This is a genomic window from Streptomyces sp. NRRL F-5727 (assembly GCF_000719555.1).
Taxonomy (GTDB): Bacteria; Actinomycetota; Actinomycetes; order Streptomycetales; family Streptomycetaceae; genus Streptomyces.
Map to the genome: position 1 here is coordinate 1 of NZ_JOGX01000013.1, position 55351 is coordinate 55351.

At 73.4% G+C, this 55351-nt stretch carries 52 protein-coding genes (1 of these 52 cut by a window edge); 23 read left to right on the top strand and 29 right to left on the bottom strand.

Features of this window, described 5'->3' with window-relative positions:
- Positions 1-218: 218 nt before the first annotated feature.
- A complete protein-coding gene (locus tag IF73_RS0112295) occupies positions 219-1358 on the top strand; it encodes an NAD(P)-binding domain-containing protein (protein ID WP_051716728.1) in 1140 nt (379 codons plus the stop codon).
- Here IF73_RS0112295 and IF73_RS0112300 read toward each other — a convergent pair.
- The 4 genes from IF73_RS0112300 to IF73_RS0112310 form a co-directional block, all read right to left on the bottom strand.
- Positions 1348-1662 (bottom strand): hypothetical protein, encoded by a 315-nt coding sequence (locus IF73_RS0112300; RefSeq protein WP_158821996.1) that lies wholly within the window; start codon positions 1660-1662, stop codon positions 1348-1350. The two genes, IF73_RS0112295 and IF73_RS0112300, sit on opposite strands and share 11 nt — an antisense overlap.
- 53 nt (positions 1663-1715) lie before the next feature.
- Positions 1716-2582: an endolytic transglycosylase MltG gene (gene mltG / locus IF73_RS0112305; protein ID WP_031006654.1), complete on the bottom strand. Its 867-nt coding sequence runs from the start codon at positions 2580-2582 to the stop codon at positions 1716-1718.
- Positions 2583-2686: 104 nt separating this feature from the next.
- A complete protein-coding gene (locus tag IF73_RS42575; RefSeq protein ID WP_267883577.1) occupies positions 2687-2818 on the bottom strand; it encodes a hypothetical protein in 132 nt (43 codons plus the stop codon).
- 49 nt (positions 2819-2867) lie between these two features.
- Complete coding sequence (locus IF73_RS0112310; RefSeq protein WP_031006655.1) at positions 2868-4703, bottom strand: ABC transporter ATP-binding protein; 1836 nt, start codon at positions 4701-4703, stop codon at positions 2868-2870.
- Between the two features lie 113 nt (positions 4704-4816).
- On the opposite strand from IF73_RS0112310, the gene IF73_RS0112315 reads away from it, so the two are divergent.
- The 5 genes from IF73_RS0112315 (at position 4817) to IF73_RS0112335 (ending at position 14086) form a co-directional block, all read left to right on the top strand.
- On the top strand, positions 4817-5263 hold the full coding sequence (locus tag IF73_RS0112315) for a MarR family winged helix-turn-helix transcriptional regulator (protein WP_031006656.1): 447 nt from the start codon (positions 4817-4819) through the stop codon (positions 5261-5263).
- 34 nt (positions 5264-5297) lie between these two features.
- On the top strand, positions 5298-8222 hold the full coding sequence (locus tag IF73_RS0112320) for an FAD-binding and (Fe-S)-binding domain-containing protein (protein WP_031006657.1): 2925 nt from the start codon (positions 5298-5300) through the stop codon (positions 8220-8222).
- A gap of 124 nt (positions 8223-8346) precedes the next feature.
- The gene (locus tag IF73_RS0112325) at positions 8347-10299 is read left to right on the top strand and encodes an ABC transporter ATP-binding protein (protein ID WP_234338218.1); all 1953 of its coding nucleotides are present in this window, start codon (positions 8347-8349) and stop codon (positions 10297-10299) included.
- 209 nt (positions 10300-10508) lie between these two features.
- Positions 10509-12308 (top strand): ABC transporter transmembrane domain-containing protein, encoded by a 1800-nt coding sequence (locus IF73_RS0112330; RefSeq protein ID WP_031006660.1) that lies wholly within the window; start codon positions 10509-10511, stop codon positions 12306-12308.
- Positions 12305-14086, top strand: a complete 1782-nt coding sequence (locus IF73_RS0112335; RefSeq protein ID WP_031006661.1) for an ABC transporter ATP-binding protein — start codon at positions 12305-12307, stop codon at positions 14084-14086. Before IF73_RS0112330 ends, IF73_RS0112335 begins: the two co-directional genes overlap by 4 nt.
- A 78-nt stretch (positions 14087-14164) precedes the next feature.
- Here IF73_RS0112335 and IF73_RS0112340 read toward each other — a convergent pair whose 3' ends face one another.
- A complete protein-coding gene (locus IF73_RS0112340) occupies positions 14165-14956 on the bottom strand; it encodes a metal-dependent hydrolase (RefSeq protein ID WP_031006663.1) in 792 nt (263 codons plus the stop codon).
- Positions 14957-15088: 132 nt separating this feature from the next.
- Between IF73_RS0112340 and IF73_RS0112345 the strand changes: the two genes are divergently transcribed.
- Both IF73_RS0112345 and IF73_RS0112350 read left to right on the top strand, forming a co-directional pair.
- Positions 15089-17602, top strand: a complete 2514-nt coding sequence (locus IF73_RS0112345) for a DEAD/DEAH box helicase (RefSeq protein WP_031006665.1) — start codon at positions 15089-15091, stop codon at positions 17600-17602.
- Between the two features lie 12 nt (positions 17603-17614).
- Positions 17615-18481 carry an acyl-CoA thioesterase gene (locus IF73_RS0112350; protein WP_031006667.1) on the top strand — a complete coding sequence of 289 codons (867 nt, stop codon included), beginning with the start codon at positions 17615-17617 and terminating at the stop codon, positions 18479-18481.
- 28 nt (positions 18482-18509) lie between these two features.
- On the opposite strand, the gene IF73_RS0112355 is transcribed toward IF73_RS0112350, so the two are convergent.
- Both IF73_RS0112355 and IF73_RS0112360 read right to left on the bottom strand, forming a co-directional pair.
- Positions 18510-19580 (bottom strand): RNA ligase (ATP), encoded by a 1071-nt coding sequence (locus tag IF73_RS0112355; RefSeq protein ID WP_031006668.1) that lies wholly within the window; start codon positions 19578-19580, stop codon positions 18510-18512.
- A gap of 121 nt (positions 19581-19701) precedes the next feature.
- Positions 19702-19926 carry a DUF6011 domain-containing protein gene (locus IF73_RS0112360; RefSeq protein WP_031006670.1) on the bottom strand — a complete coding sequence of 75 codons (225 nt, stop codon included), beginning with the start codon at positions 19924-19926 and terminating at the stop codon, positions 19702-19704.
- A gap of 36 nt (positions 19927-19962) precedes the next feature.
- Between IF73_RS0112360 and IF73_RS0112365 the strand changes: the two genes are divergently transcribed.
- Together IF73_RS0112365 and IF73_RS0112370 are read left to right on the top strand one after the other, a co-directional pair.
- A complete protein-coding gene (locus tag IF73_RS0112365; RefSeq protein WP_031006672.1) occupies positions 19963-20445 on the top strand; it encodes a glutathione peroxidase in 483 nt (160 codons plus the stop codon).
- A gap of 195 nt (positions 20446-20640) precedes the next feature.
- Positions 20641-21432, top strand: a complete 792-nt coding sequence (locus IF73_RS0112370; RefSeq protein WP_031006675.1) for a putative protein N(5)-glutamine methyltransferase — start codon at positions 20641-20643, stop codon at positions 21430-21432.
- Between the two features lie 3 nt (positions 21433-21435).
- Here IF73_RS0112370 and IF73_RS0112375 read toward each other — a convergent pair whose 3' ends face one another.
- The 13 genes from IF73_RS0112375 to IF73_RS0112435 all read right to left on the bottom strand — a co-directional run bounded on the left by IF73_RS0112375 (position 21436) and on the right by IF73_RS0112435 (position 33370).
- On the bottom strand, positions 21436-22155 hold the full coding sequence (locus IF73_RS0112375; protein WP_031006677.1) for a hypothetical protein: 720 nt from the start codon (positions 22153-22155) through the stop codon (positions 21436-21438).
- Between the two features lie 68 nt (positions 22156-22223).
- A complete protein-coding gene (locus tag IF73_RS0112380) occupies positions 22224-22766 on the bottom strand; it encodes a nuclear transport factor 2 family protein (RefSeq protein ID WP_031006679.1) in 543 nt (180 codons plus the stop codon).
- Between the two features lie 25 nt (positions 22767-22791).
- Positions 22792-23445 carry a membrane protein gene (locus IF73_RS0112385; protein WP_031006680.1) on the bottom strand — a complete coding sequence of 218 codons (654 nt, stop codon included), beginning with the start codon at positions 23443-23445 and terminating at the stop codon, positions 22792-22794.
- Positions 23442-23951 carry a hypothetical protein gene (locus tag IF73_RS0112390; RefSeq protein ID WP_031006683.1) on the bottom strand — a complete coding sequence of 170 codons (510 nt, stop codon included), beginning with the start codon at positions 23949-23951 and terminating at the stop codon, positions 23442-23444. Before IF73_RS0112390 ends, IF73_RS0112385 begins: the two co-directional genes overlap by 4 nt.
- Positions 23948-25219 carry an MCE family protein gene (locus tag IF73_RS0112395; RefSeq protein ID WP_031006685.1) on the bottom strand — a complete coding sequence of 424 codons (1272 nt, stop codon included), beginning with the start codon at positions 25217-25219 and terminating at the stop codon, positions 23948-23950. Before IF73_RS0112395 ends, IF73_RS0112390 begins: the two co-directional genes overlap by 4 nt.
- Entirely contained in the window at positions 25216-26382 is a 1167-nt protein-coding gene (locus tag IF73_RS0112400) for an MCE family protein (RefSeq protein ID WP_031006688.1), read from the bottom strand. The genes IF73_RS0112395 and IF73_RS0112400 overlap by 4 nt, the downstream gene beginning before the upstream one ends.
- Positions 26379-27419 (bottom strand): MCE family protein, encoded by a 1041-nt coding sequence (locus IF73_RS0112405; protein WP_031006690.1) that lies wholly within the window; start codon positions 27417-27419, stop codon positions 26379-26381. Before IF73_RS0112405 ends, IF73_RS0112400 begins: the two co-directional genes overlap by 4 nt.
- A complete protein-coding gene (locus tag IF73_RS0112410; protein WP_051716718.1) occupies positions 27416-28501 on the bottom strand; it encodes an MCE family protein in 1086 nt (361 codons plus the stop codon). The genes IF73_RS0112405 and IF73_RS0112410 overlap by 4 nt, the downstream gene beginning before the upstream one ends.
- A complete protein-coding gene (locus IF73_RS0112415; RefSeq protein ID WP_031006694.1) occupies positions 28498-29532 on the bottom strand; it encodes an MCE family protein in 1035 nt (344 codons plus the stop codon). The genes IF73_RS0112410 and IF73_RS0112415 overlap by 4 nt, the downstream gene beginning before the upstream one ends.
- Entirely contained in the window at positions 29529-30782 is a 1254-nt protein-coding gene (locus IF73_RS0112420; RefSeq protein WP_031006697.1) for an MCE family protein, read from the bottom strand. Before IF73_RS0112420 ends, IF73_RS0112415 begins: the two co-directional genes overlap by 4 nt.
- Position 30783: 1 nt before the next feature.
- The gene (locus tag IF73_RS0112425; RefSeq protein WP_031006701.1) at positions 30784-31590 is read right to left on the bottom strand and encodes an MlaE family ABC transporter permease; all 807 of its coding nucleotides are present in this window, start codon (positions 31588-31590) and stop codon (positions 30784-30786) included.
- A 5-nt stretch (positions 31591-31595) separates the two neighbouring features.
- Positions 31596-32360 carry an MlaE family ABC transporter permease gene (locus tag IF73_RS0112430; RefSeq protein ID WP_031006703.1) on the bottom strand — a complete coding sequence of 255 codons (765 nt, stop codon included), beginning with the start codon at positions 32358-32360 and terminating at the stop codon, positions 31596-31598.
- Positions 32357-33370 carry an ABC transporter ATP-binding protein gene (locus tag IF73_RS0112435; protein ID WP_031006706.1) on the bottom strand — a complete coding sequence of 338 codons (1014 nt, stop codon included), beginning with the start codon at positions 33368-33370 and terminating at the stop codon, positions 32357-32359. Before IF73_RS0112435 ends, IF73_RS0112430 begins: the two co-directional genes overlap by 4 nt.
- Before the next feature lie 614 nt (positions 33371-33984).
- Between IF73_RS0112435 and IF73_RS0112440 the strand changes: the two genes are divergently transcribed.
- From IF73_RS0112440 to IF73_RS0112455, 4 genes are all read left to right on the top strand, one after another.
- Positions 33985-34620: a hypothetical protein gene (locus IF73_RS0112440; protein WP_031006708.1), complete on the top strand. Its 636-nt coding sequence runs from the start codon at positions 33985-33987 to the stop codon at positions 34618-34620.
- Between the two features lie 119 nt (positions 34621-34739).
- On the top strand, positions 34740-36413 hold the full coding sequence (locus IF73_RS0112445) for a DUF6801 domain-containing protein (RefSeq protein WP_031006710.1): 1674 nt from the start codon (positions 34740-34742) through the stop codon (positions 36411-36413).
- A 45-nt stretch (positions 36414-36458) separates the two neighbouring features.
- On the top strand, positions 36459-37403 hold the full coding sequence (locus IF73_RS0112450) for a hypothetical protein (RefSeq protein WP_031006712.1): 945 nt from the start codon (positions 36459-36461) through the stop codon (positions 37401-37403).
- Positions 37404-37619: 216 nt separating this feature from the next.
- The gene (locus tag IF73_RS0112455) at positions 37620-38831 is read left to right on the top strand and encodes a helix-turn-helix domain-containing protein (protein ID WP_031006714.1); all 1212 of its coding nucleotides are present in this window, start codon (positions 37620-37622) and stop codon (positions 38829-38831) included.
- 11 nt (positions 38832-38842) lie between these two features.
- On the opposite strand, the gene IF73_RS0112460 is transcribed toward IF73_RS0112455, so the two are convergent.
- Entirely contained in the window at positions 38843-40213 is a 1371-nt protein-coding gene (locus IF73_RS0112460) for a cytochrome P450 (protein WP_031006717.1), read from the bottom strand.
- 142 nt (positions 40214-40355) lie between these two features.
- On the opposite strand from IF73_RS0112460, the gene IF73_RS0112465 reads away from it, so the two are divergent.
- On the top strand, positions 40356-40841 hold the full coding sequence (locus IF73_RS0112465; protein ID WP_031006718.1) for a VOC family protein: 486 nt from the start codon (positions 40356-40358) through the stop codon (positions 40839-40841).
- An 8-nt stretch (positions 40842-40849) separates the two neighbouring features.
- Here the strand turns inward: IF73_RS0112465 and IF73_RS0112470 are convergent, their stop codons facing one another.
- Positions 40850-42169 (bottom strand): phytase, encoded by a 1320-nt coding sequence (locus tag IF73_RS0112470; RefSeq protein ID WP_031006722.1) that lies wholly within the window; start codon positions 42167-42169, stop codon positions 40850-40852.
- Positions 42170-42287: 118 nt separating this feature from the next.
- On the opposite strand from IF73_RS0112470, the gene IF73_RS0112475 reads away from it, so the two are divergent.
- Positions 42288-42884: a hypothetical protein gene (locus IF73_RS0112475; protein WP_031006724.1), complete on the top strand. Its 597-nt coding sequence runs from the start codon at positions 42288-42290 to the stop codon at positions 42882-42884.
- Positions 42885-42892: 8 nt separating this feature from the next.
- Here the strand turns inward: IF73_RS0112475 and IF73_RS0112480 are convergent, their stop codons facing one another.
- The gene (locus IF73_RS0112480; protein ID WP_031006726.1) at positions 42893-44110 is read right to left on the bottom strand and encodes an acyl-CoA dehydrogenase family protein; all 1218 of its coding nucleotides are present in this window, start codon (positions 44108-44110) and stop codon (positions 42893-42895) included.
- A 173-nt stretch (positions 44111-44283) separates the two neighbouring features.
- On the opposite strand from IF73_RS0112480, the gene IF73_RS0112485 reads away from it, so the two are divergent.
- Entirely contained in the window at positions 44284-44931 is a 648-nt protein-coding gene (locus IF73_RS0112485) for a TetR family transcriptional regulator (RefSeq protein WP_031006728.1), read from the top strand.
- Positions 44932-45067: 136 nt separating this feature from the next.
- Here IF73_RS0112485 and def read toward each other — a convergent pair whose 3' ends face one another.
- Complete coding sequence (gene def, locus IF73_RS0112490; protein ID WP_031006730.1) at positions 45068-45628, bottom strand: peptide deformylase; 561 nt, start codon at positions 45626-45628, stop codon at positions 45068-45070.
- A 125-nt stretch (positions 45629-45753) separates the two neighbouring features.
- On the opposite strand from def, the gene IF73_RS0112495 reads away from it, so the two are divergent.
- The 5 genes from IF73_RS0112495 (at position 45754) to IF73_RS37615 (ending at position 50505) form a co-directional block, all read left to right on the top strand.
- Positions 45754-47001, top strand: coding sequence for a Mur ligase family protein (locus IF73_RS0112495; RefSeq protein WP_031006733.1), 1248 nt, complete (start codon positions 45754-45756; stop codon positions 46999-47001).
- Between the two features lie 31 nt (positions 47002-47032).
- Positions 47033-47761 (top strand): type 1 glutamine amidotransferase, encoded by a 729-nt coding sequence (locus IF73_RS0112500; RefSeq protein ID WP_031006735.1) that lies wholly within the window; start codon positions 47033-47035, stop codon positions 47759-47761.
- Between the two features lie 197 nt (positions 47762-47958).
- On the top strand, positions 47959-48987 hold the full coding sequence (locus IF73_RS0112505; RefSeq protein ID WP_031006738.1) for a 6-phosphofructokinase: 1029 nt from the start codon (positions 47959-47961) through the stop codon (positions 48985-48987).
- 117 nt (positions 48988-49104) lie between these two features.
- On the top strand, positions 49105-50052 hold the full coding sequence (locus IF73_RS0112510; protein WP_031006740.1) for a cytochrome c oxidase assembly protein: 948 nt from the start codon (positions 49105-49107) through the stop codon (positions 50050-50052).
- A 234-nt stretch (positions 50053-50286) separates the two neighbouring features.
- The gene (locus IF73_RS37615; RefSeq protein WP_037879027.1) at positions 50287-50505 is read left to right on the top strand and encodes a hypothetical protein; all 219 of its coding nucleotides are present in this window, start codon (positions 50287-50289) and stop codon (positions 50503-50505) included.
- A 5-nt stretch (positions 50506-50510) separates the two neighbouring features.
- Here the strand turns inward: IF73_RS37615 and IF73_RS0112520 are convergent, their stop codons facing one another.
- A complete protein-coding gene (locus IF73_RS0112520; RefSeq protein WP_031006742.1) occupies positions 50511-50861 on the bottom strand; it encodes a hypothetical protein in 351 nt (116 codons plus the stop codon).
- Positions 50862-50950: 89 nt separating this feature from the next.
- A complete protein-coding gene (locus tag IF73_RS0112525) occupies positions 50951-51949 on the bottom strand; it encodes a DUF3048 domain-containing protein (protein ID WP_031006745.1) in 999 nt (332 codons plus the stop codon).
- A gap of 93 nt (positions 51950-52042) precedes the next feature.
- Here IF73_RS0112525 and IF73_RS0112530 point away from each other — a divergent pair, with 93 nt between their 5' ends.
- Positions 52043-52720 carry a lysophospholipid acyltransferase family protein gene (locus IF73_RS0112530; protein WP_031006747.1) on the top strand — a complete coding sequence of 226 codons (678 nt, stop codon included), beginning with the start codon at positions 52043-52045 and terminating at the stop codon, positions 52718-52720.
- A gap of 102 nt (positions 52721-52822) precedes the next feature.
- Here IF73_RS0112530 and IF73_RS0112535 read toward each other — a convergent pair whose 3' ends face one another.
- The 3 genes from IF73_RS0112535 to ureG all read right to left on the bottom strand — a co-directional run.
- Positions 52823-54409 carry an alpha/beta hydrolase gene (locus IF73_RS0112535; RefSeq protein WP_037879030.1) on the bottom strand — a complete coding sequence of 529 codons (1587 nt, stop codon included), beginning with the start codon at positions 54407-54409 and terminating at the stop codon, positions 52823-52825.
- A gap of 139 nt (positions 54410-54548) precedes the next feature.
- Complete coding sequence (locus IF73_RS0112540; protein WP_031006752.1) at positions 54549-55295, bottom strand: urease accessory protein UreD; 747 nt, start codon at positions 55293-55295, stop codon at positions 54549-54551.
- A protein-coding gene (ureG, locus tag IF73_RS0112545; RefSeq protein ID WP_031006754.1) for an urease accessory protein UreG crosses the window boundary here: on the bottom strand, positions 55292-55351 show its end. Its footprint extends 636 nt past the window's final position; only the last 60 of its 696 coding nucleotides appear in the window; the start codon falls outside the window, past its right edge; it ends in the stop codon at positions 55292-55294. The genes IF73_RS0112540 and ureG overlap by 4 nt, the downstream gene beginning before the upstream one ends.

Consider the following 55351-nt stretch of genomic DNA (forward strand, 5'->3'; position numbering starts at 1 on the left):
GGGTCGGGTCGGGTGGGTCGGGTCGGGTGGGCCGGGTGGGCCGGGCCGGGTCGGCCGGGTCGGGTCGGGTCGGCCGGGCCGGGTCGGCCGGGCCGGGTCGGGTCGGGTGCGCCGCGTCGGGCCGTGTCGGGAAGATCCCGGGCCCCGCCCCCGTTAGTAGAAACGTGAACGATTCGGTGGTGGCAGCGGGTGACGTGGTCGGGACGGGTGCGGAGGCCGTGCGCGCCGTGGACGTCGTGGTCGTGGGGGCCGGGCAGGCGGGGCTCTCCGCCGCCTTCCACCTGCGCCGCGTCGGACTCGAACCGGACCGGGACTTCGTCGTCCTCGACCACGCGCCGCTTCCGGGCGGGGCCTGGCAGTTCCGCTGGCCGTCACTCACCTACGGGAAGGTGCACGGGATGCACTCCCTGCCGGGCAGGGAGCTGACCGGGGCCGATCCCGCCCGGCCCTCCTCCGAGGTGATCGGCGCCTACTTCGACGCCTACGAGCGGGAGTTCGCCCTGCGCGTGCACCGGCCCGTGGACGTGACCGCCGTGCGGGAGGGCGAGGGAGGGCGGCTGCGGGTGGAGACCTCGGAGGGGGTGTACGCCACCGGGGCGCTGATCAACGCCACCGGCACCTGGGACCGGCCGTTCTGGCCCCGCTACCCCGGCCAGGAGACCTTCCGGGGGCTTCAGCTGCACACCGTGCGGTACCCGGGGCCGGAGGCGTTCGCCGGCCGGCGGGTGATCGTGGTGGGCGGCGGCGCGTCGGCCACCCAGCACCTGCTGGAGATCGCCGAGCACGCCGCCGGAACGACGTGGGTGACCCGGCGCGAGCCGGTCTTCCGCGAGGGCCCCTTCGGCGAGGCCGAGGGCCGCGCGGCCGTCGCGCTGGTCGAGGAGCGGGTACGGCAGGGGCTGCCGCCGCGCAGCGTGGTCTCCGTGACCGGGCTGCCGCTGAACGACGCCATCCGCGCGGGGATCGCCGACGGCGTGCTGGACCGGCAGCCGATGTTCGAACGGATCACGCCGACCGGGGCCGTCTGGGCGGACGGCCGCACGGTCGACGCGGACGTGATCCTGTGGGCGACCGGCTTCCGGCCGGCCATCGACCACCTGGCCCCGCTGCGGCTGCGGGGTCCGGGCGGCGGCATCCAGGTGGAGGGAACCCGCGCCGTCCTGGACGAGCGCGTCCACCTGGTGGGTTACGGCCCCTCGGCCTCGACGATCGGCGCCAACCGGGCCGGGCGCGCCGCGGTGAACGAGATCCGCCGGCTCCTGGCGCGCCACGAGGAGGAGCGCCGCGAGGAGCAGCTCGGCGAGGAGCGTGACGCGGAGCGTGACGAGGGGCCGGTACGCGAGCCGGTCACGGTCTGAGCGAACCGTCGCGCGGCCGCCACTCCCCCCGCGGCGCGTACCGCGGTCCCGTCTCCGGCACGCACCGCGTCCCCGCCTCCGGCCCGTATCGCAGCCCCTCCTCCCAGGAGACGCCGCTCCGGGCGAGGAGGACCTGGGTGAGGACGTCGTGCGCGAGGGCGAAATGCCGCTCGTCCGGATGGGTGGTCAGCCGGATCTCGACCCAGGCTTCGTCGAAGGCCGCCCCGGTCATCCGGGCCAGTCGTCTGGCCTGCCAGGAGGTGATGGGTGACCAGATCCAGCGACGTCGTCTGAGCTGCTTCATGTGCTGCCCAACGAGCCGGACGCGCTCGCGATACCGCACAAACCGGTCGATACCTACCCCTCTCGCTGCTGCCTCCGGCGCTCGTTGAACTCGGCCACGTTCGCCTGGTGCTCGGCGTAGTCGGCGGTGAAGCGGGTGTCGCCGGGGGCCACCGTGACGAAGTAGAGCCAGTCGCCGGACGGCGGGTGGAGGGCGGCGGTCATGGCCTGTTCCCCGGGGTTGCCGATGGGGGTCGGCGGGAGCCCCTTGCGCGCGTAGGTGTTGTACGGGCTGCCGATCCGGGTGTCGTCGAGGGTGGTGTCGACGGTGCTGCGCCCCAGGGCGTAGTTGAGGGTCGAGTCCATCTGGAGCGGCATGTCCCGGGCGAGGCGGTTGTGGACGACGCGGGCCACCTTCCCCATGTCGTCGGGGGTGTCCGCCTCGGCCTGGGCGATGCTCGCGACGATCAGGGCCTGGTGGACGGTGAGGCCCTGGGCGCGGGCGGCCTCGGCGGTGGCCGGGGTGCCGAAGCGGCGGCCGGCGACGCCGACCATGTAGCGGAGGAGGCCCTCGGCGGTGGTGCCGTCGGGGAGCGGATAGGTGGCGGGGAAGAGGTAGCCCTCCGGGTTGCCGCCGGCCTCGGCCGGCAGGCCGAGCGCGGCGGCGGGGGCGGTGGCGGCCCTGCGGGTGGTGCCGTCCGGCAGGGCGAGGACGCGGTCCACGGCCTCGTACACCTGGGTGGAGCGCCAGCCCTCGGGGACGAGGAGGGTGGGCGGCGCGGGCGGGGCGGCGGGCCTGTCGCGCGGGAGGAGGAGCAGCAGGGGGACGGCGGTCGCGACGGCGAGGGCGAGCAGGGCGCCGGCGAGGACGGCGAACCGGCCGCGGCGGGTGAGCCGGGGGCGACGGCGGGGTGCGTACGGGGAGGGGGGCCGGTACGGCATGGCGGCACCGTAACCCGGTGGGGCGGGGATTCCGGGGAGCCCGCACACGGCGGCGCCGCCGGTCCCCTGGGACGGGGGACCGGCGGCGCCGGGAGCTGCGAGCGTCAGACGAGCCAGCCCAGGAAGTGGACGACGCCGGCGAGCAGGTTGGTGATGACGTTCATGGTGGGACTTCTCCTCGTACAGGTGTTTCGTGGGACAGCGCAGTCGCGGTCTGCAGCCCGTCGCTTGCGCACCGTAATCATCCGACGCCGTACGGGAGTTGGGCAACGAATCCGAAGACGATCACACGTTCGTGGGAACAACCGCTCCCACGTTCGCCTGTTCGTCCCGGCGGACCAGGGCGGCGTACGCGCCGTCCGCGGCCATCAGCTCCTCATGGGTGCCGCTCTCCGCGATCCGGCCCGCCTCCAGGACGACGATCCGGTCGGCGTCGCGGACGGTGGAGAGGCGGTGGGCGATGGTGATCGTCGTGCGCCCGGCGGACAGGGCGTCGATGGCCTGCTGGACCGCGTGCTCGGTGCGGGTGTCGAGGGCGCTGGTCGCCTCGTCGAGGATGAGCACCGGCGGGTCGCGCAGGATCGTGCGGGCGATGGCCAGGCGCTGCTTCTCGCCGCCGGAGAAGCGGTAGCCCCGCTCGCCGACCAGGGTGTCGTAGCCGTCGGGCAGCGAGGCGATGTGGTCGTGGATCTGGGCGGCCCGGGCGGCGGCCTCGATCTCCGCGTCGGTGGCGTCGGGCCGGGCGAAGCGCAGGTTGTCCGCGACGGAGGCGTGGAAGAGGTACGTCTCCTGGGAGACGACGCCGATCGCGCCGGCGAGGGTGTCGAAGCCGAGGTCGCGGACGTCGACGCCGTCCAGCGTGACCCGGCCCTCGGTCACGTCGTAGAGCCGCGGCACCAGATAGCTGAGCGTGGACTTGCCGGAGCCGGTGGGGCCGACGACGGCGAGGCTGCCCCCGGCGGGCACCGTGAGGTCGATGCAGTCGAGCGTGGGGCGGTCGGCGCGCTCGGGGTCGTAGTGGAAGCGGACCTTCTCGAAGCCGATCTCGCCGCGGACCGCGCCGATGCGGACGGGCTCCTCGGGCTCGGTGATGTCCACCGGGAGGTCGAGGTACTCGAAGATGCGCTGGAAGAGCGCGAGCGAGGTCTGGATCTGGACGCCGGTGGAGAGCAGGCTCACGGTGGGCCGGAAGAGGCCCTGCTGGAGCGAGACGAAGGCGACCAGGGTGCCGAGCGATATCGCGGCGCCGCCGGCCTGCACGGCGAAGCCGGCCGCCCAGTACAGCAGGGCGGGCATGGCGGCCATGACGATCCCGATGACGGACATCCGCCAGCGTCCGGCCATGGAGGAGCGCACTTCGAGGTCGACGAGGCGCTCGGACTCCCGGGCGAAGGACTCGGTGAGCGAGTCGGCGCTGCCCATGGTGCGGCCGAGCAGGATGCCGCTGACGGAGAGCGACTCGGTGACGGTCGCCGCCATGGCGGCCATCTGCTTCTGCCGCTGGGTGGTGATCCGCTTCCGCTCGTCGCCGACCCGCCGGCTGATCCACACGAAGACCGGGAGCAGCAGGAGGGAGAAGACGGTGAGCCGCCAGTCGAGGGCGAGCATCGCGACCACGGTGGCGACGACCGCGGTGAGGTTGGAGACCAGCGACGTCGCCGTGGAGGTGACGGTGGCCTGCATGCCGCCGATGTCGTTGGCGATCCGGGACTGGACCTCTCCGGTCCTGGTCCGGGTGAAGAAGGCCAGCGGCATCCGCTGGAGCCGGCCGTAGACGGCCGTGCGCAGGTCGTGCATGACGCGCTGGCCGACCGTGGTGGAGATCAGCGTCTGGAGCACGCCGAAGACACCGGTCAGCACGGCGGTGGCGATCATGCCGAGGGCGAGCAGGCTGAGCAGCCCGGTGCGCCCCTCGGGGATCGCGGTGTCGAGGATCTCCTTGAGGAGGAACGGGGAGGCGACCGACACCAGCGAGGCGGCGGCGACCAGCAGGCCGACGAGCGCGAGGCGAGCGCGGTAGGGACGGAAGAGGCCGAGGATGCGCCGCAGCTGGGCGGGCTCCTTCGGCTGCGCGGGATCGCGCGGCGGGGGTGTCCAGGAGGACTCGTCGTGGGGGCGCATGGGCTCCTTCGGGGGTTCGCGTACACGAGGATGCGCTTCGGACTGTAGCTCACTCTTACCTATGTTCACAATGAGCATGGTCCTGATATCGTTCCCGCATGACCTCCCCTGCCCTGTCCGCCCCCGACCCCGACGGGCTCCTCGCCGAGCAGCTGCTCCGGCTCACCCGCCGGCTCCACCGCATCCAGAAGCGCCACCTGGAGCCGGTCGGCATCACCCCGGCCCAGTCCCGGCTGCTGCGCGTGGTCGCGCACTACGGCGACACCCCGCCCCGGATGGCCGACCTCGCCGCCCGCCTCGAGGTGGTGCCCCGCGCGGTGACCAGCCTGGTCGACGGCCTGGAGGCGGCCGGGCGGGTGCGCAGGGTGCCCGATCCGGCCAGCCGCCGGGTGATCCGGATCGAGCTCACCGACGAGGGCCGCGCCACGCTGCGGGAGCTGCGCAGCGCGCGCCGGGCGGCCGCAGAGGACATCCTGGCTCCATTGACCGTCGAACAGCGCGAGGTGCTGGGAGGTCTGCTGACCGCCCTGGCCGGGCCCGTCCCGGAGAGCGGCTGCTGACGCCGCCGGCGCCCGCGCCGAGGGGAGCCGTGCCATGCCGCTGCTGGAACCGAACCCGCGGGCCCTCCGCCCGGGCCGGAAGCGGACCCCGGCTCCGGACCGGGTCCCGGACCTCCAGGCGCGGGGCACCCCGCGGCGGCTGCGCGAGGACCTCGCGGCGCTGATCGGGCCGGAGAAGGTGCTCTCGCGCGTCTCCGACCTGGTGGCGTACGCCTCCGACGCCAGCCCGTACCGGTTCCTGCCGCAGGTGGTGGTCGTCGCGGAGGACGTCGACGACATCTCGGCCGTGCTGTCCTACGCCCACGGCAAGGGCCGCGAGGTGGTCTTCCGGGCCGCCGGGACCAGTCTCAACGGCCAGGCGCAGGGCGAGGACATCCTCGTCGACGTCCGCCGCCACTGGGCCGGCGTCGAGGTCCTGGACGGCGGAGCCCGGGCCCGCATCCGCCCCGGCACCACCGTCGTCCGGGCCAACGCGGCCCTCGCCCCGTACGGCCGGGTGCTCGGCCCCGACCCGGCCAGCGCGGTCGCCTGCACCCTCGGCGGGGTCGTCGCCAACAACGCCTCCGGCATGACCGCGGGGACCACCCGGAACGCGTACCGGACCGTCTCGTCGCTGACCTTCGTCCTGCCGAGCGGCACCGTCGTCGACACCGCCGACCCGGCCGCCGACGAGGAGCTGGCCCGCGCCGAGCCCCGGCTCTGCGCGGGGCTGCTCGCCCTCAAGGCCGAGATCGAGGCCGACCCGGAGCTCACGGCCCGGATCCGCGCCAAGTACGAGATCAAGAACACCAACGGCTACCGGCTCGACGCCTTCCTCGACGGCGCCTCCCCGGTGCAGATCCTGCGCGGTCTGATGGTCGGCTCCGAGGGCACCCTCGGCTTCCTCTCCGAGATCGTCTTCGACACCCTCCCGCTCGACCGGCTCGTCTCCACGGCCCTGCTCTTCTTCCCCTCCCTGCCCGCCGCCGCGGCGGCCGTCCCCCGCTTCAACCAGGCGGGGGCGCTCGCCGTCGAGCTGATGGACGGCAACACCCTGCGGGCCTCGGTGAGCGTGCCCGGCGTCCCGGCCGACTGGGCGGAGCTGCCCAAGGACACCACGGCCCTGCTCGTCGAGTTCCGGGCCCCGGACGAGCCCGCGCTCGCCGCGTACGAGCGGGCGGCCGGCGAGGTCCTGGCCGGACTCGACCTGGTCGCCCCGGTCCCGTCGGCCGTCAACGCCTTCACCCGGGACGCCGCCGTCATCGGCCGCCACTGGAAGGCCCGCAAGGCGTTCGTGACCGCCGTCGGCGGCTCCCGCCCCTCCGGTACGACCCTGATCACCGAGGACTTCGCGGTGCCCCCGCCCCGGCTCGCCGAGGCGTGCGCCGAACTGCTCGACCTGCAGGCCCGGCACGGCTTCGACGCGGCCGTCGCCGGCCACGCCGCCCACGGCAACCTGCACTTCCTCCTCGCCTTCGACGCCGCCGACCCGACCGACGTGGAGCGGTACGCCTCCTTCATGGACGACTTCTGCAAGCTCACCGTCGAACGCTTCGACGGCTCCCTGAAGGCCGAGCACGCCACCGGACGCAACATCGCGCCCTTCCTGGAGCTGGAGTGGGGCCCGAAGGCGACCGACCTCATGTGGCGGACCAAGGAGCTCATCGACCCGGACGGGGTGCTGGCCCCCCGGATCGTCCTCGACCGGGACCCCCAGGCCCATCTGCGCGGCCTGAAGACCATCCCGACGGTCGAGCGGACCGCCGACCCGTGCATCGAGTGCGGCTTCTGCGAACCGACCTGCCCCAGCCACGACCTGACGACCACCCCGCGCCAGCGGATCGTGCTGCGCCGGGAGATGCTGCGGCAGGCCGACGGCTCCCCCGTCGAACAGCGGCTCCTGGAGGCGTACGGCTACGACGCCGTCGACACCTGCGCCGGGGACTCCACCTGTCGGCTGGCCTGCCCCGTCGGCATCGACACCGGCGCGCTGATGAAGGACTTCCGGCACGCCCGGCACTCCCCCCGCGAGGAGCGGATCGCCGCCCTCGCCGCCCGGCGCTTCCGCGCGGTGGAGAGCTCCGCGCGGCTCGCCGTGGCCGCCGCCGACCGGATGGGCGACGGCTTCCTGGAGCGGGTGACCGGCCTCGCCCGCAAGGCGGTCCGGCCCGACCTCGTACCGGAGTGGCTGCCCGAGATCCCGGGCGCGGCGGCCCGCCGGCTGCCCCGCACCCACCGCCCGGCGGCCACCGCCGTCTACTACCCGGCCTGCGTCAACCGCGTCTTCGGCAACCCCGACGGCGTCGAGGGCCCCTCCCTGCCCGAGGCCGTCGTCACGGTCTCGGCCCGGGCGGGCCGGCCCGTGTGGATCCCCGACGACGTCGCCGGCACCTGCTGCGCCACCATCTGGCACTCCAAGGGGTACGAGGCGGGCAACGAGGTGATGGCCAACCGGATCGTCGAGGCCGCCTGGGGCTGGACCGCGGGCGGCCGCCTCCCGCTGGTCGTGGACGCCTCCTCGTGCACCCTCGGCATCGCCCACGAGGTCGTCCCCCACCTCACCGACGACAACCGCGCGCTGCACGCCGAACTGACCGTCGTGGACTCCCTGGTGTGGGCCGCCGACGAACTCCTCCCCCTGCTCGACGCCCGCCGCAGGGTCGACTCGGCGGTGGTGCACCCCACCTGCTCGATGCGGCACCTCGGCGACGCGGACAAGCTCACCGAGATCGCGGAGTTCTGCGCCGAGGAGGTCGTCGTGCCGGTCGACGCCGGCTGCTGCGCCTTCGCCGGCGACCGGGGCATGCTCCACCCCGAACTGACCGCCTCGGCCACCGCCCGCGAGGCCGCGGAGGTCACCGCCCGCCCCTTCGACGCCCACCTCTCCGCCAACCGGATGTGCGAGATCGGCATGGACCGCGCCACCGGCCGCCGCTACGTCTCCGCGCTGCTCGCCCTGGAACGGGCCACCCGTCCCTGACCGCCGCAGCTGTCCGGAAACCGCTCCCCCCGGCGGGTGAACCGCCCGCCGGCCGGTGCTCCGCGGACCAGGCTGGGTAACACCTCCCCTTCCGTGTCGTCACTCGGACGGGGGACACACCACCGTGACCGCTGAACAGACCACCGACACCACGGCGCCGGGCCCGGACCCGGCGCCGGATCCGCATCCGGCGGCGCCGCCCGCCGAGGAGTACCGCTTCCAGGGCGGCAAGCTCACCGCCATCGGAGACAGACCCACCTCGCCGTGGGTGATGGCCCGCCGGCTGCCGCAGCTCGTCCGCAGGGGGCTCGCGCTCGGCTGGCGGGTGGACCGCAGGGCCGTCACCCTGCTCCTCTCCTGCCAGGCCCTGTCGGCCGTCCTGGAGGCCACCGGACTCGTCGCCACCGGCGCCACCCTCACCTCGCTCGTCGCCCCCGGCGACATCCGGGACCGGCTCGTCGAGGCGCTCCCCGCGATCACCCTGATCGCCGCCGCCGTGGGGCTGCGGGCCGTGCTCGGCATCGTGATCTCCGACGTCTCCTCGCGCCTCTCGCCTCGGATCTCCCGCGAGGCCGAGCTGGAGATGCTGCACGCGGCCGCGAACGCCGAGCTCACCGCCTACGACCACCCCGGCTTCAACGACAAGTGGGACCACGCCGACCGGGGCGCCGACGTCGCCAAGGACCTCATCACCGAGTCGCAGATGCTGATGTCCTGCCTCGCCTCGATCATCGCCGCGGCCGGCGTCGTCGCCGTCCTCCACCCGGTGCTGCTGCCGCTGCTCGTGCTCGCCGTGCTCCCGCAGGCGCTGGCCCGGATGAAGGGCGCGCACCTCCAGTGGGAGAGCAGCCGGGCCGTCTCCGCCGAACGCCGCACCCTGGGCCATCTGCGCTGGTACATCGCGGACCGGCAGATCGCCGACCAGCTCCGCTCCGGCACCATGTTCGGCTTCCTCCTCGGCCGCTACCGGGAGATCGGGGCCCGTGTGGACGCCGTCACCGACCGGTCCATCCACCGCGGTTCGCGCTGGGCGATGGCCGGTTCGGCGGCCGGCGGCGTCGCCTCGGCGGTGATGTGGGGCGCGCTGGTGCTGCTGCTCGCCTCCGGGCGGATGACGCTGGCGTCGGCGGGCACCGCGGTCTTCGCCCTCCAGACGGTGGGCAACAACCTCTACGGGATCGTCGGCTACGGCACCCGGATCTTCCGCACCGGCCTGTACGTCGACGACTGGGCCGACTTCATCGCCGAGGCGGGCGGCCACCGGCTGGACCGGGGCACCGTCGTCCCCGGCCCGCCGAAGACCGTCCGCGCCGAACGGCTCTGCTACCGCTACCCGGACGCCGACGGGCCCGCGCTCACCGATGTCACGCTGGAGGTGCGGGCCGGCGAGATCGTCGCCCTGGTCGGCGAGAACGGCTCCGGCAAGACCACCCTCTCCCGGCTGCTCACCGGCCTGTACCTGCCGACGGAGGGCACGGTGAGCTGGGACGGGCGGGACGTGCGGGAGCTGGACGCGTACGCCATGTGGCGGCACACGGCGGTCGTCCCGCAGGTCTTCGCGCACTGGCCGCTGTCCGCCGAGGAGAACGTGACGCTGGGCCAGCCGCACGGCGGGCACCGGGCGCTGGCGCGGGCCGCCGAACGGTCGGGCGCGGCCGAGGTGGTGGACGGGCTGCGCAGCGGCTGGGGGACGCTGCTGGCGCGGGAGTGGTTCGGCGGGGTCGAGCTGTCCGGCGGGCAGTGGCAGCGGATCGCGATCGCCCGGGCGTTCTACCGGCCGGGGGTGCTCGTCCTCGACGAGCCGACGAGCGCGCTGGACGCCCGGGCCGAGCACCGCATCTTCGCCGGGCTGCGGGAGATCGCCGAGGGGCGGCCCGTGGTGCTGGTGACCCACCGGCTGGCGAACGTGGCCGTGGCCGACCGGATCGTCGTCCTCGGCCACGGCCGGATCGTGCAGGAGGGCACCTTCGACGAACTCGCGGCCGCCCCGGGGCTGTTCCGGGAGCTGCTGGAGCTCCAGAACGACCGGGGCGTGCCCGGACCGCGGCAGCCGGGGGAACCGCCGCGGCAGGGGTGACGGGGCGTCGGGGCGGGGCCGGAGGGCCCGCTTCGTACCGCCGCAGCCGGAAATTCCGTTGCCGCGGGCCCCGGCGGGGGGCGAACCTGGCACGGATCCCGCATCCCGGGGTCCGTACCCACGGGGTCCCTCGACGGGCCCTCGCCGAGGCACGCCCGCGTGCGCCCGGCTCACCCCCCTGTCCGCCCCCGAGCACCCCTGGGGACGTCATGCAGATCCATCAACTCCCCTACGCCGACCCGGGGGTGCCCGACGTCCGGTCGGGCAGCCGGTTCCTGGTCTGGCTCGCGCGGATGCAGCTCGGCGGTCAGGTGCGGTCGCTGCTGTGGGGGCTGCTGCTCCAGCTGTGCATCGCCGGACTGCCGGTCGGCGTCGGTCTCGCCGTGCAGGCGGTCGTCGACCGGGACGGCGGCGGGCTCGCGCTCGGCTGCGGGGTGGTCGTGGCGCTCGGCGCCGGGATCGCCGTCGGCGACACGATGCTGCACCGCACCGCCGTCACCAACTGGATCACCGCCGCCGCGCGGGTCCAGCAGCTGCTGGCCCGCAGGACCGCCGAGCTCGGCTCGCTGCTGACCCGGCGGGTCGCCGCCGGAGAGGTCGTCGCCGTCTCCACGGGTGACGTCGAGAAGATCGGCTGGTTCGTGGAGGCGTTCTCCCGCTTCGCCGCCGCCGTCCTCACCCTGCTGGTCGTCTGCGTCGGCCTCGTCGTGTACGAGCCGGCGCTCGGCGTCGTCGTCGCCGTGGGCGTCCCGGCGCTCGCGCTGGCCGCGCTGCCGCTGCTGCCGCGCGCGACCCGGCGGGCCGACGAGCAGCGCGAGAAGGCCGGCAAGGCCACCGAGCTCGCCTCGGACACGGTCGCCGGACTGCGCGTGCTGCGCGGCATCGGCGGCGAGGAGCTGTTCCTCGGCCGGTACCGGGCCGCCTCGCAGGAGGTCCGCCGGGCGGCCGTGCGCAGCGCCCGGATGTGGGCGCTGATCGCCGCCGTCCAGGTGCTCCTTCCGGGGCTGCTGCTCATCGCCGTGGTGGCGTACGGGGCGGGCCTCGCGCTCGACGGCCGGATCTCGGTCGGCGCGCTGGTCACCGTCTACGGCGCGGTGGCGCTCACCCACCATCCGCTGCGGAACGTGGAGGAGATCGCCATGGCGTACGCCTTCTCCCGGCCGTCCGCGAAGCGCGCGGCGCGCGTGCTCGCGCTGAGCCGGGTGACCGAGCCGGCCGGGGACACCCGGGACCGGAAGGCGTCGGGCGACCTGTACGACCCGGTGACCGGGCTCATCGCCCCCGCCGGGCTGCTGACCGCCGTGGTGTGCGGGGACCCGGACGCGGCGGGCCGGCTCGCGGACCGGCTCGGCGGCCACCCGGCCGAGCCGGGCGACGACCACGTCTCCGTACGGCTCGGCGGGGTGCCGCTGGACGAGCTGTCGCTGGACGCGGCGCGGACGGCCGTCCTCGTCCAGGACAAGGAGCCGGTGCTGCTGTCGGGCACCCTCCACGAGCTGCTCGACGTGCCGTCGTCCGGCGCCGTCCGGGCGGCGGACGCGCTCGCCGCCGCGCAGTGCGGCGACGTGCTCGACGCGCTCGCGCAGGCGTCGGTGGACGCCGACGGCGACCCGATGCGGACCCGGATCACCGAGCGGGGCCGCTCGCTCTCCGGTGGCCAGCGCCAGCGCCTCGCGCTCGCCCGGTCCCTGGTGGCCGATCCCGAGGTGCTCGTCCTCGACGAGCCGACCTCGGCGGTCGACTCGCACACCGAGTCCCGGGTCGCGGCGGGCGTGCGCAAGCTGCGCGCGGGTGCGACCACCGTCGTGCTGGCCTCGTCGCCGCTGCTCCTGGACCTGGCGGACCGGGTGGTCCTGGTCCACGAGGGCCGGGCCGTCGCCCACGGCACCCACCGCGAGCTGCTGGCCGCCGAACCCCGCTACCGGGCGGTCGTCACCCGGGAGACGGACGACGAACTCACCGCGGCGGTGGCCGCCGGACGTGACGCACTGGAAGGGGAAACCGCATGATCGGCCTGGCGCCGCCCGCGTACGACCCGGCGGCCCCGACGACCGCCACCACCCTGCCCGTCGCCGCCGGCGCGACCGTCCGGGCCTACGTCGCCGGGCTGCTGCGCCGGCACCGCGCGGCCTTCGCGCTGCTCGTCGGAGTGAACGCGGTCGCCGTGATCGCGTCGATGGCCGGGCCGTACGTCCTCGGGCAGGTGGTGGACCGGCTGGCCGAAGGCGCCCGGGAGCTCCAGCTGGGACGCGCGGTCGCGGTGTTCGCCGTCGCGCTCGTGGTGCAGACGGTGTTCGTGCGGCTGGTCCGGCTGCGCGGGGCGATGCTCGGCGAGGAGATGCTGGCCGACCTGCGGGAGGACTTCCTGGTCCGCGCGGTCGGCCTGCCGCCGGGCGTCCTGGAGCGGGCCGGCACCGGCGACCTGCTCTCCCGCATCACCACCGACGTGGACCGGCTGGCCAACGCGATGCGGGAGGCCGTGCCGCAGCTCGTCATCGGCGTGGTGTGGGCGGGACTGCTGATCGGCGGGCTCGCCTTCACGGCGCCGCCGCTCGCCCTGGCCGTGGTGATCGCCGCGCCGCTGCTGATCGCCGGCTGCCGCTGGTACTTCAAGCGGGCGCCCTCGGCCTACCGCTCCGAGGCCGCCGGGTACGCGGCGGTGGCGGCCGCGCTCGCCGAGACCGTCGACGCGGGCCGCACGGTCGAGTCGCACCGGCTCGGCGCCCGCCGGGTGGCGCTCTCGGACCGGCGGATCCACGAGTGGACGCGCTGGGAGAGGTACACGCTCTACCTGCGGGCGGTGCTCTTCCCGGTCGTCAACCTGACGCACACGGCGGTGCTCTGCGGGGTCCTCGCCATCGGCGGGTTCTGCGTCCTCCGCGGCTGGATGGACGTCGGGCAGCTGACGACGGGCGCGCTGCTCGCGCAGATGCTGGTGGACCCGATCGGGGTCGTGCTGCGCTGGTACGACGAGCTCCAGGTGGCGCAGGTGTCGCTGGCCCGGCTGGTAGGCGTGCGGGACATCGAGCCGGAGCCCGGCGACGGGTCGGTGCGGCCCGACGGGCGGGACGTCGAGGCGGCCGGGGTGCGCTTCGGGTACCGGGAGGGCGTGGACGTGCTGCACGACGTGTCGCTCGCGGTGGCGCCGGGCACCCGGCTCGCGCTGGTCGGCCCCTCCGGGGCGGGCAAGTCGACGCTGGGCCGGCTCCTGGCGGGCATCTACGGTCCGCGCGCCGGGGCGGTCACGCTCGGCGGGGCCGAGCTGGCCCGGATGCCGGCCGAGCGGGTCCGCGAGCACGTGGCGCTGGTCAACCAGGAGCACCACGTCTTCGTCGGCACCCTCCGCGACAACCTGCTGCTCGCCCGCCCGGAGGCCGGGGACCCGGAGCTGTGGTCGGCGCTGGCGGCGGTGGACGCGGAGGGCTGGGCGCGCGGGCTCGACGCGGGCCTCGACACCGAGGTCGGCTCGGGCGGCCGGACGCTGACCCCGGCGCAGGCCCAGCAGATCGCGCTGGCCCGGCTGGTCCTGGCCGATCCGCACACGCTGGTCCTGGACGAGGCGACCTCGCTGCTCGACCCGCGCGCGGCCCGTCATCTGGAGCGCTCGCTCGGCCGGGTCCTCGACGGCCGGACGGTGGTGGCGATCGCGCACCGCCTGCACACCGCCCATGACGCCGATCTGATCGCGGTGGTCGAGGACGGCCGGATCAGCGAGCTGGGCAGTCACCACGAGCTGGTCGCCGCCGACGGCGCGTACGCGGCGCTGTGGCGGTCCTGGCACGGCTAGGGACGGTGCGCACGCACGGCGAAGAGGGGCCGCACCGGAACGTGTCCGGTGCGGCCCCTCTTCTCGCGCGGTGTCCGGCTAGAGGAAGCCGAGCGCCGACGCCCCGCCGACGCCGCCGAGCAGCATGAAGGCCGGCATGAGGACCTTCAGCTCGACCCAGCTGCCGGCCCGGAAGCGCATGCCCCTGGGCGGGCCGATCGGGTACCAGCGCTTGCGGCCGATGGGGATCGGCCAGAGGATCGGGCAGCCGGAGACGGTGAGCGCGTCGCCGATGTCGTGGACGAGGGCGCCGAGGACGATCGGCAGGCCCAGCCACAGGTACTCCTGGCCGGGGCCGGTGAAGAGCCAGTCCGAGCCGTTGCCCGGCTGGTCGAGGACGCCGGCGAGGATCCACGCGCTGGTCGCGCCGAGCAGCCACACCAGGATGTCGCTGGACATCCGGGCGGCCCGCCACAGCAGGCCCTCGACGGCGAGGACGAGGTGGACGAAGAGGATCGCGAGGACCGCCCAGCGGCCGCCGGTGACGGCCGCGACCGAGCAGCCGCCGCCGATCAGGACGGCCCACAGCCAGGTGTGGGTGAGGGTGCGGTGGCCGCCGGAGCGGCGCGGGTCCTGGGGGCTGCGGGTCGCCTTGTAGACGGCGTACGACAGCTTGTCGACGATCTCGCACAGGCCCCGGGAGACGGGGCCGAAGGCGCGCGAGATGGTCGCCGACTTGTGGTCCAGGTCGGGGGCGAGGGCCGCGCCCGCGCACAGCAGCGCGCCGACGAGCAGCACCGGCCAGGGCATCGGGTGGTCGAAGGCGGCCGCGGCGGCTCCCACGCCCAGCCAGGCCGCCGCTCCGGACAGCGAGTGCGCCGGTCCCATCATGGTCGGTGTAGCCCCGTTTCTCCCCTGCCGGCGCCGAGTTGACGACCGGTCGACGGAGCAGCCTATCGGGCGTGATCTTGGCGTTCGACGGCCGGTTCCCTCATCCGGGCGGAATGCAGGCAAGATGGGGACGTGACCCTTATCGATCAGCTGCCGCCGACCGCCGACCCCGATGCCCTCTTCGAGGCTTTCTCCGCCTGGGCCGAGGAGCGCGGCATCTCGCTCTACCCGGCGCAGGAGGAGGCGCTGATCGAGGTGGTCTCGGGGGCGAACGTGATCCTGTCGACCCCGACGGGGTCCGGGAAGTCGCTGGTGGCGGCCGGGGCGCACTTCACGGCGCTCGCCAACGACCAGGTCACGTTCTACACGGCGCCGATCAAGGCGCTGGTGTCGGAGAAGTTCTTCGACCTGTGCAAGATCTTCGGCACCGAGAACGTCGGCATGCTGACCGGCGACGCGTCCGTGAACGCGGACGCGCCCGTCATCTGCTGTACGGCGGAGGTGCTGGCCTCGATCGCGCTGCGGGACGGCAAGGACGCCGACATCGGCCAGGTCGTCATGGACGAGTTCCACTTCTACGCCGAGGCCGACCGGGGCTGGGCCTGGCAGATCCCGCTGCTCGAACTGCCGCAGGCGCAGTTCGTCCTGATGTCGGCGACGCTCGGCGACGTGTCGATGTTCGAGAAGGACCTGACCCGGCGCACGGGCCGGCCCACCTCGGTGGTCCGCTCGGCGACCCGGCCGGTGCCGCTCTCGTACGAGTACCGGCTGACGCCCATCACGGACACCCTGACCGAGCTCCTGGAGACCAAGCAGGCGCCCGTCTACATCGTGCACTTCACGCAGGCGCAGGCGGTCGAGCGCGCGCAGTCGCTGATGAGCATCAACATGTGCACGCGCGAGGAGAAGGACAAGATCGCCGAGCTGATCGGCAACTTCCGCTTCACCACCAAGTTCGGCCAGAACCTCTCCCGGTACGTCCGGCACGGCATCGGCGTGCACCACGCCGGCATGCTGCCGAAGTACCGGCGGCTCGTGGAGAAGCTGGCGCAGGCGGGTCTGCTCAAGGTGATCTGCGGGACGGACACCCTGGGCGTCGGCGTCAACGTGCCCATCCGCACGGTCCTCTTCACCGCGCTCACCAAGTACGACGGCAACCGGGTGCGCACCCTGCGGGCCCGCGAGTTCCACCAGATCGCCGGCCGGGCCGGCCGGGCCGGCTTCGACACCGCCGGCTTCGTCGTGGCACAGGCCCCCGAGCACGTCATCGAGAACGAGAAGGCGCTGGCGAAGGCCGGCGACGACCCGAAGAAGCGCCGCAAGGTGGTCCGCAAGAAGGCCCCGGAGGGCTTCGTCGCCTGGAGCGACACCACCTTCGAGAAGCTGCAGTCCGCCGAGCCGGAGCCGCTGACCTCCCGCTTCAAGGTCACCCACACCATGCTGCTGTCGGTGATCGCCCGCCCGGGCAACGCCTTCGAGGCGATGCGCAAGCTCCTGGAGGACAACCACGAGCCGCGCCGCAACCAGCTGAAGCACATCCGCCGGGCCATCGCGATCTACCGCTCGCTGCTCGACGGCGGTGTGGTGGAGCAGCTGGACACGCCGGACGCGGAGGGCCGCACGATCCGGCTGACCGTCGACCTCCAGCAGGACTTCGCGCTGAACCAGCCGCTGTCCACGTTCGCGCTGGCCGCCTTCGACCTGCTCGACCCGGAGTCGCCGTCGTACGCCCTGGACATGGTCTCCGTGGTCGAGTCGACGCTGGACGACCCGCGGCAGATCCTCGCCGCCATGCAGAACAAGGCGCGCGGCGAGGCCGTCGGCCAGATGAAGGCGGACGGGGTCGAGTACGAGGAGCGGATGGAGCGGCTCCAGGACATCTCGTACCCGAAGCCGCTGGAGGAGCTGCTCTGGCACGCGTACAACGTGTACCGGAAGTCGCACCCGTGGGTCGGCGACCACCCGGTGTCGCCGAAGTCCGTCATCCGTGACATGTACGAACGGGCCCTGACCTTCACCGAGTTCACCTCGCACTACGAGCTGGCGCGGACCGAGGGCATCGTGCTGCGCTATCTGGCGAGCGCGTACAAGGCGCTCGACCACACCATCCCGGACGACCTGAAGACGGAGGACCTGGAGGACCTGATCGCCTGGCTGGGCGAGCTGGTGCGCCAGGTGGACTCCTCGCTGCTCGACGAGTGGGAGCAGCTGGCCAACCCGGAGGTCCAGACGGCCGAGGAGGCCCAGGAGAAGGCCGACCAGGTCAAGCCGGTCACGGCGAACGCCCGCGCCTTCCGGGTCCTGGTGCGCAACGCGATGTTCCGGCGGGTGGAGCTGGCGGCGCTCGACAAGGTCGGCGAGCTGGGCGAGCTGGACGCCGAGTCCGGCTGGGACGCGGACGCGTGGGGCGAGGCGATGGACGCGTACTGGGACGAGTACGACGACCTCGGCACCGGTCCCGACGCGCGCGGCCCGAAGCTGCTCGCCATCGAGGAGGACGCGGCGCACGGTCTGTGGCGCGTCCGGCAGACCTTCGCCGACCCGAACGGCGACCATGACTGGGGCATCAGCGCGGAGGTGGACCTGGCCGCCTCCGACGAGGAGGGCCGGGCGGTCGTCCGTGTGACGTCGGTCGGACAGCTGTAGAGGAGTTCCGTGGTGACCAATCCCGCCGAGAGGCTCGTGGACCTGCTCGACCTGGAGCAGATCGAGGTGAACATCTTCCGCGGCCGCAGCCCGCAGGAGTCGCTGCAACGGGTCTTCGGCGGGCAGGTCGCCGGGCAGGCCCTGGTCGCGGCCGGACGGACGGTGGACGCGGACCGGCCGGTGCACTCGCTGCACGCCTACTTCCTGCGGCCGGGCCGGCCGGGCGTGCCGATCGTCTACCAGGTGGAGCGGGTCAGGGACGGGCGGTCGTTCACGACCCGCCGTGTCACGGCGATCCAGGAGGGCCGGACGATCTTCAACCTGACGGCGTCCTTCCACCTCCCGGAGGAGGCGGGCTTCGAGCACCAGCTGCCGCCGCGGCACCTGGTGGACCCGGAGAGCCTGCCGAAGCTGGCGGACGAGATCCGCGACCACCTCGGGGCGCTGCCGGAGGCGCTGGAGCGGATGGCCCGCCGGCAGCCCTTCGACATCCGGTACGTGGACCGGCTGCGCTGGACGAAGGACGAGGTCGAGGACGCCGATCCGCGCAGCGCGGTGTGGATGCGGGCCGTCGGGCCGCTCGGCGACGACCCGCTGGTCCACACCTGCGCGGTGACGTACGCCTCGGACATGACGCTGCTCGACGCGGTGCGGATCCCGGTCGAGCCGCTGTGGGGCCCGCGGGGCTTCGACATGGCGTCGCTGGACCACGCGATGTGGTTCCACCGCCCGTTCCGCGCGGACGAGTGGTTCCTGTACGAGCAGGAGTCCCCGGTCGCGACCGGCGGCCGGGGACTGGCCCGGGGCCGGATCTACGACCGGGACGGGCGGATGCTCGTGTCGGTGGTCCAGGAGGGCCTGTTCCGCTCCCTCGCCTGAGCGGGCCCGGCGGGGCGGGCGGCCCGGGTCACTCGTACTCGGTGCCGCCCTTGCGGGTCAGGTAGGCCGGGCTGACCGCCTTGGCGACGGCCCGGCCGCCGGTGACGGGGCTGTACCGCTCCACGGCCGGCCGGACGACCACGCCCTCCCGGAGGTGGGCGGAGCGGCCGGAGACGGTCTCGGCACCGCTCGCGTGCGCGAGGACGGTGTCGAGGTCGTACGGGCCCTCGTACAGGCGCGGGACGAGGGGGACCTCGCCCGGCTCCAGGACCTCGGCCGGGTCCAGCCAGCGGACCTGGCCGTCGATCTCGGCGGACACGTCGAACAGGGCGTAGCCGACCGCCTCGCGGCGGGCGTCGGCGCCGTACGCCAGGTCCTGGACGCCGGAGCCGTACACCTCGCCGAAGAGGCCGACGCGGGTGGCGCCGAGCCGGGCGGCGAGCCGCTCGGCGACGGCGGGCAGCCCGTGCGCGTGGACGGCCCGCCAGTACAGGTTGCGCGGGTCCTCCTGGAGGGCGAGCCCCTTGGCGCCGAAGCCCTTGGACGAGACGTGGACGCGGCCGCCGTCGGCGACGAAGGTGAGCAGGCAGGCCGTGCCGTGGATCTTCTCGGTCAGGACGACCCGCTCGCCGGGCTCGAACACGTCGGGGTAGCGGTGCAGGTTCTCGATGTCCACCCAGGGCAGCAGGTCGGGCGCGACCTCGACGTCGCCGCTCATGGTCGGCGGGATCGGCGGCACCCACTTGGTGATCCCGAGCAGCTCCGCGAAGTCCGTGCCGTCGGCGGCGGCCCGCTCCAGGTCGACCCCGGCGAGGGCGCCCGGCCGGCAGACGATCCCCTGCGACAGCTCCCCGCGCAGCCGCACCGCCTTCACCCGGTCCGACGCCTTCCCCGCCAGCCGCCCGGTCAGCCCCAGCTCGTCGACGAGCGCGGCGGGCAGCACGGCCTGCTCCGGGATGTACACGGCGGTGTCGCCGGTCCGGTAGGCGCCCTTGGCGACGACGGCCCGGTAGAGCCCGACCTGGGCCAGTTCGAGTGCGTCGGCGTTCGGGTGCGGGTGGACGGTGAGGACTTCGGCGGTGACGCGCAGGGTGGACATGGTTCAGGACTCCGGTCGGTGAGGTCTCGGTCTCATCGCGCCCCAGCCTGGCGGGCGGTGAAATCCGTGGGCCACCGGTTTTGACGGCTGGTAGGGTCGCGCGCCGGCCCGCCCGGCGGGGTCATTCCAGACCGGGGAGGGGGTCCTGGTCCACCTCGTGGCGGCGGGTGCGGATGTCGGGGGCCGGCGGGTGAAGCTTGGCGTCGCAGGTGGGGCCGAGGCCGGTGCGGCGGGAGTCGGCGCCGGTGAGGGGGCGGCCGCAGAGCCGGCAGCGGACCGGGCGCCGTGACGCGGCGGAGGCGGACGCGGCGGAATCGACCGCGATTGCCAGCGGTTCTTCACTCATGTTGTCATCACACTCTCATCTCGACGAGGAGCCCCCATGAGTCTGTACGACATCCCGCTGAAGAACCTGGCCGGCGAGCCGGTCTCCCTGGCCGACTACCGGGACAAGGCCGTGCTGGTCGTGAACGTCGCCTCCAAGTGCGGCCTCACCCCGCAGTACGAGGGCCTGGAGCGGCTGCAGAAGACGTACGGCGAGCGTGGCCTGACCGTCGTCGGCGTGCCCTGCAACCAGTTCCTCGGGCAGGAGCCGGGGACGGCGGAGGAGATCCAGAGCTTCTGCTCGACGACGTACGGCGTCACCTTCCCGCTCCTGGAGAAGACCGAGGTCAACGGCGACGGCCGGCACCCGCTCTACACCGAGCTGACCCAGGTGGCGGACGCCGACGGCGAGGCCGGTGACGTGCAGTGGAACTTCGAGAAGTTCCTGATCTCCGCCGACGGGACCGTCACCCGCTTCCGTCCGCGCACGGAGCCGGAGGCCGCCGAGGTCGTCGCGGCCATCGAGGCGCTGCTCGGCTGAGCCCACGGCGATCCGGTGCCGGGCGGCCGCCCGGCACCGGCCCTGGGGTACGATCATCGGGCTCTGCACACGGCGACCGGAGGAGGTGGGTTCGATCCGCACCACGCAGGCAGGACGCTCCCTCTCGGCGGCCGTGCGACCGACCCGGTCGTAGCGGACCGCGGGAGCCTCCGTACGGCTTCCCGGAAGGTCTTCATGTCGCTCGACCCCTCTGTCTCCCTCCGCTCCACCACCGTCTCCCGACTCCGCGCCGCGGGCTGCGTGTTCGCCGAGGACGAGGCGGAACTCCTCTTCTCCGCGGCCCGTGACGCCGCCGAGCTCGACGTCCTCGTCGAGCGGCGCGCCGCCGGGCTCCCGCTGGAACACGTCGTCGGCTGGGCCGAGTTCGGCGGCCTGCGGATCGCCGTGGACCGCGGCGTCTTCGTGCCCCGGCGGCGCACCGAGTTCCTGATCGAGCGGGCCGTGGCGCTGGCCGCGCCCGGGGCGCTCTGCGTGGACCTGTGCTGCGGCTCCGGCGCGGCCGGCGCGGTCCTGCTGTCGGCCGTGCCCGGCGCCCGCGTGTACGCCGCGGACATCGAGCCCGCCGCGGTGGAGTGCGCCCGGCGGAACATCGAGCCGCGCGGCGGGCACGTCTTCGGCGGCGACCTGTTCGCACCGCTGCCGGACGGGCTGCGCGGCCGGGTCGAGGTGCTGGTCGCCAACGTGCCGTACGTGCCGACCGAGGAGGTCGGGCTGCTGCCGCCCGAGGCGCGCGAGCACGAGCCGCTGGTCGCGCTCGACGGCGGCCCGGACGGCCTCGACGTGCTGCGCCGGGTGGCCGCCGAGGCCCCCGGGTGGCTGGCGCCGGGCGGGCACCTGCTCGTCGAGACGAGCGAGCGCCAGACCGGCGCGGCCGTGGCCGCGGTCTCCGCGCACGGCCTCGACGCGCGGATCGTGGCCTGCGAGGAGCGGTACGCGACCGTGCTGGTCGCGACCCGGGCCGGCTGAGGCTCAGCGGCCGAAGGTGTCGAGGTTCTCGACCAGCCAGGTCCCGTCGCGGTGGACGAGGTCGACCGCGAACATCGCGCCCGCGTAGACGCCCTGGTCCTGCGCCTTCGTCCGCTGCTTCCCGGCCGTGGCGACGCTGCTCTGGTCGGCGTAGACCAGGACCCGGGCGCGGTCGCCGTCGATCCGCTCGACGGCGCTCTCGGTGACGGTCGTCGTGATCACCGACTTCCGCTCGGCGGCCTCGGCCAGCACTCCGGCGAAGAGCGTCCGGTGCTGCTCGACGGCCTTGCCGGTGAGGAAGGTCTTCCCGGCCCGGGTGAAGGCGCCCGGGTCGGTGTGGTCGTAGGAGAAGAGCGCGGCGACGGCGGCGGCCGTCCGTCCCTTGATCTCGCTGGTGCGGGCGAGATCGGTGAGGGCCGTGTTCGCGCGCGCGGGATCGCCGCGGAGGGCGCCGGCCCTGCTGTGGGCCCAGCCGGCGAACCCGCCGAGCAGGAGCGTGAGGACGCACAGGACCACCAGCGGGACCCGGTGCCGGGCCCCGCGGGCGGCTTCCCGCACCGCGCCTTCGGACTTGTCCGGTACGGGCTTCGCCGCCGGTCGCCGCGCGGTCCGGGGCGCGGGCTCGGTCAGGACGGCGACGGGGGTGGTGCCGGCGGTGGCCGGCTGTTCGGCGCGGGCGCGGCGGCGGCGCTGCCGGTTGAGGTGGTGGCGGGGCGTCGGCATGGTGCGGTGTCCTTTCCGGTGCGGGCGGCTCTCGCGGACGGCTCTCGCGGGCGGTGGGCGCGGCCCGGTCAGCCGCCCGCCGTGCCGCCCACGGGGGCCTGCCCCAGCCCGCTGAGCTTCCACCGGCCGTCGGTGCGGGTGAGTTCGCCGAGCATGCGGCTGTCCTTCTCGGTGCTCTTGGCGTCCGGCGTGGTGACGGTGACCCGCAGGGCGACCAGCAGCCTGGCCCGCCCCGACCGGTCGTCGAGCTCGGTGACGGCGCCGGACAGCACCCGGGCCGTGGTGACCGTCTTCGCCGCCTTCACCTGGTCGGCGAACTCCTCGCGCCCGTCGACCAGTTGCTCGTGCAGTTCGCCGGTGGTCGAGGACTCCCAGAGGTCGAGTCCCTGGTCCACCCGCCGGTGGTCGAGCGTGTTGAGGTTCTGCACCGCCTGCTCCCCCGCCGCGAGCGCCCGGTCGCGCTCGGCGGCGTAGCGGGCGGAGTCGTCGTGGGCCGCGGCGTACCAGCCCTGGCCGGTCCAGGCCGCGAAGCCGCCCGCGGTCAGGGTGAGCACGAGGGCCACGGCCAGGGCCGGCCGGGCACCGGCCGTGGTGCGGACCGCGCGTGTCATGGGGTGCTCCCGTCTCCCGCCCACGTCAGCGGGCCTTGATGTCGGTGATCCGCCACCGGTCGTCCTGGAACCGGGCGGTGACGGTGAGCTGGGCCGCCGCGGCGGTGACGGCGCCCTTGTCCCGGCGCGACACCTGGTCCAGGAAGACGAGGAGGCGGGCGCTGTCGCCGTCGAGTTCGATCACGCCGGTGCGGACGGCCTGGGTGGCGAGGGTGAGGCGCTGCTCGACCAGGCTCTCGCGGACCTGGGCGAAGAGGTCGCCGTACTGGCGGGCGGCGCGGCCGGCGAGGACGGTTCCGGCGGAGCGTTCGGCGGCGTCGGAACTGGTGGGCGTGTAGGAGAAGATCCGGGCCAGGCCCTCGCCGACGTCGCCGCCGACGCGGGTGGTGGCGGCGGTGTCGGTGAGCGCCTGGTTGCGCGCGGACGGGGTGGAGCGGAGCTGGTGGGCGGCGTGGAAGAACGCGCCGCCGGCGAGGAGGAGGGCGGTGACGGCGAGGGGGGCGACGGCCGTGCGCCAGCGGGGGGCGGTGGTCTCGTTGCCGGTCGGGTTGCCGGTCGCGTTGTCGGTCTCGTTGCCAGTCGGGTTGTCGGTCGGGTTGTCGGTCTCGTTGTCGGTCTCGTTGCGGGTCTTGTTGTCGGTGTCGGGCTCGTTCTCGGGTTGGCTGTCGGGCTCGGTCACTCGGTCTTCTCCGCTTCTGTCACGGGAACCGCGCTGAGCGCCGCCACCTTCCACGTGTTCTCGCCGGTGCGGTTGAGGACCGCCTCCAGGCGCTTGCGGTCCGTGGTCGGGGCGCCGGAGCCCCGGGGGGTGACGTCCACGCGGACGGTCGCGATCAGCTTCGCCGTACCGGCCCGGGTGTCGAGGGCGGTGAGCGCGGCCTCGGTGACGGTGGCCCGTGCGGACGCGCCCACCGTGGGTTCGGTGCGGCCCAGTTCGGTGGCGAGCGGGCCGGTGGCGGCGGCGCGCCAGGCGGCGATGCCGGCCTCGGCGCGCTCGCGGCTGGAGGCGTCCAGGGTGTTCAGGACGGTGAGGCGCTGCCGGCCCTCGGCGAGGGCGGTGTCGCGTGCGCGGCCGAAGGACAGCTCCTGGTCGGTGCGGGCCTGGACGTAGCTCCAGGCCCCGGTGGCGCAGAAGCCCAGGGCGACGGCGAGGGCGCCGGCGGAGAGGAGCCCGGCCCGCCTCATCGCGCGCTCCCGGTGCCGAGGCCGAGAAGTCCGGCCAGGTCCGTCGGCCCGTCGGACTGCCCGGGGAGCGCGAGCGCGCCGGGCAGCGGCGGCGGGGCGCCCGGGTCCTTGCGCGCCTGCGGGAGCACGGTGGCCGGGCGGTACGGGGCGGGTGCGGTGTCGCCCTCGGGGGCCTGTGCGGAGCCGCGTACGTTGATCCCGGAGGCGGCGGGGCTCGTGCAGGCGGCGCCGGTGTTGAGGGCGGGCGCGGTGCCGAGGTCGAGGCCGTTGCGGTAGCGGGTGCCGCCGTAGCCGGAGGTGCAGGGCAGCGGCTTGAAGAAGGTGACGGCCATGCCGATGTTGAGGCGGCCGCCGTCGACGGCGGTGGCTCCGGCGGAGACGGCGGCCGGGTAGGTCACGAGGAGTTCCTCGATGCCGCGCTGGCGGGTGAGGGCGATCTCCGAGGTGGTGAGGAGGTTGGCGAGGACGACGCCCAGGCTGGGGTCGAGGTCGTCGAGGAGCCCGCTGACCTGCCCGGCCGCGTCGGGCGTGACGGTGAGGAGGCGGCGCAGGTCGGCGTCGGAGCTCTTGAGGGTGGTGGCGAGGGCGCGGGCGCCGGTGGCGAAGTCGCGGATGGCCCGGCTCTCGTCGGCCTGGGTGCGCAGGACGACCTCGCCGTCCCGGATGAGCCGCGTGGTGACCGGCAGGGAGCGGTCGGCGGCCCGGACGAAGGCGCTGCCGCTGTCGAGGAGGACCTGGAGGTCGTCGCCGTGTCCCTCGAACGCCTTGCCGAGCTCGTCGACGACGGTGCGGAGGGAGTCCAGGGGGACGGAGCGGGCCAGGTCGTCCATGCTGCTCAGCACGTCGGTGACGGGGGCCGGCACCTGGGTGTCGGTCACCTCGATGCGGGCCCCGTCGGCGAGGAAGGGGCCGCCGTCGCTCGCGGGGCGAAGGTCGATGTACTGCTCGCCGACGGCGGAGAGTCCGGCGACGACGGCCCGCGCGTCGGCGGGGATGCGGGGCGCCGACTTCTTGATGCGGAGTTCGGCGACGACGCCGTCGGCGGTGAGGTCGATGGCGCCGACGCGGCCCACCGAGACGCCCCGGTAGGTGACGTCGGAGTGGGGGAAGAGACCGCCCGTGCGGGCGAGGTGGACCCGGACGGTGTAGTGGTCGGCGATGCCGACGTGGCGGCCGAGGTCGGCGTACCGGACGCCGACGAAGCCGAGGACGGTGACGGCGATGACGAGGAACGCGAGGTTCTTCAGCCGTACGGTGCGGGTGATCACCGGTGCTCGCCTCCGTCGTTCGGTTCGTTCGGTTCGTTCGGTGTCAGGGCCGGCAGGGGCAGGGGGGACGACGGGCTGGGGGTGGGCGTGGGCGTGGGCTCGGCCCGGGGGACGAGCGGCGGGATCACCTCGGTGCCGGGGGTGGCGGCGAGGTGGAGGTAGGTGTTGAGGTAGTCGCCCTTGATGCCCTTCATGACCTCGTCGGTGAAGGGGTACGTGAGCAGGACCTGGAGCGATGCGGGGAGGTCGGCGCCCGCGTCGGCGAGGGCCGTCAGGGTGGGGGCGAGGGCCTTGAGGTCGGCGACCATGTCCTGCTTGCTCGCCTCGACGGTGGAGACCGCCACTCCGGAGAGGGTGTCCAGGGCGCGGAGCATGGTGATGAGGGAACCCCGCTGCTTCTCCAGGGTCTTCAGGCCGGGCGAGAGCTCGGTGACGATCGTGCCGACGTCCTTCTTCCGGCCGGCGAGGGTGGTGGAGAGACGGTTGAGGCCGTCGAGGGCGCGGGTGATGTCGCCGCGATGCGCGTCGAGGGTCGTGACCAGGGTGTCGACCCTCTTCAGCAGGGAGCGGACCTGGGGTTCGCGGCCGCCGAGGGCCGCTTCGAGTTCGCGGGTGATGGTCTTGAGCTGGTTGACGCCGCCGCCGTTGAGCAGGAGGGAGAGGGCGCCGAACACCTCCTCGACCTCGGTGTTGCGGCTGGTGCGGGCCAGCGGGATGACGCTGCCGTCGTCGAGCCGGGCGCCGGCGTCCCGGCGGGCGGGGGCCACGAGCTGGACGTACTTCTCGCCGAGGAGGCTGGACTGTTCCACCCGGGCGCCGGTGTCGGCGGGCAGCCGGACCTTCCCGTTGATCTGCAGGGTGACGCGGGCGGACCAGGTGCCGGGGTCCAGTTCGATGGCGCTGACGCGGCCGACGGCGACGTCGTTCACCTTGACCGCGGCCTGCGGCACCAGGCTGAGGACGTCGGCGATCTCGGCGGTGACCGTGTAGGGCCGGTCGCCGAGGTCGGCGCCGCCGGGCAGCGGCAGGTCCTGGATGCCGTCGAAGCGTACGGAAGGCAGGGGGAGCACGCCGAGGGCGAGAACCAGGCCGAGTCCGAGCGCGACCGCGCCCGCGGCTCCGGCGCCGGCGGCCCTGGCGGAGGGCAGGCGGGGGCGTCTCACCGGTCCTCCTCTGCGGGGGTGGTGGGCGTCGGGCCGCTCGCGGAGCCTCCGGTGACGGGCAGCGGGAGCAGGGGCCCGCCCATGCTGATCTCGTTGAGGTTGGCCCGGCCGTGGAGGGTGCGGGTGTCCCTGTCGTAGGCGCCGACGAGGTTTCCGGCGGCGAGCGGGGCGACGTCGAGGGCCTCGGCGAGGGAGGCGCGCTGGTCGACGAGGGTCCGGGTGAGGGGGACGAGCCGGTCGACGTTCTTCTTCAGTTCGCCGCGGTTGTCCTTGACGAAGGTCTTGACCTGGGCGAGGGCCCTGCCGAGTTCCTTGAGGGCGGCGGCGAGGTCGTCCCTGTTCTCGGCGAAGTAGCCGACGACCTCGTCGAGGCGTTCCTGCGCGGCGCGTACGTCGCCGTCCTTCTCCTTCAGCATGGTGGTGAAGGTCTGGAGGTTGCCGAGGGTGGCGAACAGCTCGGGGCTGCTGCCGTCGAGGGTCTTGGCGGCCTTGCCGAACCGGTCGATGGAGGCGCCGAGGGCGGCGCCGTTGCCCTTGAGGTTCTTCGCGCCGGTGTCGAGGAGCGCGGAGAGGGCGCCGGTCGAGTTGGCGCCGTCGGGGCCGAGAGCCCGGCCGAGGTCGGTGATCGAGGCGTAGAGCTGGTCGATCTCGACGGGGGTGCGGTTGCGGGAGGCGGGGAGTTCGGCGCCGTCGTCGAGGGCGGGGCCCGAGGTGTAGGCGGGGGTGAGCTGGACGTAGCGGTCGGCGACGATGCTGGGGGCGACGACGACGGCGCGGGCGTCGGCGGGGATCCGGACGCCTTCGTCGAGGCGGAGCTCCACCCGTACGCGGGTGCCCCGGGGTTCCACCGACTCGACCTCCCCGACGCGGACGCCGAGGACGCGCAGGTCGGATCCGGCGTAGACGCCGATCGCCCGGTCGAAGTAGGCGGTGACGCGGATGCCCTCGTCGTCGAGGACCCGGGCGGCGGCGAGGCCGCCGGCGGCGAGCACCGCGAGGGTGAGTGCGGCGGCGAGGGGCCTTCTGGTCCTGGTCATCGTGGGCCGCTCCCGTTCGGCGTGGTCTTCTGTTTCGGCGTCGTCTTCTGCTTCGCCGTCGTGGGCTGTTTCGGCGGCATGCAGCCGGTCGTGGGCGGGGTGCCTTCGGGCAGGTAGCCGCGGGGCACCACGCCGCAGAGGTAGCTGTCGAACCAGCGGCCGCTGCCGAGGGTGTTGCCGACGAGGCGGTAGTACGGGCCGACGAGGGCGAGCGTCCTGTCGAGCCGGCCGACGTTCTTCTCCAGGACGTCGGTGACCCTGCCGAGGGCCTTCAGCGTCGGGCCGAGCCGGCGGTCGTTGTCGGTGACGAGGCCGCCGAGTTCGGTGCCGAGGGCCCGGCTGCCCTTGAGGAGGGCGCGGACGGCGTCGCGGCGCTTGCTGAGCTCGCCGAGGAGGGAGGCGCCGTCCTGCAGGAGGAGTTCGAAGCTGGACTTCCGCTCCTTGAGGGTCCTGGTGAACTTCTCGCTGTTCCGGAGGAGCCGGGCGAGTTCGGTGTCGCGCTTGGAGACGGTCGTCGACAGTGCGGAGAGGCCGTCGACGGCGTTGCGGACGTGCGGCGGCGCGCTCGCGAAGGTCTCGGAGAGGGTCCGGAAGCTCTCCGCGAGCTTCCCGGTGTCGAGCTCGTCGATGGTGCCGCCGAGGTCCTGGAACGCCTGCGTCACGTCGTACGGGGAGGTGGTGCGCGACAGCGGGATGCGGGTCCCGGGGTCCTGGCGTGCGGTGCCCAGCGGGTCGAGGGCCAGGTACTTCTCGCCGAGGAGGGTCTTGACGGCGATGGCCGCGGTCGACCGGTCGCCGACCCAGGCGTCGCCGACCTCGAAGGTCACCTTCACCTTGGGGCCGTCGAGGCTGACGCCGGTGACCTCGCCGACCCTGACGCCGGCGATCCGGACCTCGTCGCCGGTGTCGAGGCCGGCGGCCTCGGAGAAGTCGGCGCTGTAGGCGGTGTCGCCGCCGACCAGGGGTAGCCGTTCGACCTGGTACGCGAGGGTGGCCAGGAGGCCGAGGAGGAGCAGCCCGACGACGGCGACGGCGACGGGATTGCGTTCCTTGACGGGTCTGGTCCGGAAGGGGGCCCTCATCCGCGGCACCTCGGTTCGGTCACGGCGATGCCGGTCGGCGGCTTCGAGCCGTCGGAGGTCTTCACGCCGGTCACGCGCGCCTCGCAGAGGTAGAGGTTGAACCAGGATCCGTAGGAGGAGAGGCGGGCCAGGGCTGTCATCTTGTCGGGGGTCCGGGCGAGAAACCGTTCGAGGGCGGGGGTGTGGTCGGCGAGGGTGCCGGAGAGCCGGCCCAGTTCCGCGATGTCCTTCTTGAGGGGGGCGCGGGCGTCCTGGAAGAGCCCGGCGGTGGTGGTGGTGAGGTCGCCCATGGCCTGGACGGCCTCGCCGAGGGGCTTGCGGTCGGTGGCGAAGCCGGTGACGACCTTCTGGAGGGTGACGACGAGGTCCTCGAAGCCGGCCTCGCGGTCGTTGAGGGTGGTGAGGACGGTGTCGAGGTGGGTGACGACGTCGCCGATGACCTTGTCCTTGGCGGCCACCGTGCCGGTGAGGGAGCCGATGTGGCGCAGCAGGCTGTCGACGGTGCCGCTCTCGCCCTGGAGGACCTGGACGAGCGAGCCGGCGAGGTCGTTGACGTCGGCGGGCGACAGGCCCTCGAAGAGCGGCTTGAAGCCGTTGAAGAGCAGGGTGAGGTCGAGCGCGGGGGTGGTCCGGTCGAGCGGGATGGTCTCGCCGTCGTCCAGGGTGCCGGTCAGGTCGCCGCTGCCGCGGCCGAGGGAGACGTACCGCCGGCCGACCATGTCGAGGTACTTGACGGCGGCGGTGGCGGAGCGGGGCAGGGTGCGGTCCTCGCGGACCGTGAAGGTGACCTGGGCGGTGCGGCGCTCCACGACGCGGACGTCGGTCACCTCGCCGACCTTCACACCGGCGATGCGCACGGAGTCGCCGGCGACGAGGCCGGTGACGTCGGTGAAGAGCGCCTTGTAGGAGCGGGTGGCGGAGCCGACGCCGGTGTCGGCGATGCTGAAGCCGAGGACGGTGGTGGCGACCGCCGTGACCAGGACGAAGGCGAGGGACTTGAGGACGGTGCCGGTGAGCGGCCGTCTTCTCATCGGAGGGTCACCTCCGCTCCCCGGAAGGCGGGTCCCGCGAGCAGGCTGCTCCAGTCGGGCAGCTCCCCGGCCGGCCGCTGGGCGCCGGGGGCGAGGAGTTCGGTGACGAGGTCGTTCTCCTGCGGGGAGTTGGCCGGCCCGAGGTCCTGGTCGGCCGCGGCGGAGGCCCGGGCGGCGGGTGCGGCGGGGACGCCGAGGTAGGGCACCGGGTGGCAGCGGGGGCCGCCGCCGGAGCCGTACCGGGGGGTGTCGCGGCCGGGGACGTACGCGCCGCGGGAGGGCACGGTGGTGACGTTCACGTGCAGTCCGGGCCGGTCGGTGCCCTTGCCGAGGGCCTTGTCCATGGCGGGCACGAACCGGGCGAGGGTGCGCAGGGTGCAGGGGAAGGACGAGGAGTACTCGGCGAGCAGCTCCAGGGTGGGCCGGCTCTTCGCGCTGAGCCGGATGAGGGTGTCCTTGTTCTTGCGGAGGAAGGCGGTGAGGTCCTGGGCGGTGCGGGTGGTGGCGCCGAAGGTGGCGGAGAGCGCCGCCTCCTGTTCGGCGAGGGTGCCGCTGGTGGTGGTGAAGTCGGTGAGCGCGGTGAGGATGTCCGGGGCGGCGTCCGCGTAGAGGTGGCTGACCTTCACGAGTTGTTTCAGATCCCGGGTGAGGGCGGGCAGGTGGGGGTTGAACCTCTTGAGGTGGGCGTCGAGCCGGGCGAGGGTGTCGCCGAGTTTCCCGCCGCGTCCTTCGAGGGCCTGGGAGACGGCGGACAGGGTGGCGGAGAGCTTCTGCGGCTGGACGGCGGTGAGCAGGGGCAGGACGTCGTCGAGGACCTGCTGGAGTTCGACGGCGTTGCCGGAGCGGTCCTCGGGGATGACGGCGCCGGGGGCGAGCGGCTCCGGGGAGGGGTGCGCGGGCGGTACGAGGGCGACGAACCGCTCGCCGAAGAGCGTCGTGGGCAGCATCTGCGCGCGGACGTCGGAGGGGACGTGGCCGAGGGCCCCGGGGCGCAGGGCGAGGGTGAGCCGGGCGCCGTCGCCGCTGGCGTCGATGGCGCGGACCTCGCCGACGACGACGCCGCGGAGCTTCACCTCGGCGCCGAGGTGCATCTCGTTGCCGACGCTGCCGGTCTCGACGGTGACCGGGTCGGAGTCGGTGAACCTCTTCTCGTAGACGGCGACCGCCAGCCAGGCGAGCAGCGCGGGGACCAGCAGGAAGACGACGCCGGCGGACCGGCGGCGCAGGGTCTCTCCTCGTGGAGCGTTCATCTCACCCCGCCACCTTCACGGTCGTGGTCGCGCCCCAGAGGGCCAGCGACAGGAAGAAGTCGGTGACGCTGATCAGCACGATGGCGTTGCGCACGGACCGGCCGACGGCGATGCCGACGCCGGCGGGGCCGCCGGAGGCGCGGAAGCCGTAGTAGCAGTGGGCGACGATCACCATCACGCTGAAGATCAGCACCTTGAGCATGGAGAGCAGGACGTCGGTCGGCGACAGGAACAGCTCGAAGTAGTGGTCGTACGTGCCCTGGGACTGTCCGTTGAAGAGCACCGTGACGGTGCGGGAGGCCAGGTAGGAGGAGAGCAGGCCGATCGCGTAGAGCGGGACGATGGCGACGACGCCCGCGATGATGCGGGTGGTGACCAGGTACGGCATGGAGCGGATGCCCATGCCTTCGAGGGCGTCGACCTCCTCGTTGATGCGCATGGCGCCGAGCTGGGCGGTGAAGCCGGCGCCGACGGTGGCGGAGAGGGCGAGGCCGGCGACGAGCGGGGCGATCTCGCGGGTGTTGAAGTAGGCGGAGACGAAGCCGGTGAAGGCGGCGGTGCCGATCTGTTCGAGGGCGGCGTGGCCCTGGAGGCCGACGACGGTCCCGGTGAAGAGCGTCATCGCGATCATGACGCCGATCGTGCCGCCGACGACGCCGAGGCCGCCGGAGCCGAAGGCGACCTCGGCGAGCAGCCGTTGCACCTCCTTGAGGTAGCGGCGCAGGGTCCTGGGGACCCAGAGCAGGGCCCGTACGTAGAACAGCAGCTGGTCGCCGGAGCGGTCGAGCCAGACGAACGGGGAGGCCATCCGCCTCAGCCTCCCTTCGGCGGGACGATCTGGAGGTAGAGGCCGGTCAGCACCATGTTCACGAAGAACAGCAGCAGGAAGGTGATGACGACGGCCTGGTTGACGGCGTCGCCGACGCCCTTGGGGCCGCCGCGGGGGTTGAGTCCCCGGTAGGCGGCGACGATGCCCGCGATGAACCCGAAGACCAGGGCCTTCAGTTCGCTGACGTACAGGTCGGGCAGCTGGGCGAGGGCGGAGAAGCTGGAGAGGTAGGCGCCGGGGGTGCCGCCCTGGAGGACGATGTTGAAGAAGTAGCCGCCCAGGGTGCCGACGACGGAGACCATGCCGTTGAGGAGGACGGCGACGGCCATGGTGGCGAGGACGCGCGGGACGACGAGGCGCTGGACCGGCGAGACGCCCATGACCTCCATCGCGTCGAGCTCCTCGCGGATCTTGCGGGAGCCGAGGTCGGCGCAGATCGCGGAGCCCGCGGCGCCGGCGATGAGGAGGGCGACGATGAGCGGGCTGGCCTGCTGGATGACGGCGAGGACGCTGGCGCCGCCGGTGAACGACTGGGCGCCCAGCTGCTGGGTGAGGGAGCCGACCTGAAGGGCGATCACGGCGCCGAACGGGATGGAGACGAGGGCGGCGGGCAGGATGGTGACGCTCGCGACGAACCAGAACTGCTCGACGAACTCCCGGAACTGGAACGGCCTGCGGAAGACGGCCCGGCCGACCTCGGCGGCCAGGGCGAAGAGCCGGCCGGTCTGCCGCAGCGCGCCGGCGATCACGAGCCGCCGCCGGTGGCCGGGATCGGGACGGTGGGCGGGCCGGCGTGGGCCGCGTAGGTCGCTTCGATGGCGGCGCGGGCGGCGGGCGGCAGCGTGTCGAGCAGGGCGAGGACGCGCTGCCGGCGGCGGACGACGGCGGCGCGCGGGGGCAGCCCGGGCGAGGGCTCCAGCTGGGGGACGAGGGCGCGGGGCGTGGCCGGCGGGGCGGTGGCGGCGTGGCCGGCCTCGGCGGCGAGGGTGGCGGCGTCCTTCTCCTCGGACATGCCGATGGGGCCTTCGCGGCGGCCGGCGAGGAACTGGGTGACGACCGGTTCCTCGCTGGTGAGGAGGACCTCGCGGGGCCCGAAGGTGACGAGTTCGCGCCGGAAGAACATCCCCATGTTGTCGGGGACGGTGGCGGCGATGTCGAGGTTGTGGGTGACGATCAGCATCGTCGCGTCGATCCGCGCGTTGAGGTCGATCAGCAGCTGGGAGAGGTACGCGGTGCGGACCGGGTCGAGTCCGGAGTCGGGCTCGTCGCACAGCACGATCTGCGGGTCGAGGACGAGCGCGCGGGCCAGGCCGGCGCGCTTGCGCATGCCGCCGCTGATCTCGCCGGGGAGCTTGCCCTCGGCGCCGAGCAGGCCGACGAGGTCGATGCGCTCCATGACGATCTTCCGGATCTCGGACTCCCGTTTGCGGGTGTGCTCGCGGAGCGGGAAGGCGATGTTGTCGAAGAGCGTCATCGAGCCGAAGAGGGCGCCGTCCTGGAACATGAGGCCGAAGAGCTTCCGGGTCTCGTAGATGTCCCGTTCGGGGCTGCGGACCATGTCGACGCCGTTGATGAGGACCCGGCCGCGCTGGGGTTTGAGCAGGCCGATGAGTGATTTCAGGAAAACGGTCTTTCCGGTTCCGGAAGGGCCGAGCATGACGCTCACCTCTCCGGCCGGCAAGGTCAGCGACACGTCCTGCCAGATGTTCTGCCTGCCGAAGGACATGGTCAGCCCCTCGACGACTACTTCGATTCCCATCCCACCTCCAGCAGACGTGCGGGGCGCGTGCGCCGCGGGCGCACGGTAGGCCGTTCCGGATCACCCGGACAATAGGTGTGGCGCATATTCATTGATCCGCTCCCGCGTTTGTCACCGCGCAGACAAAGTCAGGGGGTGTTCTTGTCTCCGCCGCGACAGGATGCCGCGCCGACCTGCGGCTGAGCGTCGACTCCCGGGAACGCTACGGCCGGGTAACCTCGCTGGGCAATACCGGATCCGGAGTTTTCGCGGAACAGCGCCGAACGGTGGGTTACTTATCAGGCAGGAGACAATTCGGCGCGCGTTTTTGTCACGCGACGGAGAAGGGCGGGAAGTCGGCCCACCTCCCCCTTCCCGACCTCGTCTGATCGATCAGAATTGTCGACATTGCGCACTCCGGAACCAAGCGGATTCCCGCCACCGCTCACCCTCTTGACAGGCATTAAGGCGTCTTCAAAGAATCATGGTTCGCGGCATTGTTCGGCTAAGTTTCCCGCAAGTAACGTCTTTTTCGCGGCGGGAGGTCGGCCGGTTCGCCGGCCGTTCCCTCTCCGCCGCGGCACCCCCACGGAAGCACCCTCTGCCGGTCAATCCCCAAGGAGAGTCCCAGAGCCATGAAGAAGACCACCAGAAACCTGGCCGTCGTCGCGGGAGCCGCCGCGTCCGCGTTCGCCCTCGCCGTCAGCCCCGCGTCCGCGGTGGCCTCGACGGTGTGGACCGTCACGCCGTCGCCGGCCGGCTTCACCGCGGTCAACAGCGGGAACATCGTCCTCAGCGTCAACGGCATCGCCATGACGTGTACGAAGTCGAACGCCGCGGGCACCATGCAGAGCACCACCGGCAACCCGGCCACCGTCGGCTCCATCAGCACCATGGTCTTCGGCGCCAGCGGCGTGCCCTGCACCAGCGTGCTGGGCAACGTCGTCACGACCCCGACCACCCCGTGGGCCGTGAAGGTGTACGACTACACCGCCTCGACCGGCGTCTCCAAGGGCTACATCGACAACGTCGACGCCAAGGTGACCGTCGGCGCCTGCGTCTTCCGCGTCACGGGCAAGGCGTCCGGCACGTACACCAACGCGTCCGGCACGCTCGCCGTCAACAGCGCGGCCGGCGAGCTCACCGTCGTCTCCGCGACCAACTGCGGCGGCGCCGTCCCGGTCGGCTCCAAGCCGACCTTCAAGGGCAACTACCTGGTCAAGGTGGCCAACACCACCACCATCCCGAAGATCGTCGGCTCCAACCCGTAAGGGACCGAGACCCCGCGTCCGTCCGGCCGGCACCCCCGGCCGGGCGGACGCGGCCCTGTCCGCGCCCCTCGCCGGCCCCTTCCCCCGCCGGCGCACGAACGACCCGAGCGGAGCACCCGATGAGAGGCCCCGGGCCCACCCACCCCCGATCCACCCGCGCCCGCGTGCGCGGCGCGACGATCGCCGCGTTCGTGGCACTCGCCCCCCTGCTCCCGGCCGCGGCCGTCGCCGTCGGGAGGCTGGAGGTCGACGCCGCGCTGCCCTATGTCTGCGCGCTGCCCTCGGGACCGCACCCGGCGACGGTACGCGTCACGGCGGCGTTCCCCGAACGGGCCGCCGTGGGCGAGGAGATCCGGCCCACCGACGTGACCACGACGGTGGAGCTCCCGGCGGCGGCCGTGGCCGACCTCACGGCGGTCCGGGCCGCCACCGTACGGGCCGAGACCCGGCTGACGGTCGGCGTGGCCCAGAACGAGCGGCGCACCGAGGTCACGTGGAGCGGCACGGCCGAGCCCGTCGCCGTACCCGCCGAAGGCCCCCTCACGCTCGCCACGAGCGGTGACGTGCCGTCCCTGACGACGGACAGCGCCGGCGCCCTGGCCCTCACCGCCGGCGCTCTCGCCCTCGGCCTCGCCCCGAGCACCGCCGACGGCGCGGCCACCACCCCCGCGTCCCTCTCCGTGACCTGCGTCCCCGGCCCGGACGCGGAGGACCGTACGGGGCTCGCCGAGATCCCGGTCGGCACCGGCACCGGCACACCGGGCACCCCGCCGGCGACGCCCGCCCCGCCGTCCTCCCCCGCCCCGTCCTCCCCCGGCGCACCGTCCGCCCCGTCCCCCTCCTCGGGCCTCCCCCTGCCGCCGCGACCGTCGGACCGGACGCCCCCGGCGGCGACGGGAGCCGCGGGCGGCACGGCCCCGGTGCCCGCCCCGGGGGCGCCGGACACCGGGCCGCGCACCGGGCAGGGCCTGACGGAGACCGAGGAGACCACGTCCGGCACTCCGGTGCCCCGGCCCACCGCGCCCCCGTGCCTCACCGGGAAGCCCACCCCGATGTCCCTCTCGGCGTACATCACCGGCTACGCCAACGTGCGGAAGCTGAACGGCGCCAGCCTGGTCCCGGAGACCTGCGTCCTGCTCGAACAGGGCCTGCCGCGCTTCGAGGTGCGGCCGGACGGCAGCATGCACGTCGTCACCCCGGCGGAGGGGAGGCTCTCCCACTACGGACGCGAGGAGACCGCGCCCTTCGAGGCCACCTTCCTGACCTTCGGCTTCGCCCCGACCAAGGCGACCCTGGTCCTGGAGCAGTCGGGACCGCTCACCGTCGTCTCGGACGTCCTCCTCATCTTCCCCACCAACATCCTGACGACGCACGTCCGGGTCCCGCTGACCCTGCGCGTCCTCGACGTCGAGGTGAACGGCACACGGCTGGACGTCGGCCGCTCCTGCCGCACCGAGCGGCCGCTCTCGTCCCCCGAACCGGAGCCCGCCACGTACCCCGGCGACCACCTCGTCCTCGTCGGCAAGGGGAGCCAGACCCTCCCCGACCCGCCCGTCGGCTACATCCTCACCGGCGGCGGTCCGCTCACCGGCGAGGTGACCATCCCCGCCTTCACGGGGTGCGGCGCCGGCGGCGAGGACCTCGACCGGCTTCTGACCGCCGCCATCTCCGGGCCCGGCAACCACATCAAGCAGATCCAGGGCAGCACCTGCTCCGTGGGCGTCGAGGCACCCCCCATGGAGTTCTGCACCCAGGACCTCCAGCCCCGCCAGGTCCCGAAGCCCGAGCGCTGACCGGCCCGGTCCCCTCGCCCCCCCTTCCACCGAAAGGCTTCCGCCATGCCCCTCGTCCCCGCCCGTACGAAGCTGGCCACCGTCGCCGCCCTGACCGCCCTCGGCGCCTTCGCCTCCATGGGCTCGGCCACCGCCGCCGCCCCGGTGCTGAACGGCGGCTGGGCGCCGTCCACCCGCTGCCCCGTCGACGCCGCGCCGATGCTCGCCTCGGACGGCCTCGACCGGTCGCCGCAGTGCGTCGTCTCGTACTCCCTCAGCGGCACCGTCAAGCTGGGCAACACCACGGTGACGACCGGGAAGACCAACCTCCAGATGGGCGTCGTGCAGAACGCCGACGGCACCAACGCGGTCGTCGGGCCCGCCGGCGGCGCGCTCATCGCCGACTCCGCCACCGTCCCCGGCGGACTGATGGGCCTCATGTGCCCGAGCGACATCCCGTTCGTCACCGACATCTGCCGGCAGCTGTCGGACGCGAGCCTCAACAAGATCACCGCCACCATGGAGTCGGTCGGCACCCCCTCGGACTTCGACCAGATCGCGGGCGTCCTCACCGACCAGCCGATCGTGACCATCCCGGTCCGCATCCGCCTGCAGAACCCGTTCCTCGGCGACAACTGCTACATCGGGACGAAGTCCGACCCGATCCTGCTCCGCCCCAAGAACCTCACGGCGCCCGAGTTCGGCGTCGAGCGCTTCGACGGCGACGGCACCGCGAACGAGGAGGGCGAGATGAGCCGCCTCAACCTCCTCGGCGCCACCCAGTACGACGACTCCTTCGCCGTCCCCGGCGCGAGCGGCTGCGGCCTCGGGTGGTTCGGCATCATCGACGCGGCGGTCAACCTGAAGACCGGCCTGCCCTCCGCCGCCGGCCGCAACCGGCTCACGCTGAACGACACCCAGACCTATCTGACCGGCCTGTTCGCACCCGGCGTCGCCGCCCCCGAGGCAGGCAGGGTCTTCTCGCGGAACTGGCACTCGGCCGTCAACTAACGGCCACCCAGGGGTGATTACCGGCCGACTCGGCCGCCCGCCCCCTTCCCTGAGAGCTGAGTCTTGCTCAACTTGTGTACAGCACACATCAGTTGGCCTAGCTTCAGCAGTCCACATCGGTACGTACCTGACGGTTCCTGCGGCGCCCGCCCTCCCCGGACGGGCGCCGCAGCGCCGCTCCCCCACCGGTCACGTAGCAGAGCAAGGGATCGGTCCATGCCCTCAGTCGCCCAGTCACCGGAGCTCGGTGAGCCGCTCGATCCGCTGCCCCGCGAGTTCGCCGCCCTGATGAGACCGGAGATCCCGGGCCTCATCAAGGAGATCGGCGTGGAGATCGAGCGCGCCTACCCCGTGTACGCCCACCTCTTCCGCGGGCCCCACTCGGACGCCATCCGCCAGGGCGTGGAACAGGCCCTGGCCGCCTTCGTGGACCGCGTCGACCATCCCGGCACGAAGTCCGCCCTCCGCGACGAACTCCTGCGCCAGTTCGGCCGGGTGGAGGCGTACGAGGGGCGGGACCTCGACACGTTACAGGGCGCGTACCGGCTCGGCGCCCGGATCGCGCTGCGCCGGGCCAAGAGCATCGGGCGCACCTACAACCTCTCCCCCACCCTGATCCTGGCCTTCGCGGACGCCCTCTTCGCGTACGTGGACGAGCTGGAGGCCCTCTCCCGGGAGGGGTACCTCGCCGTCCAGAGCCGCGCGGTCTGCGACGTGGCCGCGCTGCGCAGGAAACTGCTCCACCTCGTCGTCGCCGGACCGCCGCTGCCCCGTGCGACCATCGCCGAGCTCTGCCAGGAGGCGTCCTGGCAGCTTCCCGCCGAGTGCACCCTGGTCGCCCTCCGGCCGCCCGCCACGGGTGTCCTCCAGTCGCGGCTCGACCGGGACGTCCTCGCCGACCTCAGCCTGCCGCACCCCCATCTGCTGGTCCCCGGCGCGCTGACCGCCGAGCGCCGGGCGATGCTCGACTCCGCCCTGGCCGGCACCCCGGCCGTCCTCGGGCTGACCGTGCCCACCGCGCAGGCCGCCCACTCGCTGCGCTGGGCCCGGCGGGTCCTCCGGCTGATCGACGAGGGCATCGTGCCGGACGCCGCCGCGGTGGCCTGCGAGGACCATCTGACCACCCTGTGGCTGCTCTCCGACCCGGCCCTGACGGACCAGCTCGCCCGGCGCGAGCTGGCCCCGCTCGACGGCCTGTCGGGCACCCGGCGGGAGCGGCTGGTCGAGACCCTGCGGGTGCACGTCTCCACCCGGGCCCCCGCCGAGCAGGTCGGCGAACTGCTCGGGGTGCACGCCCAGACGGTCCGCTACCGCCTGCGGAATCTCGACAACCACTTCGGCGACCGGCTCCTCGACCCCGACCGCCGCTTCGCCCTGGAGGCGGCGCTGCGCGCGCTCCACCTCCACGGCCGGAAGCACCCGGACTGAGTCCGGGCCGGCTAGGCCCGGGGGACGAGCCGGCAGCGCGCCGGGCCGGTCGCCTGGAGGGTGATCGCCGGGCCCACCGGCACCTCGGTGTCGACGGCCTCGAAGCCGTGGCGCTGGAGGATCATCGCGAGCGCGATCACCGACTCCAGCATGGAGAAGTGCTGTCCGATGCAGGCCCGCGGGCCGCCGCCGAAGGGGAACCAGGCGTAGCGCGGCCGGGCGGCCTCCGCCTCCGGGGTGAAGCGGTCCGGGTCGAAGCGCTCGGCGTCGTCCCAGTAGGCGGGGTGCCGGTGGGTGACCCACGGGGCGACGATGACGTCGGCGCCGGCCGGGATGACGACCCCGCCGACCGTGGTCTCGGCGACGGCCCGGCGGCCGATGACGGGCGCGGCCGGGAAGAGCCGCATCGCCTCCTTGAGGACCTGCGTCACGTACGGCAGGGCGTCGAGGTCGGCGGCTCCGGGGGTGCGTCCGCCCAGGACGCGGTCGACCTCCTCGTGGGCGCGCCGCTGCACCTCGGGGTGGGTGGCGAGGAGGTGGAGGGCGAAGCCGATCGAGGTGGCCGTCGTCTCGTGGCCGGCGACCAGGAAGACGAGGACCTGCTCGCGGAGTTCGGTGGCGTCGAAGGCGCCGTCCTCGGCGCTCTCGGCGCCCATCAGCAGGGTCAGCAGGTCGTCGCCGTCGGTGCCGGTCCGCCCGCCGGCCTTCCGCTCGGCGATGATCCGGTCGCACTCCTCGTACAGCGCCTGGTGGAGGGCGGCGGCCCGGCGGTTGCCGGGCGTGGGCCAGTCGCGGGGCGGCTTGACCGGCGAGTAGCCGCGGCGGAGCACGTACGAGCCGACGCCGGGGAAGCAGCGCTCGACGACCTCGACGGCGGAGTCCACGTCGGTGCCGAAGAGGATGCGGGCGACGGCGCGCAGCGCGAGCCGGGTCGACTCGTGGAGGACGTCGACGGAGGTGCGGCCCGCCTTCTCCCACTCGGTGACGAGGGTGGTGACCTCGGTGGCGATGGCGTCGGCGTAGCCGTCGACGCGGCGCTTGGTGAAGAGCGGCTGGACGAGCCGACGCTGGCGCAGGTAGTCGTCGTCCTGGCTGGTGAGCAGGCCGTTGCCGAAGGACTCGCGGATCTCCTGGTAGAAGGCGTTGTCCTTGCGGAAGTTGGCGGACTCGCCGGCGAGGACCTGCTGGACGCCCTCGGCGGAGAAGACGGCGTAGACCTGGGAGCGGACGCCGGGCGGCCCCGCGGTGATGCGGACGACGTCGCCGTGGTCGCGCCGGGCGCGCAGGAAGGTGCCGAGCGAGTCGTTCTTCAGGTCGAACATCGAGCCGAGGACGGGCAGTCCGGTGAGGACGGGTGCTTCGGTCCGGGTTTGGGTGGTCATGTGGCATCCCTCGTGGTCGCAGCGGCGCGGCGATTCTCGCTCACGGAGGTGACCTGGCGGTAGCTTCCGCCGGCGGACCGTCCGGATCTGGCCTGTTGGCTGGATCCCGGCGCTTGTCAGTGGTGTCTGGGAGGCTCGGGACATGGACGAGAACGAGGTGGGCGAGCGCCCCGGGCTGACCCTCCAGCTGACGATCGACTGCGCGGATCCGGGCCGGCTGGTGCCGTTCTGGGCGGAGGCGCTGCGGTATGTGCCGGAGCCGCCGCCGGAGGGGTACGCGAGCTGGCGGGAGTACTGGGCGGCGTCCGGGGTGCCGGAGGAGGAGCTGGGCGACGGGGCGGGGGACCTGCCGGAGTCCCTGGTCGACCCGGCGGGGGCGGGGCCGCGGGTGTGGTTCCAGCAAGTCCCGGAGCCGAAGACGGTGAAGAACCGCGTCCACCTGGACCTGAAGGTCGGCGGTGGACGCGGTGTGCCCCTGGCGGTGCGCCGGGCGCGGGTCGACGGGGAGGTGGCCCGGCTGACCGCGCTCGGCGCGACCGTGCTGCGCACGATGGACGAGCCGCACGGGATGGACTACTACGCGGTGGTGCTGCAGGACCCGGAGGGCAACGAGTTCTGCGTGGTGTGACCCTCGGTTCAGTCGGTGTCGCGCGGGTCGAAGGAGTCGGTGTCGACGGTCAGCGGCGCGGGGAAGGCCCCGGCGACGTCGTCCCAGCGGGTGAACTTGAAGTTGGTGCCCTCGCGGTCGCCGTCCGCCGGGGCGGCCTCGCCGTCGTGGGTGACGAGCAGGCCCTTCGGGAAGGCGGTGCCGAGCGGCACGTTCACCACGGTGGAGCCGTCGGAGTGCTGCACCCCGTCGGTGGCGGGCCCGTCGGTGACGGCGAAGGAGCCGAGGTAGGCGTTGGCCCCCTCGCGGGCGTAGACGGCGAAGGCGTTGTCGCCCTGGCTGGAGGCGAGGACATAGCCGGTGCCGTCGTCGCCGTGGTAGACGGTGACGCCCTCGGCGTCGGCGCTCAGGTGCCGACCGCCGAAGCCGGGGTCGTGCGCGGTGTCGAGGACGCACTCCTCCTCGGCCTCGTCGTACGTCCACGGGGTGCCGTACTGGCGGACGCGGTCGAGGAGTTCGGGCCGCTCGAACTCCTCGTCGTCGATCTCGACGCGCCAGAGGCCGACGGCCTCCTGCGCGGCGTAGAGGACGTGCTCCTCCTGGTCGACGGCCATGCCCTCGACCTGCGGCAGCTCGCCGGGGTCGGCGCAGGGCCGCCAGGAGGTGCCGTTCGGCAGGGTGAAGGACCGGGGCAGGTCGAGGGTGTCCTCGGTGCGGTAGCCGACCCGGCCGCCGCGGTCCTCCAGCTCCAGGAGGCGCAGCCGGGTGCGCTCGCGCTGGGAGACGACGACGTAGGCGTCGTCTCCGTCGCGGTAGGCGGTGAGGCCGTAGGAGGTGGTCTGGTCGTCGACCTCGGCCTCGCTCGCGGCGAAGACGGGGGTGACGTCGGCGGCGGTGACGTCCCGCAGCGGGGCACGGCCGGCGGCGAGGGCGGCCGGGTCGATGGCGTAGGCGCGGATCCGGTCGCGGCCGCGGTCGCTGACGACGGCCAGGTCGGTCGGGCGGCCGTCCAGCTCGAAGCCGTAGACCAGGTCGACGTTGTTGAACCGTCCGGGGGCGGCGTCCTCGCCGGGGGCGGGCGGGGCGGCGATGTGCTGGATGCGGCGGCCGTCGAGCCCGTAGACGTCGAGGCCGCCCTCCTTGAGGGTGCCGATGACGAGGCTGCGGCCGGGCCGGGTGGGGTCGACCCAGACGGCGGGGTCGTCCGCGTCGGCGTTGCCGCCGGCCTCGTCGTCGTACACGACGGGCGTCTCGACGCGGGCGGTGACGGGGACGGGCTGGGGGGCGGCGGGGACCGCGGCCACGACGCTGAGGGCGGCGGCCAGGGCGGTCAGAGCGGAGGCGCTCACGATACTCCTCGGTAGCGATCTCGGACGGGCCGAGACGCTACGGAGGCGGAATGGAGCGGTCCTTGCGGACCCGTGAATTCCGGGCGGCCGTCTCGCACACGCGGATAGCCTCCCTGCCATGGGGAGCGACATCGAGGGCGCGATCGAGGTGCGGGGGCCGGACGGGCGCTGGACGGTCCGCGACTGGCTGCCGGAGTGCGCGACGGTGCGCGACCGGGAGGCGCGGGAGGTCCTGTGGGGGTACGGCGGCGGGCTCCAGGTGGACCGTCCGCTCTTCGACGCCCGGGGCCTCCCGGAGGGGGTCTCCGGGGACATCCCCGACGACGAGATCAACCACAGCCATTCGTACGCCACCTGGGCCGAGGTGGCGGCGGTCGACTGGGACGCGCCGCTGAACGACCGCCCCGACGGCAACCACCTCGCGGTGTGGGTGCCGGGTCCGGACGGCGAGCCGGTCTTCGACCACGTGCGGTGGGCGCCGATCGAGGTCCTCGACGCCTCGGAGGAGCTCTTCGGCGAGGACCTGTGGCCGTGGGAGTGGCCGCCCGGCGGCGAGGTCCGGTGGGAGGGGGCGGTCTACCGTCCGGTCCGGTACACGCCCCGGATGTTCGTCCCGCCGGACGGCGAGCGCTGGGGTCCGGTCTGGACGGTCATGCGCGATCTGGCGGCCGTCCACGGTGACGCGAACGTCCGCCTGATCGTCTGGTTCGGCTGAGCGCCGGGCTACTTGGCGAGCGCCCGGCTGATGACCATCCGCTGGATCTCGCTGGTGCCCTCGAAGATGGTGTAGATCGCGGCGTCGCGGTGCATGCGCTCGACCGGGTACTCGCGGGTGTAGCCGTTGCCGCCGAGGATCTGGATCGCCTGGGCCGTGACGGACTTGGCGACCTCGCTCGCGTACAGCTTCGACATGGAGCCCTCGGCGTTCGTGAAGGGCTTGCCGGCGGTGGCCATCCAGGAGGCGCGCCACACCAGCAGCCGGGCCGCGTCGATCTGGGTCGCCATGTCCGCGAGCTGGAAGGCGACGCCCTGGTTCTCGATGATCGGGCGGCCGAACTGCACGCGGGTCTTCGCGTAGTCGAGGGCGACCTCGTACGCGGCGCGGGCGGTGCCGACGGCCATGGCGCCGACCGCCGGGCGGGACGCCTCGAAGGTGGCCATGGCGGCGTTCTTGACCCGCTCGCCGCCGCCCGCCTTCGCCTTCTCGCGGGCTCGGGCGAGGCGCTCGTCGAGCTTGTCCTTGCCGCCGAGCAGGCAGGAGCCGGGGACGCGGACGTCCTCCAGGACGACCTCGGCGGTGTGCGAGGCGCGGATGCCGTGCTTCTGGAACTTCTGGCCCTGGGAGAGGCCGGGGGTGTTCGGCGGCACGATGAAGGAGGCGTGGCCCTTGGAGCCGAGCTCCGGGTCGACGACGGCGACGACGACGTGGACGTTGGCGATGCCGCCGTTGGTCGCCCAGGTCTTGGTGCCGTTGAGCACCCACTCGTCCTTGGCCTCGTCGTAGACGGCCCGGGTGCGCATGGCGGCGACGTCGGAGCCGGCGTCGGGCTCGGAGGAGCAGAAGGCGGCGACCTTCACGTCGTTCGCGTCGCCGTACATCTGCGGCACCCAGGTGCCGATCTGCTCCTCGGTGCCGTTGGCGAGGACGCCGACGGCGGCGAGGCCGGTGCCGACGATGGAGAGCGCGATGCCGGCGTCGCCCCAGAAGAGCTCCTCCATGGTCATCGGGACGCCGAGGCCGGTCGGGTCGAAGAACTGCTGGGCGTAAAAGTCGAGGGAGTAGATTCCCAGCTTGGCCGCCTCCTGGATGATGGGCCAGGGGGTCTCCTCACGCTCGTCCCACTCGGCGGCGGCCGGCCGCATGACGTCCGCGGCGAAGCCGTGAAGCCAGTCACGGACTTCCCTCTGGTCGTCGTTGAGCTCGAACGTGAACTCGCCCATGGTCCCTCCCAGCAGTACGTTACTTACGGTAACAGCAGTCTGTTACCGGCGGGTACGGCTGTCAACCTGCGGGTCCTCCCGAGCGAAGCGGATCGGGCGGTTCGGCACGGGGTGCCGGTCGGGTGTTACGTTGCGACAGCCTCAGGTCATCACACGGGCGGGGAGACACGCTTATGGACATCGCACACCGGACCACCGACCAGCAGAAGCCCGCCGAGCAGCGGCGGCGCGAACTGCTGGAGGCGGCGGACCGGGTGGTGCTCCGCGACGGCCCCAAGGCATCCATGAACGCGATCGCGGCCGAGGCCGGCATCACCAAGCCGATCCTCTACCGCCACTTCGGCGACAAGGGCGGCCTCTACCGCGCCCTCGCCACCCGCCACACCGACGCCCTCCTCGCCTCGCTGCGGGCCGCCCTCGACGCCCCCGCGGACCGGCGCCGCCGGGTCGAGGCCACCCTCGACACCTACCTCGCCTCCATCGAGGCGATGCCGCAGGTCTACCGCTTCCTCATGCACCCGGCCGAGGAGTCCCACCAGGCCGAGCAGGGCTTCGACGTCGGCCGCCACTCCGCCCCGCTGCTCCGCCGCATGGGCGAGGAACTGGGCCAGGTCATCGCCGAGCGCGTCGACCTCGGCCCGGCCGCCGAGGCGCAGGCCCGGATCTGGGGTCACGGCATCGTCGGCATGATGCACGCCGCCGGCGACTGGTGGCTGGGCGAGCGCCCCTGCTCCCGCGCCGAACTGGTCCGCTCCCTGGCGGACCTCCTCTGGGGCCGCCTGGCCGAGGCCGACGACCGCGCGGACGGCCCGGGCTTCTGACTTCCGGGGCCGGACCGGGCATCCGGACACCGGCCGGGGGTCGGATCGGGAGCGACCCCGGAGGGGGCCTGGGCGGGCGGTGGGGGGCCTGGCGATCGCGGGCGGCCGGGCTCGGAGCCGTACCGGGAGAACCTCGCTACGCCTCCAGGGCGGACGCGCCCTCGCCCCAGGGCTGCCTGCGGATGGTGCGGAGGAGACGTGATCTGCGCCACCCGGTGACGCGCTCCGCGTAGACGCGGCCCTCCAGGTGGTCCATCTCGTGCAGCAGGCAGCGGGCGAAGAAGCCGGTGCCCTCGACGCGGACCGGGGTGCCGTCGGTGCGGACGCCCTCCACCACCGCGCGGTCGAAGCGGGCCACCGGCGCCTCCAGGCCCGGCAGCGAGAGGCAGCCCTCCGGGCCGCGGTACTCGTCGCCGTCCGCCTCGACCAGCCGCGGGTTCACCACGTGCCCCAGGTGCCGCACGTCCTCGTCGTCCGGGCAGTCGTAGACGAACACCCGCAGCCCCACGCCCACCTGGTTCGCGGCGAGACCCACGCCGTGCGCCGCGTACATGGTGGCGAACATCGACTCGACGAGACCGTCGAGCTCGCGCCCGAACTCGGTGACGGGGGCACAGGGCGTGTGCAGCACGGGGTCGCCGAGCAGGGTCATCGTCCGGACGATGCCGGAGCTGCCTGGGATGGGGCGGTTTCGCATGCCCGTAAGCGTACGGTCCGCCCTGACCTCCTCATTTCATACGGTCGGCCCGGGTGCCGCGGTTCGGGCTCCTGGCCGGTACTCGATAGGCTGAGCCCCGACCGACGCAAGGAGGATCAAGGACGATGTCAGGACACCCCGGTAATCCAGAGCCGCTGTCGCCGCGCGCCAAGCTGGCCGTGACCGCGGGCAAGGCGGCCGCCGCGGTGTCGCGGGCGGCCGGCCGTGGCAGCGGATCGGTGATCGGCGGACGGGTCGCGCTCAAGCTCGACCCCGACCTGCTGGGACGGCTCGCGCAGCACCTGGACGTCGTCCTCGTGTCCGCCACCAACGGCAAGACCACCACGACCCGGCTGATCGCCGAGGCGCTCCGGGCCAGCGGCCCGGTGGTCTCCAACGCCCTCGGCGCCAACATGCCCGCGGGCATCACCTCCGCCCTCGCCGGCGGAGGCGACGCCCGGTACGGCGTGATCGAGGTCGACGAGAAGTACCTCGCCGGCGTCGCCCGCGACACCACCCCCAAGGCGATCGCGCTGCTCAACCTCTCCCGCGACCAGCTCGACCGCGCCGCCGAGACGCGGATGCTCGCCGAGAAGTGGCGCGAGGGCCTCAACGGCTCCAAGGCCGTCGTCATCGCCAACGCCGACGACCCGCTGATCGTGTGGGCCGCCTCCTCCTCCCCCAACGTGGTGTGGGTCGCGGTCGGCCAGGAGTGGAAGGACGACGCCTGGTCGTGCCCCTCCTGCGGCGGCGTCCTCCAGCGCCCCGGCGACGACTGGTTCTGCGGCGAGTGCGGCTTCCGCCGCCCCGCCCCGAGCTGGGCGCTCAGCGGCGACCACGTGCTCGACCCGCACGGCTCCGCCTGGCCGATCCGGCTCCAGCTGCCCGGCCGCGCCAACAAGGCGAACGCCGCCACCTCGGCCGCCGTCGCCGCCGTCTTCGGCGTCCCGCCGCAGGTCGCCCTGGAACGCATGTTCCAGGTGCAGGCCGTGGCCGGCCGCTACGACGTGGTCTCCTTCCAGGACCGGCAGCTGCGGCTGCTGCTCGCGAAGAACCCGGCCGGCTGGCTGGAGACCTTCTCCCTCATCGACCCGCCGCCGACGCCGGTCATCCTCTCGGTCAACGCGCGCGGCGCCGACGGCACCGACACCTCCTGGCTGTGGGACGTCGACTACGGCCGGCTCGCCGGCCACCCGATCATGGTGATCGGCGACCGCCGGCTCGACCTCGCGGTCCGCCTGGAGGTCGCGGGCGTGGACTTCCGCGTCTGCGACACGCTCGACGAGGCGGTCGCCATGGCCCCGCCCGGACAGATCGAGCTGATCGCCAACTACACCGCCTTCCAGGACGTACGCCGCCGTGTCGGCAACTGACCCCGCCCCGACTCGCAGAAGGAGTGGCAGCATGAGTGACAGCAGCCTGCGTGTGGTCTGGGTCTACCCCGACCTGCTCAGCACCTACGGCGACCAGGGCAACGTCCTCGTCGTCGAACGCCGCGCCCGCCAGCGCGGCCTGCACGTCGAGCGCGTCGACGTCCGCAGCGACCAGCCGGTCCCCACCTCCGGCGACATCTACCTGATCGGCGGCGGCGAGGACCGGCCGCAGCGACTCGCGGCCGAGCGGCTGCGCCGCGACGGCGGCCTCTCCCGGGCCGCCTCGAACGGCGCGATCATCTTCTCGGTCTGCGCCGGCTACCAGATCCTGGGCCACGAGTTCATCAACGACCTCGGGGCGCGCGAGCCGGGCCTCGGCCTGCTCGACGTGACCACGGTCCGGGGCGAGGGCGCCCGCTGCGTCGGCGACGTGCTCGCCGACATCGACCCGCACCTGGGCCTCCCCCAGCTGACCGGCTTCGAGAACCACCAGGGCGTCACCCACCTCGGCCCGACGGCCCGCCCCTTCGCGCGGACCGTCTTCGGCAACGGCAACGGCACCGGCGACGGCACCGAGGGCGCGTACAACGACACCGTCTTCGGCACCTACATGCACGGTCCCGTGATGGCCCGCAACCCGCAGATCGCGGACCTGCTGCTGAAGCTGGCCCTCGACGTCAACGCGCTGCCGCCGACCGACGACCGGTGGTACGAGGCGCTGCGCGCCGAGCGCATCGCGGCCGCCTCGCAGCCCGCCTGACGCACCATCAAGGGCGATAAGGGGCATTGCGGACCGCACTTCTGAGCGGCCTAGCGCACATTGGATTCGTAAGTAAATACGGTGTCCAATCTGCGGACATCCGGTTCGGCCCCGCCACCCGGCGACGATAGGGTGGCGGGGATCCAGCCGGACGACGTGGTCCGGGAGTCGGCCCACGTTGCAAAGGTTTTTGGGCTATGCGCATTGGTGTGCTCACCTCCGGCGGAGACTGCCCCGGTCTGAACGCCGTCATCCGTTCCGTCGTGCACCGGGCCGTCGTCGACCACGGTGACGAGGTCATCGGCTTCCACGACGGGTGGAAGGGCCTCCTGGAGTGCGACTACCGGAAGCTCGACCTCGACGCGGTCGGCGGCATCCTCGCCCGCGGCGGCACCATCCTCGGCTCCTCCCGCGTCCAGCCCGCCCACCTCGTCGACGGGGTCGAGCGGGCCAAGGGCCACGTGGCCGACCTCGGCCTCGACGCGATCATCCCGATCGGCGGCGAGGGCACCCTCAAGGCCGCCAACCTCCTCTCCGAGGCCGGTCTCCCCATCGTCGGCGTCCCGAAGACCATCGACAACGACATCGCCTCGACCGACGTCACCTTCGGCTTCGACACCGCCGTCACCGTCGCCACCGAGGCCCTCGACCGGCTGAAGACCACCGCCGAGTCCCACCAGCGCGTCCTCGTCGTCGAGGTCATGGGCCGTCACACCGGCTGGATAGCCCTCCACTCCGGCATGGCCGCCGGCGCCCACGCCGTCGTCGTCCCGGAGCGCCCCTTCGACATCGACGAGCTGACCTCCCGGGTCGGCGCCCGCTTCGAGGACGGCAAGCGGTTCGCCATCGTCGTGGTCGCCGAGGGCGCCAAGCCGCGCGAGGGCTCCTCCATGGACTTCAAGACCGCCGGCACCGACATCTACGGCCACGAGCGGTTCACCGGCGTCGCCAACCAGCTCTCCGTCGAGCTGGAGCGCCGGCTCGGCAAGGAGGCCCGCCCGGTCATCCTCGGCCACGTCCAGCGCGGCGGCACGCCCACCGCGTACGACCGCGTCCTCGCCACCCGCTTCGGCTGGCACGCGGTCGAGGCCGCGCACCGCGGCGAGTTCGGCATGCTGACCTCGCTGCGCGGCACCGACATCGTGATGGTGCCGCTGGCGCAGGCCGTGGAGACGCTGAAGACGGTCCCCGAGGACCGCTACGCCGAGGCCGAGTGCGTGCTCTGACGACGCGCGTACGTCACACCCGCCCCCGGTCGCGAGCGCGACCGGGGGCGGTTCTAGTCTGGTGCGGACAACAAGCGCGAAACGGGCTCGGCGCGCAATGGGCTCCAGGAGTAAGCGATGGATCACAGCGGGCACGGCATGACCACGGATCTGCCGCCGTTCACGCTGGGGCGGGGCCTGGAGTTCTCTCCCGACCTCTTCTTCCTGATCGGCTGCCTCACGGCGCTCGGTCTGTACGGGTGGGGGGTCGCCCGGCTGCGCAGGCGCGGTGACGCCTGGCCGGTCGCCCGGACCGTGCTGTTCACGGTCGGCGTGCTGAGCGTCGCCCTGGTGATGTGCACCAAGCTGAACGACTACGGCATGGTCATGTTCAGCGTGCACATGGTGCAGCACATGGTGATCTCCATGGTCTCGCCGATCCTGCTGCTGCTCGGCGCGCCGGTGACGCTGGCGCTGCGGGCCCTCCCGGTGGCCGGGCGCGGCTCGCTCGGCCCGCGCGAGCTGCTGCTGAAGCTGCTGCACAGCCGGTACATGCGGATCGTCACGCACCCCGCGTTCACCATCAGCATGTTCATCGCCAGCCTCTACGGCCTCTACTTCACCTCGCTCTTCGACACCCTGATGGCGTCGAAGCCCGGGCACATCGCGATGATGGTCCACTTCCTCGCGGTGGGCCTGGTCTTCTTCTGGCCGATCATGGGCGTCGACCCGGGCCCGCACCGCCCCGGGTACGTGATGCGGATGCTGGAGCTCTTCGCGGGCATGCCGTTCCACGCCTTCTTCGGCATCGCGATGATGATGGCGACCCAGCCGATGGTGGACGCGTACAAGAACCCGCCCGCCTCGCTCGGCATCGACGCGCTCGCCGACCAGAACGCCGCCGGCGGCATCGCCTGGGCGTTCAGCGAGATCCCTTCGGTGCTGGTGCTGATCGCGCTGGTCTACCAGTGGTACCACTCCGAGCAGCGGCAGGCGGTCCGCAAGGACCGGCAGGCCGACCGGGACGGCGACAAGGAGCTGGCGGAGTACAACGCGTACCTGGCCTCGCTCCAGGCGCGCCGCTGACCGCCTCGGCCGCTTGACCGCCTTTGACCGCTTGTCCGCCTCGGCCGCCTTCTCGGCCTTGGACGCCTCGGACGCCTCGGACGCGCCTTGAACGCCTTGGACGCCTTGGACGTGCCTTGAACGCCTTGAACGCCGCCGGCCCCCCGGGCCCGTCCGGGGAGTAGCGCGCGCCCCCCGCGGGGAGTCACCATGGGGGGAGGCTTCCCTGGCCCCGGTCGGGAGGAGGGCGGGCAGATGTCCGGTTCCACGAAGGCGATGACGATCGTCACCTGCGCCGTGCTGGTGCTGATCACCGCGTACACGGTGGCGCTCGGCAGCAGCGGCTGGCTCTGGTTCGGCTGGATCGTGCTCGGCGTGGCGACGATCGGGATGGCCGCGGCGGACAGCACCGAGACGCCGGTCACGCCCCGCGCACCACGGGCGGGCGGCGGCCCCGGGCCGTCCCCCCGCTGACCGGCTCACATGTGCCGGTTCGCGTAGTACTGCTCGACGAGGCGGATGAACGTCACGTCCTGCTCGTTCTGGCCCGCCTCGAAGTCCGGGGACTCGCGGACCTGGTCCTTGGTGCAGTTCACGTGCACCGTCTCGTTGTCCCTGTCCACGCGGTCGACGAGGCCGGCGGGCAGGACGACCTTGTGGCCGAGGATCCACGGCCCGGTGTCCACCACGAGGTAGGACCGGTCGACGTCCTCCGTGTGCCGGTCGACCTTGCCGATGCCGCCGTCGGTGGCCTCCACCGCGTACCCGATCAGGGTGTCGCCCGGCACGTGGCCGGAGGACTTCGGGTAGCCCCAGATGTCGGCGCCCATGGCGTGCCTCCTCTCCGGGAGTCTCGTCTCCTCCGTGCCTCGCGCCTACCCGGCCCGGTGCCGGTCATCCGCGGGTCGATGCGCCCGGCTCAGCGAGGGGCCAGGACGAACCAGACCTGTCCGCGGGCGAAGGCGAGCGGGCTGCCGTCGGGGGTGGTGAAGGCGGTGCCGCCGGCCGGGTCGGGGCGGGACCAGCGGGCCTCGTACGCCCGCCCGTCACGCAGCACGGTCGCCGTGCCGGAGCCGGTGGTCTCGGTGTACGGGGAGACGGCGCCGGTCACGTCGTGGAACTCGGACGGGCGGACGGTCACCCGCTGGACGACGACGGTGGCGGGGGCGAGCCGACCGGTGTCGGTGGCGGTCATCGCGCGGCCGTCGAGGGTCACGTGCCAGCCGCGGTCGGCCGCGGACCAGGTGAAGGTGTAGCGGGCGGCCGGGAAGCGGACGGTCTCCTCGGCGGCCGCGGTGCCGCCGGCGGGCGCGGCGCCGAAGCGCAGCCCGACGGGGGCCGCGTCGGAGGCGTCGGGGGCGGCGGCGAGGGCGCGCTCGGGGCGCAGATAGAGGTTGTGCGGGGCGGGGCGGTCCGGGGAGCGCCGGAACGCGCCGGGCGCGTTCGACTCGGTGACGAGGTCGAGGGAGGCGGCGTCCAGCAGCGGGTTCAGCTTGGTCTGGGCGCCGGAATAGGCGAGGGCGGGCCGGCCGAAGGGGCGCAGGAGGGAGATGTCGGACTCGCGGGCGCTGCGGACGGGGCCGACGCTGTCGGGGAGGCGGGAGGAGTAGACGGCGAGCAGGCGGGTGACGCCGCCTTCGACCTGCTCGACGTAGACGAGGTCGGCGGCGCCGAGCCCGGTCTGGGGGCGGGCCGCGGCCACGTTGTCCACCTTCACGGCGAGCACGGGGCCGATGCGGGCGGGCAGTCCCGTGAACGGCGAGACGCCGGCGGGGGCGGTGGTGGGCGCGCGCGTCGGCGTCGGTGGCGGGTCCGGCGGGCCCGAGCCGGAGCAGCCGTACAGACCGGCCGCGGTCACCACGCACAGCAGCGCGGTGAGCCCGCGCCCGGGACGCCGGGGTCCGCGCGCGCCTGGCATGTCGGCCTCCCGGTGGGTCGGGACACTCCTACCAGTGGACCACGGGCGGCCGGGGGGTTACAACGGGCGTGACGACGACGAACGGGGGTCCCGGTGTTCTACCGGCTGCTGAAGTACGTACTGCTCGGACCGCTGCTGAAACTGCTGTTCCGGCCGCGGGTCGAGGGGATCGAGCACATCCCGGAGGAGGGCGCGGCGATCGTCGCGGGCAACCATCTCTCCTTCTCCGACCACTTCCTGATGCCGGTGGTGCTCGACCGGCGGATCACCTTCCTGGCGAAGCAGGAGTACTTCACCGGGCCGGGGCTGAAGGGGCGGCTGACCGCCGCCTTCTTCCGGGCGGCCGGGCAGATCCCGGTGGACCGCTCGGGCAAGGAGGCGGGGCGGGCGGCGATCCGGGAGGGACTCGGGGTGCTCGCGAGGGACGAGCTGCTGGGGATCTACCCGGAGGGCACCCGCTCGCACGACGGGCGTCTGTACAAGGGCAAGGTCGGCGTCGCGGTGATGGCGCTGACGGCGGGCGTGAAGGTGGTGCCGTGCGCGATGGTCGGCACCTTCGAGATCCAGCCGCCCGGGCGGGTGGTGCCCCGGATCCGGCGGGTGACCATCCGGTTCGGGGAGCCGCTGGACTTCTCGCGCTTCGCGGGCTCGGCGGACGAGCGGGCGGTGGTGCGGGCGGTCACGGACGAGATCATGTACGCGATCATGCGGCTGTCGGGGCAGGAGTACGTGGACGAGTACGCGGCCGTGGTGAAGGCGGCCGGGGCCTGAACACGGCGGAGGGGCCGTCGGCCGGTGGCGACGGCCCCTCGTGCGTCCTCGTTCGTCAGCCCGTGAGGACGGCGACTGCTTCGGCTACAGCCACGGCTGCGGCTACGGCTGCGGAGTCGCGTGCGGCGCGCACGTCTGGTCCGTGGCGTCGAGCCTGCCGCTCAGCAGGTAGTCCTCGACCTTGGTGTTGAGGCAGGGGTTGGCCAGGTTCGTGATGCCGTGCGAGCCGGCGTCGCGCTCCGTGATCAGGCGCGAGTTCCTGAACCGCTTGTGCAGTTCCACAGCGCCCTCGTACGGGGTGGCGGCGTCGCGCTCGGCCTGGGTGATGAGCACGGGCGGCAGGCCCTTGCCCGTCTTGACCTGCACCGGGCGCTGGCTCGGCACCTTCCAGGTGGCGCAGGGCAGGTTCATCCAGGCGTTGGCCCAGGTCATGAACGGGTACTGCTCGTGGAGGCGGGAGTTGTCCCGGTCCCACTTCTTCCAGCTGGTCGGCCACGGGGCGTCCGCACACTCGACGGCCGTGTAGACCGCGTTGCCGTTCTCCGAGGCGATGTTGCCGGCGGTGTCGGTGAGGTCCGCGGCGGCGTTGTCGATCAGCGGCTGCGGGTCGCCGGCGGCGTACGCGCTCCACGCATCGGCGACCGGGGCCCACATGGAGTCGTAGTACGGGGCGTTCTGGAAGAAGCCGATGAGCTCGGCCGGTCCGACCTTGCCGCCGAGCGGCGCCTTCTTGGCGGCGGCGCGCAGGGAGTCCCACTGCTGCCGGACCTCGGCGAGGGTGGAGCCGAGGTGGTAGGTGGCGTCGTGCTGGGCGACCCAGGTCATCCAGTCGGTGAGCCGGCCCTCGAAGGCGATGTCCTGGCCGAGGTTGGCCTCGTACCAGATGGAGCGGGTCGACGGGTTGACGACGCTGTCCAGGACCATGCGGCGGACGTGCGTCGGGAAGAGGGTGCCGTAGACGGCGCCGAGGTAGGTGCCGTACGAGACGCCGACGAAGTTGAGCTTCCGCTCGCCGAGGGCGGCGCGGATGACGTCGAGGTCGCGCGCGGTGTTCGGCGTCGTCATGTACGGGAGCATGTCGCCGCTCTTCTCGGCGCAGCCCTCGGCGTACTCGGCGGCGAGCTTGCGCTGCGCCAGCTTGTCGGCCTCGCTGTCGGGGACCGGGTCGAGCTTGGGGCCCTTGACGAACTCGGTCGGGTCGACGCAGGAGATCGGGGCGGACTTGCCGACGCCGCGCGGGTCGAAGCCGACGAAGTCGTACGCCTTGGCGGTGTTCGCCCAGATCTTGTTCTTGGTGGTGACGCGGCGCGGGAAGCGCAGGCCGGAACCGCCGGGGCCGCCGGGGTTGTAGAGGAGCGCGCCCTGGCGCTCGGCCGGGGTGCCGGTGGCGGCGATCCGGTCGACGGCGAGCTTGATCTTCTTGCCGTACGGCTTCGCGTAGTCGACGGGCACGGTGACCCAGCCGCACTGGATCGGCTTCTCCAGGCCCCAGTCGGCCGGACAGTCCTGCCAGTCGATGCCGGTGTGGGCCGCCTGGGCCGCGGCGATGGCGACACCGGTCGCCTCGGCGTCGCGCCCGTGGCGCGCTCCGCTGTCGGCGCTCGCGGCCGGCGCGGCGAGCGCGCCCGCGACGAGCGTGCCGGCGATGAGCGTGCCGGCGGAGCCGAGCACTGCCGTGCGTCGTCTCACAGGTCCTCCCCCTGTAGGTGGTCGTCTGTTCGAGCGATCCTTTCGTCCGGGAGGCCGCGGCGTCAGTGCGAACACGCGTTTCTTTGCCGAACCCATAACCGGAGTGCGGAATCCGCTGAGCGGTGCACCCGGATCGGGGTCAGCCGGCGGCGAGTTCGGCGAGCGCGGTGTCGAGGATCCTGCGCAGGGCGAGCGCGTCGGGCGCGACCGCGGTGACGAGGACGGCCGTGCCTGCCAGCGGGGTGAGGGCGGCGTGCTCCCCGAGCGGGCGGGCCGGCGGCGGCGCGTCCGCGTACGCCGGGTCGACGACCAGGAGTTGGCCGGTGGCCCGGTGACCGGCGAGGACGGCGCCGCCGTCCCAGCCGCCGGCGGCGCCGGGGCCGTACGCGAGCTCCTGGTCGAGCAGCGGACGGCCGCCGCGGCGGACGGTGAGCCGGGAGACGAGGGTGCCGGGCGGTTCGCCGTGGCGGCCGAGGACCTGCTCCTCGCGCAGGACCAGCCGCGCGGTGGGCGCCAGGTCGACGCCGGTGCGCACGCGGAGGTCGGAGCGGTGGGCGCTGACGAGCTGTTCGGGCAGCCAGTGCAGGACGGCGTCCGCGCCGACCCGGAGCCGGAGTTCGTACCGGGCGGGGTCAGGGGCGCGGCCGGGCAGGGCGAGTGTGGCGGCGGCCGAGTCGACCCGGAGCCGGGCCCCGTCCCGTACCTCGGTCTCGATCGCCAGCCGGTCACCGCCGAGCGGGGCGCTCATCGCGCCGACGACCGTCACCCGCGACCAGCCGGGGTCCGCGGCGCGGGTGCGCCGCAGGGCGAGCGGCCCGTCGCTCTCCAGGACCGGCAGCGAACCGCCGGCCCCGGCGGCGATCCGGGCGGTGGCGCGCAGGCTCATCCGGTGGGCACCTGCACAGTCGTCCACGCCGCGAGCCGTTCCCGCACCCAGTCGGC

What these genes read in the sequence shown, in the direction of transcription:
- IF73_RS0112300 (WP_158821996.1), bottom strand. Translation starts at nt 1,662, where the DNA reads ATGAAGCAGCTCAGACGACGTCGCTGGATCTGGTCACCCATCACCTCC.
- mltG (WP_031006654.1), bottom strand. Translation starts at nt 2,582, where the DNA reads ATGCCGTACCGGCCCCCCTCCCCGTACGCACCCCGCCGTCGCCCCCGG.
- IF73_RS0112310 (WP_031006655.1), bottom strand. Translation starts at nt 4,703, where the DNA reads ATGCGCCCCCACGACGAGTCCTCCTGGACACCCCCGCCGCGCGATCCC.
- IF73_RS0112320 (WP_031006657.1), top strand. Translation starts at nt 5,298, where the DNA reads ATGCCGCTGCTGGAACCGAACCCGCGGGCCCTCCGCCCGGGCCGGAAG.
- IF73_RS0112330 (WP_031006660.1), top strand. Translation starts at nt 10,509, where the DNA reads ATGCAGATCCATCAACTCCCCTACGCCGACCCGGGGGTGCCCGACGTC.
- IF73_RS0112335 (WP_031006661.1), top strand. Translation starts at nt 12,305, where the DNA reads ATGATCGGCCTGGCGCCGCCCGCGTACGACCCGGCGGCCCCGACGACC.
- IF73_RS0112340 (WP_031006663.1), bottom strand. Translation starts at nt 14,956, where the DNA reads ATGATGGGACCGGCGCACTCGCTGTCCGGAGCGGCGGCCTGGCTGGGC.
- IF73_RS0112355 (WP_031006668.1), bottom strand. Translation starts at nt 19,580, where the DNA reads ATGTCCACCCTGCGCGTCACCGCCGAAGTCCTCACCGTCCACCCGCAC.
- IF73_RS0112360 (WP_031006670.1), bottom strand. Translation starts at nt 19,926, where the DNA reads ATGAGTGAAGAACCGCTGGCAATCGCGGTCGATTCCGCCGCGTCCGCC.
- IF73_RS0112365 (WP_031006672.1), top strand. Translation starts at nt 19,963, where the DNA reads ATGAGTCTGTACGACATCCCGCTGAAGAACCTGGCCGGCGAGCCGGTC.
- IF73_RS0112370 (WP_031006675.1), top strand. Translation starts at nt 20,641, where the DNA reads ATGTCGCTCGACCCCTCTGTCTCCCTCCGCTCCACCACCGTCTCCCGA.
- IF73_RS0112375 (WP_031006677.1), bottom strand. Translation starts at nt 22,155, where the DNA reads ATGCCGACGCCCCGCCACCACCTCAACCGGCAGCGCCGCCGCCGCGCC.
- IF73_RS0112380 (WP_031006679.1), bottom strand. Translation starts at nt 22,766, where the DNA reads ATGACACGCGCGGTCCGCACCACGGCCGGTGCCCGGCCGGCCCTGGCC.
- IF73_RS0112390 (WP_031006683.1), bottom strand. Translation starts at nt 23,951, where the DNA reads ATGAGGCGGGCCGGGCTCCTCTCCGCCGGCGCCCTCGCCGTCGCCCTG.
- IF73_RS0112405 (WP_031006690.1), bottom strand. Translation starts at nt 27,419, where the DNA reads ATGACCAGGACCAGAAGGCCCCTCGCCGCCGCACTCACCCTCGCGGTG.
- IF73_RS0112410 (WP_051716718.1), bottom strand. Translation starts at nt 28,501, where the DNA reads ATGAGGGCCCCCTTCCGGACCAGACCCGTCAAGGAACGCAATCCCGTC.
- IF73_RS0112415 (WP_031006694.1), bottom strand. Translation starts at nt 29,532, where the DNA reads ATGAGAAGACGGCCGCTCACCGGCACCGTCCTCAAGTCCCTCGCCTTC.
- IF73_RS0112420 (WP_031006697.1), bottom strand. Translation starts at nt 30,782, where the DNA reads ATGAACGCTCCACGAGGAGAGACCCTGCGCCGCCGGTCCGCCGGCGTC.
- IF73_RS0112425 (WP_031006701.1), bottom strand. Translation starts at nt 31,590, where the DNA reads ATGGCCTCCCCGTTCGTCTGGCTCGACCGCTCCGGCGACCAGCTGCTG.
- IF73_RS0112435 (WP_031006706.1), bottom strand. Translation starts at nt 33,370, where the DNA reads ATGGGAATCGAAGTAGTCGTCGAGGGGCTGACCATGTCCTTCGGCAGG.
- IF73_RS0112440 (WP_031006708.1), top strand. Translation starts at nt 33,985, where the DNA reads ATGAAGAAGACCACCAGAAACCTGGCCGTCGTCGCGGGAGCCGCCGCG.
- IF73_RS0112445 (WP_031006710.1), top strand. Translation starts at nt 34,740, where the DNA reads ATGAGAGGCCCCGGGCCCACCCACCCCCGATCCACCCGCGCCCGCGTG.
- IF73_RS0112450 (WP_031006712.1), top strand. Translation starts at nt 36,459, where the DNA reads ATGCCCCTCGTCCCCGCCCGTACGAAGCTGGCCACCGTCGCCGCCCTG.
- IF73_RS0112455 (WP_031006714.1), top strand. Translation starts at nt 37,620, where the DNA reads ATGCCCTCAGTCGCCCAGTCACCGGAGCTCGGTGAGCCGCTCGATCCG.
- IF73_RS0112460 (WP_031006717.1), bottom strand. Translation starts at nt 40,213, where the DNA reads ATGACCACCCAAACCCGGACCGAAGCACCCGTCCTCACCGGACTGCCC.
- IF73_RS0112465 (WP_031006718.1), top strand. Translation starts at nt 40,356, where the DNA reads ATGGACGAGAACGAGGTGGGCGAGCGCCCCGGGCTGACCCTCCAGCTG.
- IF73_RS0112475 (WP_031006724.1), top strand. Translation starts at nt 42,288, where the DNA reads ATGGGGAGCGACATCGAGGGCGCGATCGAGGTGCGGGGGCCGGACGGG.
- IF73_RS0112480 (WP_031006726.1), bottom strand. Translation starts at nt 44,110, where the DNA reads ATGGGCGAGTTCACGTTCGAGCTCAACGACGACCAGAGGGAAGTCCGT.
- IF73_RS0112485 (WP_031006728.1), top strand. Translation starts at nt 44,284, where the DNA reads ATGGACATCGCACACCGGACCACCGACCAGCAGAAGCCCGCCGAGCAG.
- def (WP_031006730.1), bottom strand. Translation starts at nt 45,628, where the DNA reads ATGCGAAACCGCCCCATCCCAGGCAGCTCCGGCATCGTCCGGACGATG.
- IF73_RS0112495 (WP_031006733.1), top strand. Translation starts at nt 45,754, where the DNA reads ATGTCAGGACACCCCGGTAATCCAGAGCCGCTGTCGCCGCGCGCCAAG.
- IF73_RS0112500 (WP_031006735.1), top strand. Translation starts at nt 47,033, where the DNA reads ATGAGTGACAGCAGCCTGCGTGTGGTCTGGGTCTACCCCGACCTGCTC.
- IF73_RS0112505 (WP_031006738.1), top strand. Translation starts at nt 47,959, where the DNA reads ATGCGCATTGGTGTGCTCACCTCCGGCGGAGACTGCCCCGGTCTGAAC.
- IF73_RS0112510 (WP_031006740.1), top strand. Translation starts at nt 49,105, where the DNA reads ATGGATCACAGCGGGCACGGCATGACCACGGATCTGCCGCCGTTCACG.
- IF73_RS37615 (WP_037879027.1), top strand. Translation starts at nt 50,287, where the DNA reads ATGTCCGGTTCCACGAAGGCGATGACGATCGTCACCTGCGCCGTGCTG.
- IF73_RS0112520 (WP_031006742.1), bottom strand. Translation starts at nt 50,861, where the DNA reads ATGGGCGCCGACATCTGGGGCTACCCGAAGTCCTCCGGCCACGTGCCG.
- IF73_RS0112525 (WP_031006745.1), bottom strand. Translation starts at nt 51,949, where the DNA reads ATGCCAGGCGCGCGCGGACCCCGGCGTCCCGGGCGCGGGCTCACCGCG.
- IF73_RS0112540 (WP_031006752.1), bottom strand. Translation starts at nt 55,295, where the DNA reads ATGAGCCTGCGCGCCACCGCCCGGATCGCCGCCGGGGCCGGCGGTTCG.